52 protein-coding genes and 1 pseudogene (2 of these 53 cut by a window edge) are annotated in these 57671 nt (G+C 68.8%); 30 read left to right on the top strand and 23 right to left on the bottom strand.

The window, feature by feature from the left end; all coding sequences use genetic code 11:
* On the top strand, positions 1 to 10 hold the 3' end of the coding sequence (locus G1H10_RS15610) for a Cof-type HAD-IIB family hydrolase (protein ID WP_163739394.1). The gene continues 794 nt to the left of window position 1, outside the view; the window shows 10 of its 804 coding nt (coding positions 795-804); its start codon lies off the left edge, out of view; its stop codon occupies positions 8 to 10.
* 125 nt (positions 11 to 135) lie between these two features.
* On the opposite strand, the gene G1H10_RS15605 is transcribed toward G1H10_RS15610, so the two are convergent.
* Both G1H10_RS15605 and G1H10_RS15600 read right to left on the bottom strand, forming a co-directional pair.
* Complete coding sequence (locus tag G1H10_RS15605; protein ID WP_163739561.1) at positions 136 to 735, bottom strand: nicotinamidase; 600 nt, start codon at positions 733 to 735, stop codon at positions 136 to 138.
* Positions 735 to 1985: a nicotinate phosphoribosyltransferase gene (locus G1H10_RS15600; RefSeq protein WP_246219578.1), complete on the bottom strand. Its 1251-nt coding sequence runs from the start codon at positions 1983 to 1985 to the stop codon at positions 735 to 737. Before G1H10_RS15600 ends, G1H10_RS15605 begins: the two co-directional genes overlap by 1 nt.
* Positions 1986 to 2110: 125 nt before the next feature.
* On the opposite strand from G1H10_RS15600, the gene clpS reads away from it, so the two are divergent.
* Together clpS and G1H10_RS15590 are read left to right on the top strand one after the other, a co-directional pair.
* Positions 2111 to 2416 (top strand): ATP-dependent Clp protease adapter ClpS, encoded by a 306-nt coding sequence (clpS, locus tag G1H10_RS33985; protein ID WP_312856586.1) that lies wholly within the window; start codon positions 2111 to 2113, stop codon positions 2414 to 2416.
* Positions 2380 to 3015 carry a DUF2017 domain-containing protein gene (locus G1H10_RS15590; protein WP_312856585.1) on the top strand — a complete coding sequence of 212 codons (636 nt, stop codon included), beginning with the start codon at positions 2380 to 2382 and terminating at the stop codon, positions 3013 to 3015. The genes clpS and G1H10_RS15590 overlap by 37 nt, the downstream gene beginning before the upstream one ends.
* 91 nt (positions 3016 to 3106) lie before the next feature.
* Here the strand turns inward: G1H10_RS15590 and G1H10_RS15585 are convergent, their stop codons facing one another.
* On the bottom strand, positions 3107 to 4003 hold the full coding sequence (locus tag G1H10_RS15585) for a LysR family transcriptional regulator (RefSeq protein WP_163739389.1): 897 nt from the start codon (positions 4001 to 4003) through the stop codon (positions 3107 to 3109).
* Positions 4004 to 4072: 69 nt separating this feature from the next.
* Here G1H10_RS15585 and G1H10_RS15580 point away from each other — a divergent pair, with 69 nt between their 5' ends.
* Positions 4073 to 5092, top strand: a complete 1020-nt coding sequence (locus G1H10_RS15580; protein ID WP_216853303.1) for a YeiH family protein — start codon at positions 4073 to 4075, stop codon at positions 5090 to 5092.
* A gap of 168 nt (positions 5093 to 5260) precedes the next feature.
* Here the strand turns inward: G1H10_RS15580 and G1H10_RS15575 are convergent, their stop codons facing one another.
* A complete protein-coding gene (locus G1H10_RS15575) occupies positions 5261 to 5962 on the bottom strand; it encodes a hypothetical protein (RefSeq protein WP_163739387.1) in 702 nt (233 codons plus the stop codon).
* Between the two features lie 246 nt (positions 5963 to 6208).
* On the opposite strand from G1H10_RS15575, the gene G1H10_RS15570 reads away from it, so the two are divergent.
* The 19 genes from G1H10_RS15570 to G1H10_RS15480 all read left to right on the top strand — a co-directional run bounded on the left by G1H10_RS15570 (position 6209) and on the right by G1H10_RS15480 (position 24668).
* Entirely contained in the window at positions 6209 to 7306 is a 1098-nt protein-coding gene (locus tag G1H10_RS15570) for an aldose epimerase family protein (protein WP_163739386.1), read from the top strand.
* A gap of 171 nt (positions 7307 to 7477) precedes the next feature.
* Positions 7478 to 8542, top strand: coding sequence for an alcohol dehydrogenase family protein (locus G1H10_RS15565; protein WP_163739555.1), 1065 nt, complete (start codon positions 7478 to 7480; stop codon positions 8540 to 8542).
* Positions 8543 to 8707: 165 nt separating this feature from the next.
* On the top strand, positions 8708 to 9691 hold the full coding sequence (locus G1H10_RS15560) for an LLM class flavin-dependent oxidoreductase (RefSeq protein WP_163739384.1): 984 nt from the start codon (positions 8708 to 8710) through the stop codon (positions 9689 to 9691).
* 151 nt (positions 9692 to 9842) lie between these two features.
* The gene (locus G1H10_RS15555; protein WP_163739382.1) at positions 9843 to 10787 is read left to right on the top strand and encodes a hypothetical protein; all 945 of its coding nucleotides are present in this window, start codon (positions 9843 to 9845) and stop codon (positions 10785 to 10787) included.
* A gap of 87 nt (positions 10788 to 10874) precedes the next feature.
* Complete coding sequence (locus tag G1H10_RS15550; protein WP_216853301.1) at positions 10875 to 11318, top strand: carboxymuconolactone decarboxylase family protein; 444 nt, start codon at positions 10875 to 10877, stop codon at positions 11316 to 11318.
* Positions 11315 to 12214, top strand: coding sequence for an RNA polymerase sigma factor SigJ (sigJ, locus tag G1H10_RS15545; protein WP_216853300.1), 900 nt, complete (start codon positions 11315 to 11317; stop codon positions 12212 to 12214). The genes G1H10_RS15550 and sigJ overlap by 4 nt, the downstream gene beginning before the upstream one ends.
* Before the next feature lie 48 nt (positions 12215 to 12262).
* Positions 12263 to 12670, top strand: a complete 408-nt coding sequence (locus G1H10_RS15540; RefSeq protein WP_163739378.1) for a M67 family metallopeptidase — start codon at positions 12263 to 12265, stop codon at positions 12668 to 12670.
* A gap of 154 nt (positions 12671 to 12824) precedes the next feature.
* Positions 12825 to 13115, top strand: coding sequence for a MoaD/ThiS family protein (locus G1H10_RS15535; protein WP_163739376.1), 291 nt, complete (start codon positions 12825 to 12827; stop codon positions 13113 to 13115).
* Entirely contained in the window at positions 13116 to 14063 is a 948-nt protein-coding gene (locus G1H10_RS15530; RefSeq protein WP_163739375.1) for a PLP-dependent cysteine synthase family protein, read from the top strand.
* A 73-nt stretch (positions 14064 to 14136) separates the two neighbouring features.
* Positions 14137 to 15024, top strand: a complete 888-nt coding sequence (gene murI, locus G1H10_RS15525) for a glutamate racemase (RefSeq protein WP_163739373.1) — start codon at positions 14137 to 14139, stop codon at positions 15022 to 15024.
* Between the two features lie 19 nt (positions 15025 to 15043).
* Positions 15044 to 15799, top strand: coding sequence for an MBL fold metallo-hydrolase (locus G1H10_RS15520; protein ID WP_163739371.1), 756 nt, complete (start codon positions 15044 to 15046; stop codon positions 15797 to 15799).
* Between the two features lie 73 nt (positions 15800 to 15872).
* A complete protein-coding gene (locus G1H10_RS15515) occupies positions 15873 to 16625 on the top strand; it encodes a PIG-L deacetylase family protein (RefSeq protein ID WP_163739369.1) in 753 nt (250 codons plus the stop codon).
* A gap of 271 nt (positions 16626 to 16896) precedes the next feature.
* Positions 16897 to 17691, top strand: a complete 795-nt coding sequence (locus tag G1H10_RS15510; RefSeq protein ID WP_216853298.1) for an SGNH/GDSL hydrolase family protein — start codon at positions 16897 to 16899, stop codon at positions 17689 to 17691.
* Positions 17692 to 17761: 70 nt separating this feature from the next.
* Positions 17762 to 18487 (top strand): ribonuclease PH, encoded by a 726-nt coding sequence (gene rph / locus G1H10_RS15505; protein ID WP_163739367.1) that lies wholly within the window; start codon positions 17762 to 17764, stop codon positions 18485 to 18487.
* Positions 18484 to 19134, top strand: coding sequence for an RdgB/HAM1 family non-canonical purine NTP pyrophosphatase (gene rdgB, locus G1H10_RS15500; protein WP_163739365.1), 651 nt, complete (start codon positions 18484 to 18486; stop codon positions 19132 to 19134). Before rph ends, rdgB begins: the two co-directional genes overlap by 4 nt.
* Positions 19135 to 19223: 89 nt before the next feature.
* A complete protein-coding gene (locus tag G1H10_RS15495) occupies positions 19224 to 20231 on the top strand; it encodes a sodium:calcium antiporter (protein WP_216853297.1) in 1008 nt (335 codons plus the stop codon).
* Positions 20232 to 20512: 281 nt separating this feature from the next.
* Positions 20513 to 21742: a Tm-1-like ATP-binding domain-containing protein gene (locus G1H10_RS15490; RefSeq protein ID WP_163739361.1), complete on the top strand. Its 1230-nt coding sequence runs from the start codon at positions 20513 to 20515 to the stop codon at positions 21740 to 21742.
* Positions 21739 to 22560 (top strand): phosphoenolpyruvate hydrolase family protein, encoded by an 822-nt coding sequence (locus tag G1H10_RS15485; protein WP_163739359.1) that lies wholly within the window; start codon positions 21739 to 21741, stop codon positions 22558 to 22560. Before G1H10_RS15490 ends, G1H10_RS15485 begins: the two co-directional genes overlap by 4 nt.
* A 167-nt stretch (positions 22561 to 22727) precedes the next feature.
* Positions 22728 to 24668 carry a sialidase family protein gene (locus tag G1H10_RS15480; protein ID WP_216853296.1) on the top strand — a complete coding sequence of 647 codons (1941 nt, stop codon included), beginning with the start codon at positions 22728 to 22730 and terminating at the stop codon, positions 24666 to 24668.
* A gap of 473 nt (positions 24669 to 25141) precedes the next feature.
* On the opposite strand, the gene G1H10_RS15475 is transcribed toward G1H10_RS15480, so the two are convergent.
* The 9 genes from G1H10_RS15475 to G1H10_RS15435 all read right to left on the bottom strand — a co-directional run bounded on the left by G1H10_RS15475 (position 25142) and on the right by G1H10_RS15435 (position 37047).
* The gene (locus tag G1H10_RS15475; RefSeq protein WP_163739358.1) at positions 25142 to 26191 is read right to left on the bottom strand and encodes an IS110 family RNA-guided transposase; all 1050 of its coding nucleotides are present in this window, start codon (positions 26189 to 26191) and stop codon (positions 25142 to 25144) included.
* Between the two features lie 126 nt (positions 26192 to 26317).
* The gene (locus G1H10_RS15470; protein ID WP_163739356.1) at positions 26318 to 26998 is read right to left on the bottom strand and encodes a hypothetical protein; all 681 of its coding nucleotides are present in this window, start codon (positions 26996 to 26998) and stop codon (positions 26318 to 26320) included.
* A gap of 94 nt (positions 26999 to 27092) precedes the next feature.
* The gene (locus G1H10_RS15465; protein WP_163739354.1) at positions 27093 to 28457 is read right to left on the bottom strand and encodes a vanadium-dependent haloperoxidase; all 1365 of its coding nucleotides are present in this window, start codon (positions 28455 to 28457) and stop codon (positions 27093 to 27095) included.
* 130 nt (positions 28458 to 28587) lie between these two features.
* Complete coding sequence (locus tag G1H10_RS15460; RefSeq protein ID WP_163739352.1) at positions 28588 to 30177, bottom strand: sulfatase-like hydrolase/transferase; 1590 nt, start codon at positions 30175 to 30177, stop codon at positions 28588 to 28590.
* 127 nt (positions 30178 to 30304) lie between these two features.
* Positions 30305 to 31240 (bottom strand): dihydrodipicolinate synthase family protein, encoded by a 936-nt coding sequence (locus tag G1H10_RS15455; protein ID WP_163739350.1) that lies wholly within the window; start codon positions 31238 to 31240, stop codon positions 30305 to 30307.
* Between the two features lie 79 nt (positions 31241 to 31319).
* Positions 31320 to 32912 carry an ABC transporter substrate-binding protein gene (locus G1H10_RS15450; RefSeq protein ID WP_163739348.1) on the bottom strand — a complete coding sequence of 531 codons (1593 nt, stop codon included), beginning with the start codon at positions 32910 to 32912 and terminating at the stop codon, positions 31320 to 31322.
* 50 nt (positions 32913 to 32962) lie between these two features.
* Positions 32963 to 33910, bottom strand: a complete 948-nt coding sequence (locus G1H10_RS15445) for an ABC transporter permease (RefSeq protein ID WP_163739347.1) — start codon at positions 33908 to 33910, stop codon at positions 32963 to 32965.
* Positions 33911 to 34828: an ABC transporter permease gene (locus G1H10_RS15440; protein ID WP_216853295.1), complete on the bottom strand. Its 918-nt coding sequence runs from the start codon at positions 34826 to 34828 to the stop codon at positions 33911 to 33913.
* Complete coding sequence (locus tag G1H10_RS15435) at positions 34825 to 37047, bottom strand: ABC transporter ATP-binding protein (protein ID WP_163739345.1); 2223 nt, start codon at positions 37045 to 37047, stop codon at positions 34825 to 34827. Before G1H10_RS15435 ends, G1H10_RS15440 begins: the two co-directional genes overlap by 4 nt.
* Before the next feature lie 142 nt (positions 37048 to 37189).
* Here G1H10_RS15435 and G1H10_RS15430 point away from each other — a divergent pair, with 142 nt between their 5' ends.
* Together G1H10_RS15430 and G1H10_RS33030 are read left to right on the top strand one after the other, a co-directional pair.
* Positions 37190 to 37882 carry a FadR/GntR family transcriptional regulator gene (locus tag G1H10_RS15430; protein WP_216853294.1) on the top strand — a complete coding sequence of 231 codons (693 nt, stop codon included), beginning with the start codon at positions 37190 to 37192 and terminating at the stop codon, positions 37880 to 37882.
* Positions 37883 to 38027: 145 nt separating this feature from the next.
* A complete protein-coding gene (locus G1H10_RS33030; RefSeq protein WP_216853293.1) occupies positions 38028 to 39644 on the top strand; it encodes a molybdopterin-dependent oxidoreductase in 1617 nt (538 codons plus the stop codon).
* Positions 39645 to 39944: 300 nt separating this feature from the next.
* Here the strand turns inward: G1H10_RS33030 and pepN are convergent, their stop codons facing one another.
* A complete protein-coding gene (gene pepN, locus G1H10_RS15420; protein ID WP_163739343.1) occupies positions 39945 to 42503 on the bottom strand; it encodes an aminopeptidase N in 2559 nt (852 codons plus the stop codon).
* 131 nt (positions 42504 to 42634) lie between these two features.
* Between pepN and G1H10_RS15415 the strand changes: the two genes are divergently transcribed.
* The 3 genes from G1H10_RS15415 to G1H10_RS15405 all read left to right on the top strand — a co-directional run bounded on the left by G1H10_RS15415 (position 42635) and on the right by G1H10_RS15405 (position 45318).
* Positions 42635 to 43279, top strand: a complete 645-nt coding sequence (locus G1H10_RS15415; RefSeq protein WP_163739341.1) for a mycothiol-dependent nitroreductase Rv2466c family protein — start codon at positions 42635 to 42637, stop codon at positions 43277 to 43279.
* 77 nt (positions 43280 to 43356) lie between these two features.
* Positions 43357 to 43851 carry a ribose-5-phosphate isomerase gene (locus tag G1H10_RS15410; protein WP_163739339.1) on the top strand — a complete coding sequence of 165 codons (495 nt, stop codon included), beginning with the start codon at positions 43357 to 43359 and terminating at the stop codon, positions 43849 to 43851.
* Positions 43852 to 44223: 372 nt separating this feature from the next.
* Positions 44224 to 45318, top strand: coding sequence for a PP2C family protein-serine/threonine phosphatase (locus G1H10_RS15405; protein ID WP_163739337.1), 1095 nt, complete (start codon positions 44224 to 44226; stop codon positions 45316 to 45318).
* 27 nt (positions 45319 to 45345) lie between these two features.
* Here G1H10_RS15405 and G1H10_RS15400 read toward each other — a convergent pair whose 3' ends face one another.
* The 3 genes from G1H10_RS15400 to G1H10_RS34555 all read right to left on the bottom strand — a co-directional run bounded on the left by G1H10_RS15400 (position 45346) and on the right by G1H10_RS34555 (position 47877).
* Positions 45346 to 46074: an SDR family NAD(P)-dependent oxidoreductase gene (locus G1H10_RS15400; protein ID WP_174264396.1), complete on the bottom strand. Its 729-nt coding sequence runs from the start codon at positions 46072 to 46074 to the stop codon at positions 45346 to 45348.
* A gap of 76 nt (positions 46075 to 46150) precedes the next feature.
* Positions 46151 to 47365: a cation:proton antiporter gene (locus G1H10_RS15395; protein WP_163739334.1), complete on the bottom strand. Its 1215-nt coding sequence runs from the start codon at positions 47363 to 47365 to the stop codon at positions 46151 to 46153.
* 17 nt (positions 47366 to 47382) lie between these two features.
* Positions 47383 to 47877, bottom strand: a complete 495-nt coding sequence (locus G1H10_RS34555) for a cation:proton antiporter regulatory subunit (RefSeq protein ID WP_163739332.1) — start codon at positions 47875 to 47877, stop codon at positions 47383 to 47385.
* Between G1H10_RS34555 and G1H10_RS35045 the strand changes: the two are divergent.
* Together G1H10_RS35045 and G1H10_RS32145 are read left to right on the top strand one after the other, a co-directional pair.
* Positions 47798 to 48331, top strand: a pseudogene (locus tag G1H10_RS35045) (Uma2 family endonuclease); the annotation flags it as partial. The gene G1H10_RS34555 and the pseudogene G1H10_RS35045 sit on opposite strands and share 80 nt — an antisense overlap.
* Before the next feature lie 83 nt (positions 48332 to 48414).
* On the top strand, positions 48415 to 48624 hold the full coding sequence (locus G1H10_RS32145) for a hypothetical protein (protein ID WP_174264381.1): 210 nt from the start codon (positions 48415 to 48417) through the stop codon (positions 48622 to 48624).
* Positions 48625 to 48697: 73 nt separating this feature from the next.
* Here G1H10_RS32145 and G1H10_RS15380 read toward each other — a convergent pair whose 3' ends face one another.
* The 6 genes from G1H10_RS15380 to G1H10_RS15355 all read right to left on the bottom strand — a co-directional run.
* Positions 48698 to 51268 carry a beta-galactosidase gene (locus G1H10_RS15380; protein WP_163739328.1) on the bottom strand — a complete coding sequence of 857 codons (2571 nt, stop codon included), beginning with the start codon at positions 51266 to 51268 and terminating at the stop codon, positions 48698 to 48700.
* Positions 51269 to 51279: 11 nt separating this feature from the next.
* Positions 51280 to 52791, bottom strand: a complete 1512-nt coding sequence (locus G1H10_RS15375; protein WP_163739326.1) for a glucoamylase family protein — start codon at positions 52789 to 52791, stop codon at positions 51280 to 51282.
* A gap of 35 nt (positions 52792 to 52826) precedes the next feature.
* A complete protein-coding gene (locus tag G1H10_RS15370; protein ID WP_163739324.1) occupies positions 52827 to 54674 on the bottom strand; it encodes a GH39 family glycosyl hydrolase in 1848 nt (615 codons plus the stop codon).
* 85 nt (positions 54675 to 54759) lie between these two features.
* Entirely contained in the window at positions 54760 to 55659 is a 900-nt protein-coding gene (locus tag G1H10_RS15365; protein ID WP_163739322.1) for a carbohydrate ABC transporter permease, read from the bottom strand.
* Positions 55656 to 56648 carry a carbohydrate ABC transporter permease gene (locus tag G1H10_RS15360; RefSeq protein WP_163739320.1) on the bottom strand — a complete coding sequence of 331 codons (993 nt, stop codon included), beginning with the start codon at positions 56646 to 56648 and terminating at the stop codon, positions 55656 to 55658. The genes G1H10_RS15365 and G1H10_RS15360 overlap by 4 nt, the downstream gene beginning before the upstream one ends.
* A gap of 4 nt (positions 56649 to 56652) precedes the next feature.
* Positions 56653 to 57671, bottom strand: partial view of a sugar ABC transporter substrate-binding protein gene (locus tag G1H10_RS15355; RefSeq protein WP_163739317.1) — the 3' portion only. It continues 223 nt past the right edge of the window; 1019 of the gene's 1242 nt are visible here — the last part of the coding sequence; its start codon lies beyond the right edge, outside the window — the gene reads right to left on this strand; the stop codon is at positions 56653 to 56655.

Below are 57671 nucleotides of genomic sequence, written 5' to 3'. Positions count from 1 at the left end.
GTTCGCCTGAGCTCCGCCTTGGGTCTCCAGACGCCCTTCCCGGCGACTCTGGAAGGTGACCAGGCGCCTGGAAGATGATCAGGCGCCTGGAAGGTGATCAGGCGCCTGGAAGGTGATCAGGCGTGTGGAGCGTGATCAGGCGGCGCGTACGATGGGCGTGCCGACCAGGTCGACTCCGGCGTCGCGCATCTCGGCGAGCGCGCGCTCGGTGGTGGCCGGGGACACCCCCGCCGTCAGATCGAGCAGCACCCGGGTAGCCAACCCGGTTCGGACGGCGTCGAGGGCGGTGGCGCGGACACAGTGGTCGGTGGCGATGCCGACGATGTCCACCGCGGTGACCTCGCGTTCACGTAGCCACGCCGCCAGTCCGCTGCCGTCCTGGCAGCTGCCGTCGAAGCCGGAGTAGCCGTGCGAGTACTCGCCTTTGTTGAAGATGGCATCGAACGGCTGCGGGTCCAGATTGGGATGGAAGGCTGCCCCGTCGGTGTCCGCGACGCAGTGCCGGGGCCAGCTCGTCACGTAGTCGGGGGTGTCCGAGAAGTGCTCGCCGGGATCGATGTGGTGGTCGCGGGTCGCGACGACGTGGTCGTATGGCCGGTTCTCGGGCTCCTCGTCGTACCACTGACGTAACACTTCCGCGATGCTGTACGCCGTCTCGGCTCCTCCGTTCACGCCGAGCGTTCCGCCCTCGCAGAAGTCGTTCTGCACGTCGACGACGATCAGTGCGCGCTTCATCATGGCTCCTCGTAGAGCGTGGGGATGGCGGGTTCGCCACGAGACATCTGCAGGGCCACCCGGGGCAGTTCGGCCAGACCTTGCCGGTGGCGCTCCTGGGCGGCGTCGAGCGGCTCGCGTCCGACCACCTCACCCGAGCGGACCAGCGGCAGCAGCAGGTCCCGGTCGTCGGCGTCCGACTCCGGCCGGTGATCGATCGCGATCACCTCCGCCTCGGCGAAGCCGTTCCGGTCGCGTCGCCGTACCGGAAACTTGCGGCCCCCGACCCCTGGCTTGTCCTCGCTCTTCTTCTCGACCGGCGTCAGCTCGCCGTCCGGACCCTCGCGAGCGACGAGCTTGTACACCAGGCCGGCCGTGGGCGAACCGGAACCGGTGACCAGGGATGTGCCGACCCCGTAGGCGTCGACCGGTGCCGCGGCGAGCGCGGCGATGGCATGTTCATCGAGGTCGCTGGTGACGACGATCTTGGTACTGGTGGCGCCCAGCTCGTCCAGTTGCGCGCGGACCTCGTGGGCCTGCGCCAGCAGATCCCCGGAGTCCAGCCGGACGGCGCCCAGGTCGGGTCCGGCGACGTCGACGGCGAGCGCGACCGCCTCGGCGACGTCGTAGGTGTCGACGAGCAGCGTGGTGCCCTTGCCGAGGCTCTGGACCTGGGCGGTGAAGGCGTCCCGCTCGGTGTCGTGCAGCAGCGTGAACGCGTGCGCGCTGGTCCCGCGGGTCGGGATGCCGTAACTCCGGCCGGCCTGCAGGTTGCTCGTCGAGGAGAACCCGCCGATGTACGCGGCCCTCGCCGCGGTGACAGCGGCCTGCTCGTGTGTGCGGCGCGAACCCATCTCGATGCACGGCCGTCCACGTGCCGCCGCCGTCATCCGGGACGCGGCCGCCGCTACGGCGGAGTCGGCGTTGAGGATGGAAAGCGTCAGAGTCTCCAGGAGCACCGCCTCTGCGAACGGTGCCTCCACGATCAACAGCGGAGAGTGCGGGAAGTACGGTTCCCCTTCGCCGTACCCCCAGATGTCGCCGGAGAAGCGGTAGCCGGCCAGCCACTCGATGGTCGGACGGTCCACGACACCGCTGCTGTCCAGGTGCTCCAAGGTGGCGTCGTCGAAGGAGAACGCCTCCAGCGCGTCCAACAACCTGCCGGTGCCGGCGACGACGCCATACCGGCGACCGTGTGGCAGGCTCCGGGCGAACACCTCGAAGACCGCGCGTCGTCGCCCGGTCCCCCTGGCCAACGCGGCCTGGAGCATCGTCAGCTCGTAGTGGTCGGTTAGCAATGCAGTTGTCGCCGACACATCACTCAGACTATCTCGACGGCGCGCCACTGGGCGGTGAATGTGGCCGCAGCGAGCCAAGAGTGCGACACTTGAGGATTGTGACGACCGCACCTGTCGAGATCGAGCGTCCGGAGGTCGAGGAGACCGAAGCTCCGGCGCCGGAGACCCCCTGGGTGACGGTTGTGTGGAATGACCCGGTCAACCTCATGTCCTACGTGACGTACGTCTTTCAGGCCTACTTCGCCTACCCGAAGCCGAAGGCGGAGCGGCTCATGCTCGATGTACACGAGAAAGGCAAGGCCGTCGTGTCTGAGGGCAGCCGTGAGGAGATGGAGCGTGACGTCGAGGCCATGCACTCCTACGGATTGTGGGCCACACTGCAGAAGGCGGGGGACCTAGGCTGAGTACAGCGTTCCGGCGGGCGCGCGGGGGTGGCGTGACCGCGTCCTTCCATACGGCCGAGGTCGAGCTTCTGCGCTCATTGGTGGGCCAGCTGTTGGAGCTGGTGCGGGACACACCGGAGCAGAAAGAGGGCGATGACGACGGCTGGGCCGCGGCGCTGGGCCTGGCCGACGACGACACGCCGAAACGGCCGACGGATCCAGTCGTGCTGCGACTGTTCCCGGACGGGTACCAGGGCGACGACGAGGCCGCGTCGGACTTCCGGCGGTTCACCGAACGTGGACTGCGCGAGGCCAAGGCGGGCATGGCCGCTACCGTGCTCGCGTCCCTGGCCACGGCCGAGGGGGTGGACCCGGGCGAGCGTAAGTCGCGCGAGAAGACGCGTGTCGAACTCAACGCCGAGGAAGCGGATGCGTGGCTGCGGACCCTGACCGACCTGCGGCTGGCGCTCGGCACCCGGCTCGGCGTCTCCGAGGACGACGAGGATCAGTGGTTGAGCCTTCCGGAGGACGATCCTCGCCGGCACATCCACGACGTCTACGACTGGCTGGGCTGGCTCCAGGAAACACTCGTCCGCACCCTCTCCGCCGGCCTCCCCTAACCCCGCCCTAAATGATCATGTGAAGTGGGTTTTCTCCAGCACTACCATGCCTGCAGACCTGTTGAGGCACGAGAAAACCCACTTCACATGATCATTTGGAGACGGCGCGGCGGGCGAGGAGGGCGGCGGCGCCGGTGAGGTCGCGGTCCGCGCGCCAGATCAGCCGCAGCAGGCGGCGCAGGTCGAGTCCGGCCACGTCGACGGCGACCAGCAGCTGCCCGGCGAGCTCGGCCCGCACGGTCAGTGAGCTGAGGACGCCGACCCCGTCCGAGTCGAGCAGGGCGGTCTTGATCGATGCGGTCGAGCCGAGCTCCAGCGCCGGTTGCGGAAGCGGCAACCCCAGCGCGGCCACGGCGTGGTCGAAGGCCTCGCGCGTTCCGGATCCGGGTTCGCGCAGGACGAGCCGCGCGGAGAGCAGCTCGCTCACGGTCACCGGCCGGCGTCCGCTCGCCCACGGGTGGTCGGCGGAGACCACGACCGCGAGCTGGTCCTCGGCAACTGTGTGTGCGCGCACGCCCTCCGGAAGTGTGACACCCTCGACGAATCCCAGCTCGGCGCTGCCCGCCAGCACCTGGCCGGCCACCTCCTCCGAATTGCCGACGCGGAGCGCGATGGCCAGATCGGGTTCGTGCCGCTGCAGGTCGGCGAGCCACCCAGGCATCAGGTACTCGGCGATGGTCATGCTCGCCGACACGTGGAGCTGACCGGCGCGTTCATGCCGCAGCGCGGCGACGGCCGCCTCGAAACGATCCGAGGCGGTGAGGACTTCCCGTGCCCAGTCGGTGACGGCGGACCCGGTCGGTGTCAGCCGCGATCCGCGGGCTGTCCGTTCCACCAGCCGCAAGCCGAGCTGGTGCTCCAGCCGCCGGAGGTTGGTGCTGACGGTCGGCTGCGCGAGCTGTAGCGCGCGGGCAGCCTCTCCGATGCTTCCGTGTTCGGCGATGGCCAGCAGCAGCTCCATCGCACGCAGCTCGAGGCGCGAACTCATAGATCGAGTCTATGTACCCATCGCCATCTGGGCCTTCTGCCCGGGGCCGGGCTGGCTCACGATCGATACGTGACCGTATCCGCGCAGCAGCCGGCAACCTGGGGCGGGGCAACTGCGGGTGTGCGGCGTGCCATGCCCGGTCTTGCCGTTGTGGCCGGAGCGGTCGCGGTGGCCTACGGGGTGAGCATGGTGTCGCCCGCGCTCGGGCCGTTGACCGGCGCCGTGATGCTCGGCATCCTGGCGAGGAACCTGGGGCTGCTCTGGCCGGCGGCGGAGCCCGGAGTGGCGTTCGCGGCCAAGCGGATGCTCCGTGCGGGCGTCGTGCTGCTCGGCCTCAAGCTGGCGATACCCGAACTTGTGCAGCTCCGCCCGGTGACGCTCGTCATCATCGTGACCACCGTCGTCGTCACCTTCGTCGGTACCCGCTGGATCGGGCGACGATTGGGCCTCGGCGACGACCGAGCGCTCCTGCTCGCCACCGGATCGGCGATCTGTGGAGCATCGGCGATCGCCGCGATGAGCAGCGTCGTGGACGGCGAGGACGATGACACCGCGACCGCGGTGGCCATGGTCACCCTCTACGGCAGCCTCGCCATGGCGCTCTACCCGGGGTTGCAGGGGCCGCTCGGCCTGAGTCACGAGGAGTACGGCATCTGGGTCGGGGCCAGCGTGCACGAGGTGGCGCAGGTGGTGGCTGCCGCTACCGTCGTGGCCGAGCCGGCGCTGCTGGTGGCCGTCGTGGCCAAACTGGCTCGGGTGGTGTTGCTCGCTCCGCTGGTGGCGGCGGTGGCCGTCGTACGACAGCGGGACGGCACGCCCGACGGCCGCCGTCCGCTGATCCCCGCCTTCGTGCTCGGCTTCCTGGGGATGATGCTGCTGCGCAGCGCCGACGTGGTGCCGTCGTCGGCGCTCAGCGTCGCGGATACGGCCAGCACGTTGCTGCTTGCGGCGGCGATGTTCGGATTGGGCGCCGGCGTCCGGCTGGCCGCTCTGGCGCGAACCGGGGGCCGTGCCTTGCTCGCGGGTGCTGCCGCCACGGTCATCGCCGCCACCACGGCCTATGCCGGATTGCTGGTCGCGCGGATGTGAGCGATCCGATGTGACAGGCCGGATATGGCGGACGGGATGGCGCGCCGGAGATGACGGACCGGATGGCACACCGGGTATGGCGGACGGGATACGACAGGCCGAGGGGCCCACCGGTGATCCGGAAGGCCCCTCGGGTCGGTGTCGGCTCAGCGACGTCGGTCGTCCTGGTCAGTTGTTGATCATCTCGATGGCCGGAGCGGTCGTCACCGGCTGGCTCGCGCCGGCTTCCGGCCGTCCGCGAGCGACCCAGACGAGGCCGCCGCCGGTGGCCAGGAAGGTCACGCCGAGGCCGGCGAGCAGTCCGGCGACGCCCAGTCCGAGCTGCAGGGTCGAGTGGGTGACCGTGCCGACGCCCAGTTCGCCGAAGAGGCCGTGCGCAGTGCCGGTCCATGCCATCTCCCGAGCGGCGCCTTCGATCGGGTGCTCGCGGTCGAAGTCGGTCCAGTACCGACCGTCGACGTCGAACTCGTAAGTGCCGGCTTCGAATGTCTCGCCGTTGTACTCGACGGTCTCGTCCAGGACGATCGTCTGGGTTCCGTGCAGGACGTGGTAGCCGACCGTCGCCATCTGGTACATGTACTCGGTCGCGGTGTTGACCACCGGGTCGTTCGGGTCGAGGTCCGACTCGACAACCGGGTAGTTCCACTCCTCGGTGAGCAGCTCCATGATCGCGTCCGCGCCTTCGGTGGTGCCGCGATCGGTGAGCTGGCCGTCTTCGTTGTAGGCCAGAGTGACGTTCTGCGCCTCGCTGAACGCGTTCAGCGAGTCATAGCCGTCCTGGACCTTGGTGTAGGCAACGCCGCCCGCGACCAGGAAACCCAGGCCGAAGACTCCGAGCACCGCTCCTAGGACCCGCAGCCGCTTCTTCATGAGCTTGTCTCCTCGCTTGTGTTCGTTGAACCCGATGTCTTCACTTTCGCTGAGATCGAGCACCTGTGCTTAGAGCCGTTGTGCAGACAACGACGGGACATTGGGCCTGTCTGGTGAGGGCCGCATGACCCGGCACGACACATTGCTCGACGGCCCCGACGCCAGCCGCGTCGCCGGGCTGTGCCGCTGCTCCTTAAGCTGTCAGTGCCACACGTCAGGGACACCACTCGGTCGAGAGGAGACCGGATGCTCGAGCAGGAAGCGCCAGCCGTGACGGAGGAGGTCTTCGGGACCACGCCCGACGGGACGCAGGTGGATGCCTACACCTTGAGCAACGCATCCGGGGTGCGGGCGCGGATCCTGACCTATGGCGGGATTCTGCAGTCGCTCGAGACGCCGGATCGCGACGGCGTGTCCGCGAACATCGTCCTCGGTTTCGACAACCTCGCGGATTATCTGGAGCGGAACCCCTACTTCGGCACGATCACCGGCCGGTACGCGAACCGGATCGCGAATGGAACGTTCACATTGGACGGCGTCACATACCGGCTCACCCAGAACCGTCCGCCGTTGCATCTACACGGCGGCGCGGCGGGCTTTAGCCACCGGATCTGGTCGGCTCGGGTGGTCGGCGACGCCGCGGACGGCGCCACCGCGAGCGGCGACGTCGCTGTTGAGCTGACCTACACGAGCCCGGACGGCGAGGAGGGTTACCCCGGCACGCTCGAGGCGACGGTGCGCTACACGCTGACCGCCGACGGCGAGCTCCGCATCGACTATCACGCGACCACGGATGCGCCCACCATCGTGAACCTGACCAATCACGCGTACTTCAACCTCGCCGGCGAGGGCAGCGGTAGCGTCCTGGGGCATCTCGTGCGGCTGAACGCGGAGCACTACACGCCGACCGACGAGCAGGCGATCCCCACCGGAGAGATCGCACCGGTCGAGGGCACGCCGCTGGATTTCCGCGAGCCGATGGAGATCGGTACCCGGATCCGTGACCCGCATCCGCAGCTGGTGATCGCCGGCGGATACGACCACAACTACGTCGTGGCGCGTTCCGGTGACGGCCTGGAGCTGGCCGCACGCGTCACCGAGCCGGGCAGCGGCCGGGTGCTCTCGGTGCATACCACTGAGCCGGGCATCCAGTTCTACACCGGCAATCAGCTCACGACACCGCTGGTAGGCACGGGCGGGCGCCAATATCGCCAGGGGGACGGGCTGTGTCTGGAGACGCAGCACTTCCCGGACTCGCCGAACCATCGTCAGTTCCCGTCGACGGTTCTGCGTCCCGGTGAGGTGTTCCGGTCGAGCACGCTCTTCGCGTTCTCCGCGTCGTAACGCTCAAGGCGGCGCATAGACGTCATCGAGCCGTCGTCGGGGCCGCGTGTCGTCTGCGCCGACGGTCCGCAGGTCCTCCGCGGTGACGACGGAGCTTGGGTTGACCTCTGTCCGAGTGTGTGATCCCATGGAGTAACCATACCGGTCTGTATACACTCGGAGGTGAGAGACGTGCATGCTGTCCTGCTCACCGGCTTCGGGGGTCCCGAGAAGCTGGAGTATCGCGAGGATGTGCCCGATCCCCAGGCGGGGCCGGGCGAGGTGCGGCTGCGCGTGGGCGCGGCGGCGCTGAACAACACGGACATCTGGACGCGGGAGGGCGCCTACGGATCCTCCGATGACCCATCGGCCACGACCGGCTGGCGGCGTGAGTCGCTGAGATTCCCGCGCATCCAGGGTGCGGACGTGGCCGGGCTGATCGACCAGGTCGGACCGGGCGTCCCGGAATCGCGGATCGGCGAACGCGTCCTCGTCGACCCGATGATCTATGACGGCGGCGAGCGGGAACTCGTCGTCAACGACTACCTCGGCAGCGAGCGGGACGGCGGCTTCGCGGAGTTCGTCACGGTGCCGGCCGGCAACGCGCACGCCGTGGACACTCCGCTGAGCGACGCCGAACTCGCCACCTTCCCGACCGCCTACACGACCGCCATGCGGATGCTCAACCGGGCGAAGGTCCAGTCAGGCGAGACCGTGCTGGTCACCGGCGCGTCCGGCGGAGTCGGATCGGCGCTGATCCAACTGGCGACGGTCCGTGGCGCCCAGGTGGTCGCGGTTGCCTCGGCCGCGAAGCACGATCGCGCCCGGGAAATGGGGGCGGTGGCCGTTGTCGACCGCGCCGGCACGGATCTCGTCGCGGACGTGCAGGAGGCGCTGCAAGGCCGGCCGCTCGACGTGGCGGCGGACGTCGTCGCCGGCCCCTCGTTCTCCGCTCAGCTGGACCTGCTCCGGCCGCTGGGCCGATACGTGGTGGCCGGCGCGATGGCCGGCCCGATCGTGCAGACGGACCTCCGTACCGTCTACCTCAAGCAACTGCAGCTGATCGGCTCCTCTTTCGGCAGCCACGAGGATTTCGCCCAAATGCTGGCGCACATCACGGCCGGCGAACTGCGGCCGCTGCTGGCGAAGACGTTCCCGTTGCGCGACCTGCGCGAGGCGCAGCGCCACTTCAAGGAGAAGAACTTCTTCGGCAAGATCGTCGTGACCCCGGCTGGGCCGGCGGAGCAGGAACCGTGAGTGCCGACGGCGGCCGTATCGAATCTACACCTGCCGTCCGTGGCCGAGCAGGCCGTGGCGGTGCGTGCCGGAGGCGCGGGCTACGCTGGTTCCGAGGTGTACGGTAACAATTCGTAACAGTGGGCCGCGCACGGCTGCCGCCCACTGTGGAACAGGGGATGTCGCATGGCGCCGCCGCTCTCGATCCTGGATCTGGCCACGGTCTCGGACAGCAGCACACCGCGGGATACGCTGCAGGCCAGCGTCGTGACGGCACAGCGGGCCGAAGAGCTCGGCTATCTCCGCTACTGGTTCGCCGAGCACCACAACATGCCGTCCATCCTGTCCTCGGCACCGAGCGTGCTGATCGCACACATCGCGGCGCACACACAGCGGATCCGGGTCGGGTCCGGCGGGGTGATGCTGCCGAACCACTCGCCGCTGGTCATCGCCGAGCAGTTCGGCACATTGGAGACGCTGTACCCGGGTCGGATCGATCTGGGTGTGGGACGCGCCCCGGGCGGAGACCAGGAGACCTTCCGGGCGCTGCGGCGAGACCCGGCCGCAGCCGAGTACTTTCCGCAGGACGTGGTGGAACTGCAGGCCCTGCTCGGGCCGAAGCAGCCCGACCGGCGCGTGCAGGCCATCCCAGGCGCCGATACCAACGTGCCGATCTACATCCTCGGATCCTCGCTGTTCGGCGCGAAGCTCGCCGCGCAGCTCGGGTTGCCGTACGCATTCGCCTCGCACTTCGCGCCGGCAGCGCTGGACGAGGCGCTGCGCGCGTATCGGGATGAGTTCCAGCCGTCCGAGCAGCTCTCCCGCCCGTATGCGATCGCGGCGATGAACGTGTTCGCCGCGGACAGCCGGCAAGCCGCGGAGGCGCTCTTCGTCGAGAACCTCACCCGGATGGCGCGGGGCCTGGTCAACCGGGGCGGCGCGTCGTCGATATCGATCAGCGACGAGACGCTCCTCGCGTCCCCCGTGGGGCAGCAGGTGCAGCAGATGCTGCGCCATTCCGCCGTCGGCGACGCGGCGGCGGTGAAGGAGGTTGTGCAGGCTTTCGCCGACCACACGCAGGCGGACGAGATCATCGTGGCGTCGAACATCGTCGACACCGGGTCGCGGCTCCGATCGTTCGAGATCCTGGCCGACGCCATGCACCCCTGAGCGACGTCACGTCCAGCACTGTTCAATCGGATGTCGCCGGCGGTTGCGAGTCCGGCCGCCGGAGATCCATACCGTGACGGTGTGACCGAGAGGTTCGCCGGGTGACGGCACGTGCGGCCGGCACCGTGCCAGACCTGCCGGGCCGCTGCTGATGGCGATCTGGTGGGTGCTGTTCGGACTCGTCATGGTCGGTGGGCTGGGGTCGGCCGCCGCAGCTCTGTGGGCCGATCGCAAGCCGAAGGCGGATGAAGCGCGCCGCGCCGTGGAGGCTTGGCCGATGGGCGTGGCACCCGTCGGTCTGCTCAGCGGTGGGCCGGTGCGGGCGATCGATGCTCGCCTGGTCGACTTCGTCGAACGCGGGTTGGTGCGGGCGGAAGCCGGCAAGCTGATCGTCGCAGCGGAGATGGACGACACCATCGACGCACCTCTCGGCTCGACGCGCGTCCGTGGCTTGGGCCCGGACGACGTGCGACTTCTTCGCGTAGTGCGCGAACACGGCGGGGATGGGCTCGATGCCGTCCGTCGCCGGGCGCCCGTGGGCGCGCTCAGCGTGCTGTTCGGCCAACTGGCCAGGCAGGGCCTGCTGATCACTCCGTTGCGCCGCACGTACGGGCCGATGAAGATCGCGTACCCGGTTCTGTTGGCGTTCCTGCCATGGTTCGCCGGGGTGCTGACCCTGGGGGTCGAGACCGCCGATGAATTCAACGATCTGGACGTGCTGTCGTTGTTCGGCTGGTTCGGCGTGCCCATCGCCGGCGCGCTGATCTACGCGCGGAAGGACGGATACCGCGGGCCGAGCCCGGTGAGCTCTCGGCCACGCCGTCCTGGCACAGCTCGGCGCCGAGCTGCCGCCGGACGCCTCCCAGGCTCGGCGGGTCGCGCTCGGCGGATTCGCAGCGATGACCGATGCGGCCGTGCGAACCGCGATCCAGGGTCACGAGGCGGATTCCCGGTGGAACATGCCGGCGCGGCGCGGCGACGATTACGGCGTCAACGCTGCCATCGCCCGTGCCGCGGGAATGCTCGACGGAGGAGGCGGCGGCGACGGCGGAGACGGGGGCGGGGACTGACGACAGCGGCACGCTGTGTGCGCTGAGTCACGTTCGCGCGTGTCACGTCGGCTCGTCGTCGTTCCGTCGTTCTGGTGTCAGCTAATCGACGACGACGAAGAGGAACCTCGACGATGACACAACGCATGGACATCCGCACCGCTGCCCCGGAGGGTTTCCAGGCCGTCTGGGCGCTGGAGAAGTACGTCCAAGCCAACGTGGATTCGACCCTGCTTCACCTGGTCAAGCTGCGGGCTTCGATGACCAACGGGTGCGCGTTCTGCGTCGACATGCACAGCCGGGACGCGCTGGCCGAGGGCGAGGACAGCCGTCGCCTGTTCGCCGTCGCGACGTGGCGTGAGGCGCCGTTCTTCACCGACCAGGAGCGGGCCGCTCTGGCCCTCACCGACGAGGTGACCGAGTTGGGTCCGCATGGCGTCTCCGATGAGGTCTGGGACCGGGCGGCGACGTTCTGGACCGAGAAGGAGCTTGCCGATCTCCTGCTCGCCATAGCGACAATCAACGTATGGAACCGCACGTCCGTCGCGACACACAAGCAGCCGCCGATGCACGCGTGACGGTCACCTCGCAGGCGGATGCCGCCGCTGAGCTTCAGGCGCATCGGACCATGCTGTTCGGGGTGGCCTATCGCGTGCTGGGCTCGGCGGCGGACGCCGACGACGTTCTGCAAGACGCCTATCTGCGCTGGAGAACGGTCGACCATGATGAGGTGCGGGAGCCGCGCCGTTATCTCACCCGCATGGTGACCCGGCTCGCCATCGACCGGCTCCGCTCGGGCTCCAATCGAGAGACATACGTCGGGTCGTGGCTGCCCGAGCCGGTTCCCACCGAGGCGGCACCGCTGGATCCGCTGGACACGGTGGAGCAACGTGATTCGGTGGCCACGGCCACGCTGTATCTGATGGAGCGGCTCGACCCGGTGGAGCGGGCGGTGTTCGTCCTGCGCTCCGCATTCGACGTGCCGTATGCGGAGATCGCGGAGATCGTGGAACGCACCCCGGAGCACTGTCGCCAGCTGTACCGCCGTGCCGGGAACCGCCTAGCGGAAGGAGATCACCGGTTCGCTCCCAGCCGCCGCGAGCACGCCGCCCTGTTGGAGAGCTTCCTGACCGCGGCGCGCGAAGGTGATCTCGAAGGGCTGCGCGCAACCCTGCACGACGACGTCGTGACGTGGTCCGACGGCGGCGGGAAGGTCAAGGCGGCCCGGAACGCCATTCTCGGCGTCGACAGGTGCGTCCGGTTCTTCGTCGGCGTCTATGGCCGCAAACGCCGCCCGACGATCGTGCCGATGGAGATCAACGGGTCGCCGGGGGCGGTGGTGTACGACGCCGACATCTATCAGGTGGTGACGTTCGGCGTTCGCGACGGCAGGATCGGCGCGGTCTTCCTGGTCTCCAACCCGGACAAGCTCGCCCTCATCCGCGACGCCGGGCGTCGGCGCTCCGGCGGTTGAGGCAGGCGCGCAGCGGCCCGTACCGGCCGATTGCGTAAGCTGGCGACCGTGCTGACCATACGCCGCGATCTTGTCGATGCCATCGTCGCTCACGCACGCAAAGACCATCCGGACGAGGCGTGCGGCGTGATCGCCGGGCCGGCCGGCTCGGACCGACCGGAGCGGTTCATCCCCATGCTCAACGCGGCGCGCTCGCCCACGTTCTACGAGTTCGACTCGATGGATCTGCTGCAGCTCTATCGCGAGATGGACGACCGTGACGAGGAGCCGGTGGTGATCTACCACTCGCACACCGCCACCGAGGCATACCCATCGCGCACGGACATCTCCTACGCGTCTGAACCCCATGCCCACTATGTCTTGGTCTCCACGCGGGACGAGCACGAGGAAGAGTTCCGCTCTTTCCGCATCGTGGACGGTGAGGTCATCGAGGAAGAGGTCAAAGTCGTCGACTGAAGGCCGCCTGCTCCGCGGTTCACCCAAGCTCTGAGAACGCTCGGGGCCTACGGGTATAACTAATGGGTGCCATAAGGAATGATTAGGGGGCTGCGCCTGTTGCCCTCAGTAGCGACGACGCGAGAGTCAACCGAGTCTGTTGGGAGCATGTTCGATGGCCGTCGAGGTTCGTATCCCCACGATCCTTCGTCAGTACACTTCAGGCGCCAAGGCCGTAGAAGGCACCGGCGACACTCTGGCCGCGCTGGTCGATGACCTCGAGTCTCGCCATCCCGGCTTGAGCGAGCGGTTGATCGACAACGGTGAGCTGCGCCGCTTCGTCAACGTCTACGTCAACGACGAGGACGTGCGTTTCCTGGACGGGCTGAAAACCCCGCTCTCCGACGGCGACTCGGTCACGGTGCTTCCGGCCGTCGCCGGTGGATCCGCGCCGCGGAGCGCATAGATGCGCTACGCCTCGCTGCTGGACTCGCTCGGCCGGACTCCGCTGGTCGGGCTTCCGAAGCTGTCTCCGTCGCCGAGCGTCCGGCTGTGGGCCAAGTTGGAGGATCGCAACCCGACCGGTTCGGTGAAGGACCGCCCGGCGTTGCGGATGATCGAGGCGGCCGAAGCAGCCGGCAAGCTCACGCCTGGGTGCACCATCCTCGAACCCACCTCCGGGAACACCGGCATCTCGCTCGCCATGGCGGCCAAGCTGAAGGGTTACCGGCTGGTGTGCGTCATGCCGGAGAACACCTCGGAGGAGCGGCGGCAGCTGCTGCGTATGTGGGGCGCTCAGATCATTCCGTCCCCGGCGGCCGGCGGGTCCAATGAGGCGGTGCGCGTGGCGAAGGGGCTGGCGGAAGAGCACCCGGACTGGGTGATGCTCTACCAGTACGGCAATCCCGGAAATGCGGCCGCGCATTACGAGACCACAGGACCGGAGATCCTCGATGATCTCCCGGAGATCACACACTTCGTGGCCGGGCTCGGAACCACCGGAACGCTCATGGGTGTCGGGCGCTACCTGCGTGAGAAGGTGCCCGGCGTGCAGATCATCGCCGCCGAGCCCCGGTACGGCGAGCTGGTGTACGGGCTGCGGAACCTGGACGAGGGATTCGTCCCGGAGTTATATGACGAGTCCGTGCTGACGTCGAGATTCTCCGTCGGGCCACGCGACGCCGTCAAACGGACCCGGGAGCTGCTCGAGGTGGAGGGTATCTTCGCCGGCATCTCCACCGGTGCGGTCGCGCATGCCGCGCTGGGTGCCGCGCGCAAGGCCGTGCAGGCGGGAGAGCGGGCGGACATCGCGTTCGTCGTCGCCGACGGCGGCTGGAAGTACCTGTCGACGGGCGCCTACGAAGGCACGCTGGACGACGCGGAGGACCGGCTCGAAGGCCAGCTCTGGGCATGACCACGGTGATTCGGCGTGGCGTTGGACACCTTTCGGCCCGCGGCTGATCGAAACGTCGTAATCTCGTGGATCGATGACTCAGGTGCAGGGGTACGACGGTGGCGCGCGGGCCGGCAGCCCCGGCGAGCGCGGCAACGACGCGCCGATCGGAATCTTCGACAGCGGCGTGGGCGGACTGACCGTGGCACGCGCGGTGCTGGACCAGCTGCCGCACGAGCCCGTGCTCTACGTGGGCGACACCGAGCGCGGCCCGTACGGTCCCCGATCCATCGCCGAGGTCCGCGCGTACGCGCTGGACGTGATGGACACGCTGGTGGCCGAGGGGGTCAAGCTACTCGTCATCGCCTGTAATTCGGCCAGCAGTGCGGTCCTGCGGGACGCTCGTGAGCGATACGACGTGCCGGTGATCGAGGTGATCCAACCCGCGGTCCGGCGGGCTGTGGCGGCCACCCGCAACGGTCACGTCGGCGTCATCGGAACCCAGGCGACGGTCACCTCCAAGGCCTACGAAGACTCGTTTGCCGCCGCGCCGGACCTGCGCATCACCTCCCAGGCCTGCCCGCGCTTCGTCGAGTTCGTCGAGCAGGGCGTGACACACGGATCGGAGCTGGAACGCGTGGCGCGTGACTACCTGGAGCCGGTGCGCGAGGCCGGGGTGGACACGCTGGTTCTCGGCTGCACCCACTACCCGATGCTCACCGGGGTCATCTCCTACGTGATGGGAGAGGCCGTCACGCTCGTGAGCAGCGCGGAGGAGACCGCGAAGGACGTCTACCGGGTGCTGGCGGACCACGGCTTGATGCGCGGCGACGCGCTCCCGCCCCCGGAGCATCGGTTCCGTTCCACCGGCGACCCGCGTCCGTTCAGCGAACTCGGCCATCGTTTCCTCGGACCGGAGATCGCGATCGTGGAGGAGACCAGCGAGATTCCGGTGGTAGGACGGGAGACGCTGGCGCCATGAGAGGAGAGGTGACCGCGGCGTGAAGCTGACCGTGTTGGGTTGCTCCGGCTCGCTGCCGGGTCCGTCGTCGGCGGCGTCGGCGTATCTGGTCGAGGCGGACGGGGCCCGCATCGTCGTCGATCTGGGCAGCGGAGGCTTGCACGAACTGCAGCGGCACGTGGACTACGAGGGTCTCGACGGCATCGAGGCGGTGCTCATCAGTCACCTCCACCCGGACCATTTCATGGACTTGTGCGGCTACTACGTGGCGTTGCGCTATGGACCGAAGCGGCCGCGCCGTCGTGTTCCGGTGTGGGGCCCGGCGAACACCGCGGAGCGGCTGACCGTCGCCTACGGTGACACGCCCGATCCCGGCATGGCGGAGGAGTTCGACTTCCACGCGTATCCGGACGGCGAGTTCAGCGTCGGGCCGTTGACCGTCACGGTGACGCGGGTGGCGCATCCGGTGACCGCCTACGCGCTGCGGCTCGAGCACCGCGGGAGATCGCTGGTCTACTCCGGCGACACCGGCCCGACGCCGGCGCTCGTCGAGCTCGCGCGCGGCGCCGATCTACTGCTCTGTGAGGCGGCGTTCCGCGACGGCGACGACAACCCGCCGGATCTGCACATGACGGGCCGGCAAGCGGGTGAGCACGCGGCGGCGGCCGGCGTCGGGCGGTTGGTCATCACGCACGTACCGCCCTGGGGTGACCCCGAACATGCGGTCGCCGAGGCCCAGACGACCTTCGACGGGCCGGTACAGGCGGCCTACCCGGGAGCCCGCTGGGAGCTGTAGTCCGGCGCAGGAAGCTCCGCGGCGTGGTGTGTGTTGTGATCGGCACCTACATTCGATCGAGAGGTGGATCTCCATGACGGACGCCGAGGTCGCAGTGGAACCCCTGGAGCCGCTGCCCGAAGACTGGGACACCGGTCTGGTGCTCGTTCCGCACCCGGACGACATCGAGTACGGCGGCGCCGCGGCCATAGCCCGCTGGACCGGGCAGGGCAAGAAGATCTCCTATGTGCTGGTCACCAGTGGCGAGGCCGGGATCGACGGGATGCCCCCGGAGGAGGCCGGTCCGCTGCGTGAGCGGGAACAGCGGGAATCCGCACGCATCGTCGGTGTCGACGACGTGGAGTTTCTCGGCTACCCGGACGGTGTCATCGAGTACGGGCTACCGCTGCGGCGGGACATCTCGCGTGTGATCCGTCGGTACCGGCCGGAGATCGTCATCACCGGGAACTTCCGTGAGACGTACGGCGGGGTCTTCCTCAACCAGGCCGACCACATCGCGGTCGGGCGAGCGGTGCTCGACGGGGTGCGGGACGCGGGCAACCGATGGGTCTTCCGGGAGCTGCTGGACGAAGGCTTGGAGCCGTGGAACGGCGTGCGGGCGGTGTGGGCGGGCGCTTCGCCCGACGGAAGGCACGGCGTCGACACCACGGACACGTTCGACCTGGGTGTGGAGTCGCTGCGGGCGCATGCCGCCTACCTGGAAGGGCTGGGCGAGGACATGCCGGACCCGGCGGAGTTTCTGGAGGGTTTCGCTCGCCAGGCCGGGACGCGTATGGGTTGCCGGTTCGCCGCCGGATTCGAGGTCTTCCAGCTCAAGTTCGACTGAGCGTGATGCCATCACCATGTCGGCTGTGGCGGCCGCGTGCACGCGGCTGCGCTTCGTGGCCGCCGACCATATGCGACGGTCGGCGATGCGTGACGGGAGATGACGGGCGATAGGGACGCTGACATCGGCGGCGCGGGCGCTCGACGGAGCGGGACGTGATCGACCCGATCGGGCGCCCTCTTCGGTTCGGCTGAAGTGTTCGCCCATGGTTTGACCGTGTGTCATATCCGCGTGTACCTCCGGCGGGGAACGGTCGGGCACTGTGAAGGCCGTGAGCGTGACCTTTGTAGCGCTTGGCGATTCGACGACGCTGGGCATGGGCGATCCGAGGCCGGACGGCGGGTGGCGCGGTTTCGCGGCGCTGCTGGCCGAGGCTTTCGGCCCGGACACCGGTTACACCAACCTGGCGGTGAGCGGTGCGCGCGCGGCCGACGTCCGGCACCGTCAGCTGAGTCAGGCGTTGCGGTTGCGGCCGGACCTGGCGTCCGTGATCGTCGGGATGAACGACACCATGCGCTCTGATTTCGACATCGTGGCGATGCGGGACCACATCCTGGTGACCGTGGGCTCGCTCGCGGCGGCCGGCGCCACGCCGCTCACCGTCCGGATGCATGACCACAGCCGGGTCTTCGGCTTGCCGGGCTTTCTGGCCCGGCCGCTGTGGCGGCGAATCCGTCGGCTCAACGCCGTGTACGACGAGGCGTACGAACGTTTCGGCGGCATCCGTATCGACCTGGACCAGCAGCCTTGGGTCTGGCAGCGGGAGACCTGGAGCATCGACCGGTTGCATCCATCCGAGTCCGGGCATCGCCGGCTGGCTTACGGCTACGCCCGTACGTTGTCCGCGGCAGGGTGGCCCGTCGTCCAGATGCCGTCCGTGGAACGGGACGGAGTGGTGGTGCCGAGCACGGCGACGGACGTGGCATGGCTGATGACCAAAGGTGTCCCGTGGGTAGTGCGCCGGGGCCGCGACTTGGTCCCGTGGGCGGCGACCATGGTGATGCGTGAGACGAGGGTCGGCGCGTCTCCGATGGAGTCCGATATGAGGGCGAGACAAATGCCGTGACGTAGGAGATAACGTCGGCTGGTCGGACGGGCGTGTGGGATTGTCGTGGGCGGCAGATAGCCTCACCTGTATGACTCGAATAGACGGCCGTAGCGCCGATGAGCTTCGTCCGGTGCGGATCACGCGCGGTTGGCTGGAGCAGGCCGAGGGATCCGTCCTGGTCGAGTTCGGCAAGACGCGCGTTCTGTGTGCGGTGTCGGTGACCGAAGGCGTGCCCCGCTGGCGTAAGGGTTCTGGCCAGGGTTGGGTGACGGCCGAGTACGCCATGCTGCCGCGATCCACCAACACCCGGTCCGACCGTGAGTCCGTCAAGGGGCGCCTCGGCGGACGCACACACGAGATCTCCCGACTGGTCGGCCGATCCCTGCGCGGCATCGTCGACACGGCCATGCTCGGTGAGAACACCTTGATGGTCGACTGTGACGTGCTGCAAGCCGACGGCGGTACCCGGACGGCATCCATCACCGGCGCCTACGTGGCGCTGCACGACGCGGTCACCTGGATGCGGGAACGCGGGCTGCTGGTGCGCGAGCCGGTGTTGACCGACTCGGTGGCGGCCGTGTCGGTGGGCGTCGTCGACGGCGAACCGATGCTGGACCTGAAGTACGAGGAGGACGTGCGCGCCGGAAGCGACATGAACGTGGTCATGACCGGCGGCGGCACATTCATCGAGGTGCAGGGTACGGCGGAAGGCGCACCGTTCGACCGGGCCGAGCTGGACAAGCTGCTGACCTTGGCCGAGGCGGGCTGCGCCGAGCTCACCGCGGCACAGCGAGCGGCGTTGGAGGCCTCGTGACGTCTGTCCCGCGTGTGGTGCTGGCCAGCCGGAATCAGCACAAGGTAGGCGAGATCCGGCGCATTCTGAAGGAGGCCGGTGCCGTCGTGGACCTGGTCAGCGTCGCGGAATTCTCCGGCGTGCCGGACGTCGTCGAGACGGGCCTGACGTTTACCGAGAACGCTCTGCTCAAAGCGCGTGAGGTCGCGGCCGCAACCGGCCTTCCGGCGCTGGCCGAGGACTCGGGGATCAGCACCGATGCGCTGAACGGCATGCCGGGTGTGTTCTCCGCACGCTGGTCCGGCCGGCACGGCGACGATGTGGCGAATCTGGAGCTGCTGCTGGCCCAGCTGCGGGATGTGCCCGACTATCGGCGCGGCGCGGCGTTCGTGTGCGTGGCGGCGCTGGTGGTCCCCGCCGGCACTACCCCCGGTCTTGTCACGCCCGCCACGCCGGAAGCGGTGGCCGGTCCGGCCGAGGTCGTCGAGGAGGGTCGAGTCGACGGGCACCTGATCCGCGAGCCACGGGGCAGCGGCGGTTTCGGCTACGACCCGATTTTCGTGCCCGAGGGACATGACCGGACCACGGCGGAGATGTCGGCGGAGGAGAAGGACGCCTTGAGTCACCGGGGCCGGGCGATGCGCGCCATGGCGGCACACCTGTCGTAGCCGGCTCCGTGGCGTAGCGGCTCCGCGGCGCAGCCGTACCGGCGAGCTCTTCCCGTTGCGGGGTACATGACGCCGGTATGGGATGGCTCATGCCGATGCCGGTCGCGGTGGCCGTGCTCGCCGTGGCGGCGCTGGCCGTCATCGTCTTCGGGCGCCGGTTGGCGACCGTGGTCGATCGGCTGGCCGACCGTACCGGCATCGGCGAGGCGCTGGCAGGTGCCGTGTTGCTGGCCGCGGCAACCTCGTTGGCCGGGCTGGTGGCCAGTGTGACCGCGGCCTCGGGCGGTGACGCGCAGCTGGCGGTCAGCAACTCCATCGGCGGCGTCGGAGCCCAGACCGCGTTTCTGGTGGTGGCCGATCTGCTGCACCGCGGCGCCAACCTGGAGCATGCGGCCGCGTCGATCACCAACGTGTTCAGCGCGCTGCTGATGACCGTGATGCTGGGCATCGTGGTGATCGGAATGGCCACCTCCACCACGTCGGTGTGGGACGTGCACCCGGCTTCGTTGTTCCTGCCGCTGGTGTACGGGTACGGACTCTGGCTGTCCAGGCGAGTCAGCCAGGAGCCGATGTGGCGGGCGACCAGGACGCCGCAGACGCGCGTCGAGACGCCGGATTCGACTGCGGCGCGTGGCTCGCTGACCACCATGTGGCTGTCGTTCGCGCTGTTCGCGGTGCTGGTCAGTGCCGCCGGCTTCGCGGTGGCGCGGGCCGGCGTCTCTCTCGCCGAGGCGAGCGGATTGTCCAGCACCTTCATCGGGGCGTTCATCACCAGCATCGTGACCTCCATGCCCGAGTTGGTCACCACCGTCGCCGCGGTACGGGCTGGAGCCCTGAGCCTGGCCGTCGGCGGCATCGTGGGCGGCAACGCCTTCGACCTGCTGTTCGTGGCCGCGTCGGACGTCGCCTACCGGGACGGCGGCATCTATGCCGCCATGGGGGCGTCGGACATGTTCCTGGTGGGCTGGACGATTCTCCTGGTGGGGACGGCGGCCGCAGGATTGGTCCGCAGGGAACCCACCGGCATCGGCTTCGAGGGCTACTCCATCCTCGCTATCTACGCGGCCGGGGTCGCCGTCCTCGGCGTGCTGGGCTGACGAGCCGTCACGACGACGCCGGCCGGCGCGATGCTCCCGCCGCGGACGGACCCCTCTTCGACGAGATCGCGAGCGCCGGTGGCCGTGCCCGGCAGCGGTCGTCGAGTCCGAACCGGTGGCAGGGGCGAACTTCTGTGGGTGGCGCGGACGGGTGGGCCATGCTGCGTGGGCGAATCTCTCCGTGCCGAGGCGCTGAGATCAATTACGGTGACATGTACGGTGAGCCCTGTCATCAGCATCGAATGCGACAGGGATGTCAACGCGGGAAGGGGAGCTGAACCATGCCCACCGTTGTGCTGGTCGGCACACTGGACACGAAAGGGCACGAGTACGCCTGGCTGCGCGAACGTCTCCTGGAGTTGAGATGTGAAGTCATCGTGGTGGACGCCGGCGTCGGCGAGCCGGTCGCCGGATCGCCTGAGATCGGCAACACCGAGGTGGCCGGGGCCGGCGGGGCGGACCTGAACGTGCTGCGATCGGAACGCGACCGGGGTGCTGCGGTCACCGCCATGGGTGAGGGCGCGGCGAACGTCCTTGATGGGCTTTACGCCGAGGGCAGGATCGACGGTGTGCTCGCGCTGGGCGGCAGCGGAGGATCCTCCATCGCGGCGCGGGCCATCCGTGACCTGCCGATCGGCGTCCCCAAACTGATCGTGTCGACGATGGCGTCCGGCGACGTGTCGCCGTATGTCGGCGCGAAGGACGTCGCGATCAGCTACAGCGTGGTGGACATCGCCGGGATCAATCGGCTGTCCCGGCAGATCCTCGGCAACGCCGCCGCGGCCGTGGCCGGCATGGCGCACGCCTACGCCGACAGGCCGGAAAGCGTGCAGGGTGACCGGCCGTTGATCGCGGCGTCGATGTTCGGCGTGACCACACCCGCGGTCGAGGCTGCGCGGTCCCGGCTGGAGGCGCTCGGCTACGAGGTGCTGGTCTTCCATGCCACCGGGGCCGGTGGCCGCGCACTGGAAAGCCTGGCGGACAGCGGCATGCTGGCGGGTGTGCTCGACCTCACCACCACGGAGCTCGCCGACGAGCTGGTGGGCGGGGTGTTGTCGGCCGGGCCGAACCGGTTGACGGCGGCGAGCCGGAACGGTGTACCGCAGGTGGTCGCGCCCGGTGCGCTGGACATGGTGAACTTCGGCCCGAAGGACACGGTCCCGGCCCCGTTTGCCGGCCGGAACCTGTACGTACACAACCCGACGGTCACGCTGATGCGCACCACCCCGGAGGAGATGGAGGAGCTCGGCCGGCGGGTCGGGGCGAAACTGCGGGGGAGCGCTGGTCCGGCGGCGCTGTTCCTGCCGTTACGCGGCGTATCGGCGTTGGACGCTGCGGGCCAACCGTTCGCCGATGAGGAAGCGGACCGGCGCTGTTTCGACGCGATGCGCGCCGGTCTCGACGGGTCCGCCGTGGAACTCGTCGAGCTGGACGCTCACATCAACGACGCGTCGTTCGCCGAGACGATGGCGGACCGGCTGCACGCCATGATCGAAGGGATGAAGGCATGAACCGTGGCGAGATCCTCGGGCGTCTGAGAGAAACCGTCGCATCGGGCCGGGCGGTCGTCGGAGCGGGCGCCGGAACCGGGCTCTCCGCCAAGTGCGCGGAGGCCGGCGGCGTCGACCTGATCATCATCTACAACAGCGGGCGCTACCGGATGGCCGGCCGCGGTTCGCTGGCTGGTCTGCTCCCATACGGCGACGCGAACCAGGTTGTGGTGGACATGGCCGCCGAGGTGTTGCCGGTGGTGCGTGACACCCCGGTCCTGGCTGGTGTGTGCGGCACCGACCCGTTCCGGTTGATGCCGGTCTACCTGGACCAGCTGGCGGGCATGGGATTCTCCGGCGTGCAGAACTTCCCGACGGTGGGCCTGTACGACGGCGTCTTCCGGCAGAACCTGGAGGAGACCGGGATGGGATACGACCTGGAGGTCGAGATGGTCCGCCTGGCGGCGGAGCGGGACCTGGTCACCGCGCCATACGTGTTCGACCCCCAGCAGGCGGAAGCGATGACGGCGGCCGGGGCCGATGTTCTGGTTCCGCACGTCGGGCTCACCACCAAGGGGAGCATCGGGGCGAGCACCGCGCTGACGCTCGATGACGCGGTCGAACGGGTTCAGGCGATGCGCGACGCGGCGGTGGCGGTCAATCCGGATGTGCTGGTGCTCTGCCACGGTGGCCCGATTGCTGAGCCGGACGACGCCCGCTATGTCCTCGAGCGCACCAGCGGCATCGTGGGTTTCTTCGGCGCGTCCTCGGTCGAGCGGCTACCCACGGAGCGCGCCATCACCGCGCAGGTGGCCGAGTTCAAGAGTTTGCCTGTCTGACCGCAGCTCCCACAACACGGCACGGAACGAGCAGCGCATCCGTCCTGCGCGGCCCGGAGCCGGTCGGCCTCAGGATGTGGCAGCGATCACGTAGCGCCATCCCTTGACAGCCGCATCGCTGGCGTTTACGTTCCAGAAAATCTGTAGGATATCTGGCAGGAGCGGACATGGTGCGACGACGGATGCTACCCCTATTCATGCTGGTCACGGCCGTCACATCCAGCGGACTTGCCGCCGGTGCGGCTGGAGTCGGGCCCAGTGAAGCCGCTCCGGGCGCAGGGCCGTCCGTCGCCGCCGACCAGGCCGTCGCCGGCAGCCCGGGAACCCACAGCACCGTCTTCGAACGGGGCGCGGACGGGTACCACACGTTCCGCATCCCGGCGGTCGTCGAGGCGGCCGACGGTACGCTTCTGGCGTTCGCTGAGGGTCGGGTCGACAACCCGAGCGACGACGGCGACATCGACCTGGTCCTGAAACGCTCCGCCGACGGTGGGCGCAGCTGGGGACCGCTGCAGGTGGTGGCGGACGACGGGCCGAACAAGTGGGGCAACCCGGTGCCTATCGTCGACGAGGCCACCGGCCGGATCATCCTCAACACGACCCGTACCGGTGGCGACGTGACCGGTGCCGACGTCCGCTGCGGCCGTGCCGACGCCGAGCAGACCCGGCGCTCGTTCATCCAGTACAGCGACGACCACGGCACGACATGGTCCGAGCCGGAGGAGATCACCGCCGACGTGCGTCCGGACGATTGGCGGCACTTCGTCGGCGGACCCGGTCATGGCATCCAGCTGGCCGAGGGCGAGCACGCGGGACGGCTGGTGATCCCCGGCAACCACGGAGCCGCCCCGCCGCCGGACTCCGGGCGGGAGTGTTCCGACGGCACTGATGCAGGTGGGCACGCCCTGTACAGCGATGACGGCGGCGCTACATGGCATCTCGGCGCGGTCGACCGGCCCGGCGACGGCGTTCTCGTACCGAACGAATCCGCCGCCGTCGAACGAGCCGATGGCACGATCTACTTCAGCGCGCGCGATCAAGGTACCAGCCCTGGTCAGCGGCTTGACACCACGAGCGCGGACGGCGGTGCGTCGTTCGCCGGGCCCTATGACCCCGTAACCGGAGTCGTCACGAGCAAAGTGCAAGGATCTCTGCTCCGGTTGGCGGCCGGCGGCGGCGTGCAGGACAGGATTCTGCTGGCCACGCCCGGGCATGCGACGGCACGGGAGAACCTGACACTCTGGTCGAGCTTCGACGGCGGCGACACCTGGCGTCCGAGCCTGCAGGTATACGACGGGCCCTCGGGCTACTCGGACCTAGCCGATCTGGGTGGCCAACCCGGAAACCGCGTCGTCGGTGTGCTGTTCGAGAACGGCGAGCGCTTCCACGACGAGTCGGCACTGCCCTACCACCACCGGATCAGCTTCGCCCGCGTCCCAGAACGGCAGCTCGGCCGCCCGGGCCGGCCGCAGCTGACAACCCCGGACGTGTCCGGACACGGGAACGACGGTCATCTCAGCGGTGACCCGGAACGGATCGATGGTGTGACCGGTTCCGGCTTGGCGCTGGAAGGTGACTACATCGAGCTGCCGTTGAACGACGAACTCGCTTTCGGTGCTGGTACGTTCACCGCGGCCGCGTGGTTCCGCACCGAGTATCGGGGCTCACAGGCCATCATGTGGGCGCACTCGACCGGCTCGGAGCCCAAGTGGTGGATCCGCCTGGAGCCAGGACAGGACCGGATCAGGACGCTGATCGACACCGACCAGGACGATCGGTTCCTCGTCGCGACCGGCGATCTCGCCGACGGCGAGTGGCATCACGTAGCGATCACGCGGGACGATGACGGGCTCGCTTTCTACCTGGATGGCGAATTGGCCGACAGCTCAGGTCCGGTGCCGGGGTCGGTCTCGGCGGAAGCGCGCACCGGCCTGCGCATCGGTGCGCGGGTGGACGGGATCAACAATCCGCTGATCGGCTCGGTCGATGAGGTCTGGCTCTTCGACCAGGCGCTGACCGCCGACGAGGTGGCGACGCTCGTCGCCGACAATGACGCTCCGCAAGGCCCCGCCGTCGCCCACCTCCCCTTGGAACGCCTCTACCGCTGACCTCCCAAATGATCATGTGAAGTAGGTGTTCTCGTGCACTACCATGCCTGCAGACCTGTTGGCGCGCGAAGAAACCTACTTCACATGATCTCTATGAAGCCGGGGGCCGGTGTCAAGGGTTTGGCGGGTTGTTGAATGCGTGTGTTCGGCGTGTTGGTAGGGGGTTGGTCCGGGATGGGTGGCCGGGCGGTGTGGTTTCCGGGCAGGCTTGTGCCTGCCCGGGATGGTGCTGGCCGGTAGGCCCCCGCACAGGCTCCGCGGTCAAGGGCGGCCGGGAGGCCGTCGCGTAGCGACCGTGAGGCCCTTGACGGTGGAGTGGGCGGGGGCGGAGACTTGCGTCCGGCCGCCCATCCCGGACCAACCCGGGGCGGGCGGGGTCTTCGGCGTCCTGGTCGAAGGGGCTTCATCTCTCTATTGCCGTTTCAGGATCGGGTCGGTGGGGTCGCTCCGGTAGCGCAATTCATTACGGGCCGTCATGCGGCCAGATCATGTGTGGCGCCTGCCGGAGCGAAGTCTTCGTTCTTGGTGAGCATGTGCCAGATCGCGGTCGCCAGCTCGCGGGCGACGACGATCCGGGCGATCTTGGGACCGCGGTGTTTCCCGAGTCGTTTCTTGGTGTGCTGGTAGCGGGGCTTGTACAGCGGGTGCGCGGCGGCGTGCACGGCAGCCTCGATCAACGCCCACCGCAGATATCTCGGTCCGTTCTTGGTCAACGGGCCACGCCGGTCGAGGTTCCCGGACTGATACACCTTCGGGCACAGCCCGGTGTAGCCGACGAACTTCCTCGGGGTGGGAAACCGGGTGATGTCGCCGATCTCTGCGGCGATGGTGTAGCCGAGCACCGGCCCGATGCCCGGCGCGGTCATCAACCGGGGCACATAGGCATGTTCAGCCCCTGCCCGCCGCAGCTGCCGCTCCAGACCGAGAATCTCCTCGTCCAACCGGTCATGCAACGCCAACGCCGTCGCGGTCGTGTCCGCCCACGGCTCGGGCAACGCCAGCTGCTGCAGCAACCGCCGGCCCTCAACCCCGAACAGATCCGACACCGGACACCGGTGTCCGAACGCGATCAACGCCGAGTGCACCCGGTTCTTCACCATGGTGCGATGCTTGACCAGATGCAGCCTGAACCGGGCCAGCTCCCGCGCCTGGCGCACCGGCATCGGCGGTAACCAGATCGCCGGCACCAGATCCCGTCGTGACAGCTCCGCCAACACCCACGCATCGATCTCGTCGGTCTTACACGCCAGCGGAGCCATCCCTTTCACCTTCGCCGCGTCGGCGATCTCCACCACCCATCCCGACGCGGTCAAATCATCACGCACCTGCCGAGTCCCGTTCATCGACTCGATCACCGCGCACACCGGCTCATCCGGCTCGTCATAACGCGCCACCCGAGCCGCCAGCGACCTCAACGACTGCGCATCCGGGGACACCGCTGTCGACCACAACTCATCCCCAGCGGCATCCATCACATGGACATCCACCTTGCTACGCGACAGATCCAGCCCTACGTGCAACATTGAAACCAGGCCTCCTTTCGGAACGCACGCGCTACATACCTCTAGCGTGCTACCGGGGGGAGGCCCCCGGCTTCATGACATTCATTTAGTGGCGGGCGTGCTGACGTCGGGGGATCGGGGTCGGGGCTACCGGCTCACCGAACGGTCGTGGACGGTGTACCGGCTCATATAGGCCGTCGACTGGTCGTCGGGGTCGTCGGTGAAGCCCATCGCGCCGATGAACCCGTCGACCTGCGCGTTGCGGGACATCGACGTGTATCGCGACTGGTACCGGACTCCGCCCTCGGTGTACCTGGACGTCTCGGTGGACTTGGCGGTGTCGCCGACGCCGGTCCACGTGATATCGACAGGTGGGGCGGCACCCTCGCCTGTCTCGTGGTTCTCGACGATCAACGTCCCGGTGAGCCGAGCCGTGTCGAGCTTGCGATCCATCGTGAACTCGACGTCGCCACCGGATATGGATCGGAAACCCTCGAACTCGCAGTTCGTCTCGGGCTCTTCGTCCTCCGCGTGCGGGCCGCCGCCGTCCGGGGGCAGCTCGCCCTCGGGGCACGTCCAGTCCGCGACGTCGCCGTAGACGTCCACGTACGACGACGTATACACCTCCAGGTAGCCCACGTGTGCGTTGCCCGGAACGCCGCCCGGCAACGTGCCCATCTCGATCCACTGCGTGGAGGCGTTCGCGCCCGACGCCCGGTAGGTCCACGACTCACCCGCCTGCGCCGGGGCTGCCACCGAGACCGCGATCAGGGGTGCGATGGTCAGACCCGCAACCGCGGCCCACCGCCTTCCAGCCATACCAACCATGCCAGTCCTCCTTGAGAAACAGGCGCCGGCCCCATAGACCGGTCGCCGGGACGGGTGCGGTGCCGCGGGATCGCTGCACCGGAAGAGGAAATCGTCAGCGACGAGTGCGCAGCCGCTCGATGACGAGGGCGCCGATCCGGTCGCCCTGGACCTTGCCGGCCTCGATGCCCATCGGATAGTGGATGTTGCCGTAGAGCCGGGACTGAGCCGCCTCGTCGGCCGCCTCCATGAACGACGTGAAACTTCGCGCCGGCATGCCCCTGGGCGCGTGGCTGTCGTCGACGAATGCGCGGCTGCCAAGCAGGTCGGTCAGGACCGTTGCTGCGGCGCGCGATGCGACCGAGTGGCCCGAGGTGTACTCAGGGAACTGTGGCGAGTTGACGAAGGTGTTCCACTCCGGGTCGATGTAGCGACGCACGTACGTCACCGGCCGGAGCAGGTTGAGGCGGTACTTCCAGGTCCAACAGTTGAGGAACGCGTCGTGCAGGGCCACTCCGAGCCGGGCGTAGGCCTCCACGGTGTCCGTGAGCGACAAGCCGTCGCGATCGGAGACCTGCGAGGCGATCAGCATCCAGTGGCCGGATGGCAGGCCGGAGAGCAGGGGGTTGTCGGTCCAGAAACGGGCGATGGCCCGCTGCTCGTCGGTGAGCTCCTGGGCGGTGCGGTAGACCGTCATCGCCTGTTCCCAGAAGTCTGAGCCCTCGTCCGCGGAGAACGGCAGGTGCGGATCCGGCACGATCTCGGCGGCGTCGCGGAGGATCATCGGGCGGATCTGCGACCAGTACGGTTCGACGGCGGAGCGGTAGTTCGGCGGTGTCGGCTGCCACTTGTCGGGGCCCTCGGGCGGTGTGTAGGTGCGCCCGGCGATGCCGTCGTACCCGTCGTCGGCGATCCACTCGGTCAGGGCGCGGCCGATGCGTCGTCCGTGATCCAACGAGTTCGTGAGTACGCCCTTGGGCGTTCCGGCGGCCTTGCGCGCACCCACCTGGCTCGCGAACGTGCGGGCCAAGAGCTCCTTCGATGTCTCGGACGCGTCCGTGAAGAGATGGTCCGCGACCGTCGACACGCTGCCGGTGAGCACAGCCGGCCAGTCCAGCCGGCCCGACGGCGGCTTGGGCAGCCGGCCGAGCCCGGACAATTGGCCACCGAGTGAGCGCAGGTGCTGGGTGCCCGGCACGACGGCCTCGTACATGGCGATGGCGATGTAGTTGTAGACCCGCGCTGCGTTGGTCGGCGTGAGGTCCTCCGGCCAGACGACGTCGTAGACGGCCGCCATCCAGGCATTGGCCGTGTCCGGCGGTTGGCGGCTCGGGTCGCCCGCGGATGTGCCGCCCGCGGCGCCCGTCAACGGCGTCGCACCGAGGACCACACCACCGAGCCCGCCCAGCAGTGCTGCCCTACGCGATACCCGGGTACCGTTACCAGATCCCGATGAGCTGCGGCTGAAAGCGGCGTCCATGCTGCCCCCAAGGCGCTACCGCACCCCCGTAGGGTGCGCTTACCGCTAAAGACGCCTAGGTACGGCGGACGGTTGCCTGGATGGGAAGGAAATTCTGGCGGTCTTCACGGATCGGTCGTGCCGCGGGAGTCTATGAGGACTGGCCGGTGGCCTTCGACTCGAAATAGGTGCGGTGGTCGGCCAGCGCTGTCTGATCTTCGGGTGGCACGTTCTCGGCGTCGATCTGTGGGGCGTTCTCGTCCAGGTACGTCGGGGTCGGCGTCTCGAAGAGCATCCAGTTCGCCAGCTCGGAGCGCAGGTGCTCGGCTTGATCGGCATGGGCGTGGTCGTCGATCCGATTGTGCAGCTCGAACGGGTCGGTCATCAACGCGTACAGGGCGTCCCGGGAGCCCCGCGCAGCGGCGGAGGTAGTGGCCGGTGAAAGCCCATGCACACCGGCTGGCGTGCCGGCGGACGCGGCGTCGGTGAGAGCACCGCTGACGCCGGAGTGCAGCAGCAGCTTGTGCGTGGCGCTGCGCGCCATGAACACGATTCCGTCACCGGTCCGGTTCTCCGCGAAGACGCAGCGCCGCACCACCCTCGGCTCGGCCAGGTCGAGTCCGGGCAGCGGCTGGGCTGGTGCGACGCCGCACGCGGACAGCACCGTCGGGGCGATGTCGACCAGCGAGATCAGCGCGTCGTCGACCTCCGCGCGGCGGGACGTCCCGGTGCTGCCGACCGGGAACTTCACGATCAGCGGCACCTTCGCCACCGGATCGTACATCGGCCCCCATTTCAACAACAGGTGGTGAAACCCGAGATACTCGCCATGGTCCGAGGTGAAGACGATCAGCGTGTCGTCGTAGAGACCGGAGGCCTGAAGCTGGTCGAGGAGACGGCCGATCTGGTGGTCGAGCTGGCTGATGGTCGCGTAGTAATGCGCCATCACGCGCCGCAGGACCGGCTCGGTCAGTCCGCCGTAGTCGAAGTAGCCGTGCTGGTGTCCGCGGTCAGCTTCCGGTACCCGCTCGGTCCAGCCGGGCAGCGGGCTCAGGTCGTCCGGGTGGTACATCTCATCCCATCCCGCCGGCGGGTCGAACGGGTGGTGCGGCTTGACGAAGGACACATGCAACAGGTGGCTGCCGGAATCGGTCCAGCCTTTCAGCTCCTGCACCGCGCGCTCGCCGATCCAGGTGGTCGAATGCCACTCCTCCGGCAGGTCAGAGCGCCCGGACCCGTATGTCTCCCAATACGACGCCGGTGCCTGTGTACGCAGGTGTTCTTCCTGGTCGAGTAGATCCAGCACCGGTGCGAGCCCGGCCTCGCGCAGCTCGCGGTGGTAGTCGTCGTGGTAACGGCCGGGACCGTGCTGCTCGGCCAGCGCCATGTGGTCGTAGCCGACGTCGAGATACGTGGGAGTGAAATGCATCTTGCCGACGGCGGCGGTGCGATAGCCGGCTCGTCGCAGCGACCTGGGGAACGTGTCCAGTGCCGGCGGCAGCGTGCTGTGATTCGTCCACGCGCCGTGCTGATGGACGTAGAGCCCGGACAGCATCGAGTACCGCGACGGCGTGCACACCGGCAACGGACAGAACGCGTTGGTGAACAGCGCTCCGTCAGCGGCGAGCCGATCCAGATTCGGTGTCTGCACGTCCGGATTGCCGGCGGCGCCCAGGCAGTCCCAGCGAAACTGGTCGGCCTGGATCACCAGCACATTGGGACGGCGAGGTGCTGTCGTCATGGTCCCTCCGTTGACAACCGATCGACGATGATCATGCGACACCAGCGACCGGCCGTCACAACCGGCCCTCGTGAACTTCCGGGGAATGTCTGAGGAACATTTTCAGCGACGCCGTCGGGTGAGCGTGTCAGCGATCACGCGGCTCGAGGAAGCCGACCCGCTCGAGGTCGGCACGCATCAGTTCGAGCCCGTGCTCGTCGGGCGAGCGGAGCGGGGATCGGCATGGCCCACAGTCCAGACCGGTGAGTTTGGTGGCGGCCTTGAAACCCGGGAGCTCGCCTCCGTAGCCGGCGACGATGTCGATGGCTTGCTGGGCCAGGTATTGGCAGCGCTGCGCTTCTCGTCGCTCGCCCTTCTCAATGTGGTCCAGCATGCGCCGATACAGCGGTGCTGCGAAGTTGTACACCGAGCCGATCGCCGCCCGGGCACCGATCCCGATCGACGCGAGCAGCAGCTTGGCCGCGCCGACGAACACCTCGTGCCGACTGTCCGCCAGTTCCAGGCAGCGCTGCAGATCGGTGAGATCGCTGTGCGCGTACTTGATCCCGGCGAAGGTGGGGATGCGGTCCCGGGCGGCGACCAAGACGTCGCTGGCGCGCAGGTGCACACCGGTGGCGCCGGGGATGTGGTAGTACGTGAACGGCAGCGTCGGCGCGGCGTCGGCGATGTCCGCACAGAAGCTCACCAGCGCCTCCACGTCGCCTGGGCGGTGGAAGTACGGCGCCACGGAGGCGATGGCCCGTGCGCCGGACGCTTGCGCGTGGGCGGCCAGCCGGCGTGCCTCCGCGAGACTGGTATGGCCCACGTGCACGATGACGTCCAGCTGCCCTCCGGCCACCTCACACCATCGCTCCACCAGATCCTTGCGCTCCGCCACGCTCAACGACGCTCCTTCGCCCGCGGTGCCGGCGACGAACACCGCCGGGCAATCCCACTCGGCCAGCGCCTTCGCCTGCGCCTCGACCCGGTCCAGGGCGAGGCGCCCGTCGTCGTCGAACGGGGTGAAGACAGCGGTCAGGAGGGCCACGCCTGGGCGTTCGGCGGTGTAGTCCACGGTGTTCATGCAGGGCCTTTCTGCTGGTGAGAAGGGGTAGACGAACGGGCGTCGTCGCGGCGGGCCTCGGTCACGTCCCCAGGACCGGTCACGTCCGCAGCGTCTCGGTGAGGACCAGGAAGTCCCGCGGGTCGACGGTGAGACCTTCGATGCCGTCGGTGAGCGCGGAGAGCGACGGCCGGGTGGAGATGCCGACCGCCCACGCCTCGTCGACGAGCACCTCGTTCAGCCGCGCGTACGCCGTGGCTTGCTCGTCCTCGCTGACCGCGCTCTGCGTCGCCTCGACGGCCTCGACATAGGCATCCGGCACGTTGTCGCCCATCATGACGTTGTCCGTGCTGGGCAGCATCTGCCGGCCCCGCGCGATCAGCGACGGGCTCTGCATGTTGTTCGGCTGCGCCGCGACACAGCACTCCAGGTTGCTCGCGAAGAGTTCCTCAAGGAATGTGGTCTGCTCCATCGGCTCGATGGTCAGCTCGAAGCCGATCTTCTCCAGGTCGGCCTGGATGATCTGCAGGATCTCCATCGCCCCCGGTTCGTTGCCGACACCGGCCGTCGCTCGCGTCGGCCCTCGCGACGCCTGCAGCATCTGCTCGGCGGCCGCCAGGTCGAATCCGTGCGAATCCAGGTAGGCCGAGTCGTATGCGGGGGAGGACGGCATGAATGCCGTGTAGACGGGTTCACCCAGGCCGAACCGGACCTGCTCGATGATCCGTTCCCGGTCGATCGCACGCGCGATGGCCTGCCGCAGCTCCTTGTTGTCGAACGGCGGCTTGGACCCGTTCATGAAGAACAGGTCCATCCGGCCCGGACTCTCCACCAGGGTGAACCGGTCGCGCAGCCGCTCGGCGTTGCGCAGCGCCAGGTAGGTGGCGCCGTCGACGTCGCCGGACTCCAGCGCCGACACGAGGGCCTCCTCGTCCCGGAAGAACCGGAACTCCACCTCGTCCAGGTACGGTTTGCCGTCGTCGAAGAAGTCCGGGTTGCGCGTGAGGACCAGGCTCCGGTCCCGCTGAAAGGACTCCAGCAGGAACGGCCCCGACCCGGCCGGTTCGTTCTCCAGCGTCCGCGGATCGTTCTTGTCCGCAGGCACCAGCGGGAACGCGGACATCCAGTCGATCACCAGTTCTTCCGGAGTGGGGCGGACGAAGTCCAGCCGGACGGTGAGTTCGTCCACGGCGGTGGCCGAGTCGATGAACGCCGACGGCTGCGCCAGGGTGAACGCCGCCTCCGGGTCCTGCGCCCGTTCCACCCCGGCGACGACGTCGGCGGCGGTCACCGCGTCGCCGGAGTGGTACGTCGCCGCTCGCAGGGCGATGGTGACCGAAGTGTGGCCCTCGTCGAACTCCCAGCTCTCCGCGCCGGTGGGGATCGCCGTGTAGTCGTCCGGTCCGGCGTAGTCGACCAGGTACGTGTAGAAGGTGTTGATATGGATCTCGGTGTTGGTCAGGTACGGGTCGAACTGCATGATGTTCGCGATGCCGAGGGTGATCCGGCCGCCGGCGCCGTCCGCACCGCCGTCGGAACCGGAACCGGAGTCGGAACCGTCATCCGAGCCGCAGGCGGTGAGCAGCGGCACTCCCGCGAGTGTGCCGGCGCCCGCGGCTCCGAACGCCTGGAGCAGGCGTCGGCGGCTCATCGTGCGGTAGGGACGCGACGTGCGCGGTGGTGTGTGAGCCATGGCGGTCTCCTTGAGGGGTTGGGTGCCGGGCCGCGGTCTCGCAGGCCCGGTCAGGCCAGCCGGATGCGCGGATCGAGGTAGGCGTAGACCACGTCCACCAGCAGGTTGAGGCAGAGGAAGGTGGCGACGACGAACAGCACGCCGCCTTGGACGACGGCGTAATCCCGCTCGCCGATCGACGTGTAGAGCAGCCGTCCGAGGCCCGGGTAGTTGAACACCGCCTCGATGACGACGGTCCCGCCGAGGAACGCTCCGAGCTGGATCCCGACGATGGTGATGGTCGGCAGCGCGGCGTTGCGCATCGCGTGGTGCCGGACGACGTCGCGCTCCGGTACGCCCTTGGCCCGCGCGGTGCGGATGTAATCCCGGCCCCTGACCTCGCTGAGCGACGTGGAGAGAAACCGGGCGATCACCGTCGAGGCATGCACCGCGATGCCGAGTGCGGGCAGGATGGTGTGCCGCAGCGCTTGCCCGGGGTCTTCCCAGAACGGTACGTAGTCGCTGGCCGCCGGCAGTGCATTCAGCTGGACGGCGAAGGCGATGATCAGCAGCAGCCCGAGCCAGAAGGCCGGGATGGCCAGTCCGGCAGTCAGGTAGCCCTGCAGCGCCCGGGCGGCGATCGAGTGCGGCTTCAGCGCCACCACGGTGCCGACAGGCACCGCGATCAGCAGTGCGATCCCCATGGCGGCGACGGCGAGCTGGACCGTCGCCGGGATGTGGTCGGCCAGGGTCTCGGTGACCGTCCGTGCCGCGTAGTACGACGTGCCCAGGTCACCGGTGAGCGCGCTGCCGAGCCAGGAGAGGTACTGCTCGACGACGGAGCGGTCCAGCCCCAGCCGGTCGCGGGTGGCGGCCAGCTCGGCGTCGGAGGCGTCCGGTCCGGCGAGCACCGTCGCCGGGTCGCCCGGAAGCGCGTAGACGAAGGCCCATACGGCGATCGATCCGAGCACGAGCACGACGCCGAACTGAAGCATCCGGCGGACGAGGTAGGCGTACATCTACACGGTCCTCCCTCGGGTGCCGTCAGTCATGGCCGTGCCCACTGCGAGCTGCAGCCCGCGGCCGATCCGGTCCAGGCAGAAGACGGTGAGCGCGAGGCACAGACCGGGGAAGACGCCGTACCACGGGCTCTGGTACAGGTACGAGCGGGCGTCTTGCAGCATCGCGCCCCACGACGGTGCGGGTGGCGGCGTCCCCAGTCCGAGCAGGCTCAGGCCGGCCTCGACGACGACGGCCAGCGACGCGGTGACGACCAGCTGGACGACGATCGGGCCGAGCACGTTCGGCAACACGGTGCGGAACATGGTGTCCGGCGTGGAGGCGCCCATGCCCCGGGAGGCGACGACGAAGTCGCGCTCGCGCAGCGCCAGCGTCGCCGCCCGGGTCAGCCGGCCGAACTCCGGTATCGCCCCGATGCCGATGGCCAGGATGAGGTTCAGCCGGCCGGGGCCGAGCATGGTGATGATCACCAGAGCCAGCAGGATCCCCGGGACCGCCAGCAGCAGGTCGATCAGGCGCATCGCGATGGTGTCCGCCCAGCGGCCGAGGTAGCCGGCGACCAGGCCGAGCGGGACACCGAGCAGCGCGCCCACCGCGGCCGCGCCGAATCCGACCACCAGCGAGGCCCGGGTGCCGTGGATGACCCGGGACGCGATGTCCCGGCCCAGCTCATCGGTGCCGAGCAGATGCGAGGTAGACGGTCCGAGCAGGTGCTGCGCGCCTTGCTCGTTCGGCTCGAACGGCGCGATCCAGGGCGCGAAGACGGCCAGCATGATCAGCAGGACGAGCCCGGCGGCGCCGACCAGGGCGGAGCGTGACCGGGCGAACCGGCGCGCCCAGGAGAAACGGCGCCGGCGGGACGGCGAGGCGGCGGCGTCGGTGTCTCGTGTCATGGCCTGCGTCGTGCCCTCTGTCATGGCCGCACCGCCGGTTGCCGGAGGTGGTGAGTGTCTTCGGCGAAGTGGCAGGCGGTCCGGCCACCGGCGGTTGGCCGCAGCGGCGGCTCCTCGTCCGCGCAGCGCTGTTCAGCCAGCGGGCAGCGGGTACGGAACCGGCAGCCGGACGGTGGGTCCGACGGGCTCGGCACATCGCCTCCGAGCGGAGTGCGACGCCGCCGGTCCCTGCCGGCCGGATCCGGCACGGGGACCGACGCCAGCAGCGCACGGGTATAGGGGTGGCGCGGATCGGCATACACCCGCTCGACCGGTCCCGACTCCACCACCGTGCCGAGGTACATCACGGCCACCTCGTCGGCGACCTGCCGGACCACGGACAGGTCGTGGCTGACGAACAGGTAGGCCATGCCCGACTCCCGCTGCAGGTCGTCGAGCAGGTTCAGAACCTGGGCCTGCACGGATACATCGAGCGCCGACACCGGTTCGTCGAGGATCAGCAGGCGCGGCTCCAGCGCCAGGGCGCGCGCGATGGCGACCCGTTGACGCTGGCCGCCGGAGAATTCGGACGGAAACCGGTCGGCATGTTCCGGGCGCAGCCCTACCCGGCCGAACAGCTCCAGCACCCGCCGCCGACGCGCGGCTCGGGAGAAGCCGCCGTCCAGGCGCAGCGGCTCGGCGACGTTGTCCCCGACGGTCAGCCGCGGGTTCAACGAGGCGTACGGGTCCTGGAAGACCATCTGGACGCGCCGCCGGATCCGGCGCAGCTCGGCCTTACCGGCCCGTCCGACGTCGTCGCCGTCGACGACGATCTCCCCGCTGCTCGCCTCGTGCAGTCGGAGCAACAGCCGGGCCAGCGTCGACTTGCCGCAGCCGGACTCGCCCACCAGACCGAGCGTCTGGCCGGGGCGGATCCGCAGCGACACCCCGTCCACCGCGTGCACCCAGGCGGACGGACGGGCGAAGACCCCGGACCGCACCGGGAACCGCTTCACCACCTCGGTGATGCGCAGAACGGGCCGGTCGGACGCGTCTTCCGTAGCCTCGTGTGGCGCGTCGTCGGTGGTCTCGTGTGACGCGTCGTCGGCGGTCGCGCTGGACGCGCCGTCGGTGACCGCTGGCCGCCCCGGGCTGCCCGAGTCGCCGGCGCCGACGAGCCCGGCAGCCTCGGCGGGGAAGTGGCACGCGCTGAACGAGGCCGGGCCGGATCCAGGCGAGGCCTGACCGTCCGGTCCGGCCAGATCAGCTGGGAGGAGCTCGGGTCGTCGCTCGTGACAGACCGCGCGGTCGCGGCCGATCGGGCACCGTGGTGCGAACGCGCACCCCGGCGCGGCGTCGACCAGGTCCGGCGGCTGGCCGGGTATCGGCGTGAGCCGACCCGCGGGCATGTCCAGCCGGGGAAGCGAGTTCAGCAGCGACGCGGTGTACGGATGCCGTGGCTGGGCGAAGATCTGCTCGACGCCCGCGGTCTCGACCACGCGTCCGGCGTACATGACGCACACCCGGTCGGCGGTCTCCGCAACGACGCCGAGATCATGCGTGATGAGTACGGTCGCGGCACCGGTCTCGTCGGCGGCGACCCGGAGCAGCTCCAGGATCTGTGCCTGGACGCTGACGTCGAGCGCCGTCGTCGGCTCGTCGGCGATGAGCACCTTCGGCCGGTTGGCGATCGCCATGGCGATGACGGCGCGCTGGCACATGCCCCCGGAGAACTGGTGCGGGTATTGGTCGAACCGCGCCTCCGGGTGCGGCACTCCCACCTTTCCGAGCAGCTCGACGACGCGTGCCCGAGCGGCCTTCGCGGACACCCCGGGATCGTGTACCCGGATCCCTTCGGCGATCTGGTGACCGACGCGCTGCACGGGGTTCAAGGCCGAGATCGGATCCTGAAAGATCATGGCGACGTCCCGGCCCAACCGGCGCCGCAACTCCCGGTCGGGCAGGTCGAGCAGGCTCTCCCCATCCAGCAGTACCTGGCCGGTGACCTTGCGAAGGTTCGGCGCGCGCAGGAGCCCGAGCGCCGAGAGCACGGTCACACTCTTGCCCGAGCCGGTCTCTCCGACGACGCCGAGCGTCTCCGCACGTCCGACGTTGTAGCCCACCGAGTCGACGGCCCGCACCGTGCCGGCGGGCGTGGTGAACTCCACGACCAGATCGCGGATGCTGAGCACGGCCTCGGCGCGGCCGGCACCCGGCTCGGACGCGGTCCGACGGTCGGACTCGCGGGTGTGTGCAGCCGACACGTCGCTCCCTTGCGCTGATGTCTACGGTGATGCCTGCAATTTCAAGATCTGCAAGATATCCTACAGATTTGTCACCGTAAGATGGGACCCGCCGACTGTCAAGAGAGTTCACCAGCACGCAGGGCAACCGCCGGGAGGCAACGTGGAGCCGGAGTTTCGGCGCTTGGACAGCATGCCGCCGCTGCACAAGACCGTGCAGGAGGAGATCAGGCGCTACATCATCAAGCAGCGCCTGGCCCCTGGCGATCCGCTCAAGCCTGAGTCGGAGCTGGCCCGGCTGTTCGGGGTCAGCCGGAACTCGGTGCGAGAGGCGGTCAAGGCGCTGGAGTCGATGGGGGTTCTGGAGACCCGGCGCGGCAGCGGCGTCTACGTGCGGGATTTCTCGTTCGCCCCGCTGCTGGACAACCTCCCATACGGCTTGATGCACGGCCGGCGGGCGCTGAGTGAGCTGGTGGCGCTGCGCAAGGCCCTGGAGTCCGGGCTGATCGCCGACGCGATGCGGGCGTTGCGTCCGGAGAGCATCGAGGCGATGCGGACCACCCTGGGCGACATGCGCCAACTGGCCGAGCAGGGCGAACCGTTCCCCGATCAAGATCGGCAGTTCCACCGGCTGCTCTTCGCCGATCTGGGCAACGAGATGCTTTTGCAGCTGTTCGACCTGTTCTGGCTTGCGTTCCATCACGCGGCGCCGACGACGGGCGGGCGGAGCCCGATGCAGACGTACCAAGCTCACGCCGACATCCTCGACGCGGTCCTCACCGGGGATCCGGAACGGGCGCGCGCCGCCGTGGACGCCCACTACGTCGGCATCGAGCAACGGGTCAGCGAGACGTAGCGCCGTCAGCGGCGACGCGTCGCCGCCGGCCGGCCGTCCGGAACCGCCCGCCGTCTCGGGTCGCGGCAGGGCTGAAACCTTAAGAGCTGGTGACGAGAACGGCCCACGGGTGTGGTCGGCGGCGATTTCGGCGGATGATCGTGGTGTGACTATCGAACGGGCGCGTGCTGCCCTGGCAGGTCTGGTGGCGCTGGCCGTCGGGCTCGGTGCCGCCGAGTTGATGGCCGGGATCATGGGGAACCCGGACGCGTCCCCGCTCCGCGCGGTCGGCGACTGGTTCATCGAGATCACGCCGGGTTGGCTGGCGGAGCTGGCGATCTCGTGGTTCGGTACCGCGGACAAGCTGGTGCTCGGGATCGGCATGCTGGCCGTGCTCGCGGTGGCCGGAGCCGCCATCGGCGTGCTGGCGGTCCGGAACCGTCCGGCGGGTCTGATCGCCGCCGGGCTATTGCTTGCTACCGCCGCCGTGATCGTCTGGTCCCGCCGGGACGCGGAGACGAGCCACCTCCTGCCGATCGCTGCCGCCGCGGTATCGCTCCCGACGCTCACCTGGCTGGCCCGTCGCGGCGAAAGGGCCGCGGCCGAGCCGTCCGAAACCGCCGAACCGAGCGTGCCGACGACGACCACCGCCGACGACAGCGTCTGGCCCGGTAGGGAACCGGTACGCATGATGCCCACCGCCGCCTCCACCGTCGGCACCGCGCGACGGACGTTCCTGCGCAGCGCCGGCGGCCTGGCGGCGCTCGCGGTCGCCGCCGGAGGCATCGGCCGGTGGCTGGGCCGGGAACGCTCCGGGGTCGAAGCCTCCAGGGACGAGCTCACCGTCGACCTCGACCTGCCCGCAGCCGACGTGCCGCCCGAAGCCGACCTGGACGTATCCGGCGCCCAACCGTGGCGCACGCCCAACGACGACTTCTACCTGATCGACACCGCGTTCAGTAAACCCCACGTGCACCCGGACGACTGGACGCTCCGGATCCACGGCATGGTGGAACGGGAGGTCGAGCTCACCTTCGACGAGCTGGTCGAGATGGGCCTGGTCGACGCGTGGGTGACGCTCGCCTGCGTCTCCAACCCAGTCGGCGGCGACCTCATCGGCAACGCGCTGTGGACCGGTGTCCCGGTCGCCGACGTGCTGGCCCTTGCCCGCCCGCTACCGGACGCCGACGCCGTGAAATCCACCTCGCATGACGGCTGGACCTGCGGAACCCCGCTGGACGCGCTGACCGACGGCCGCGATGCGCTCTTCGCCGTCGGGATGAACGGCGAGCCGCTCCCCGTCGACCACGGGTTCCCGGTCCGCATGGTGGTGCCTGGCCTCTACGGTTATGTCAGCGCCACCAAATGGGTGGTGGAGCTCGAGGTGACCCGGTTCGACCGGTTCCAGGCGTACTGGACCACCCGCGGCTGGTCCGAACGAGGCCCCATCAAGGTCTCCTCCCGGATCGACGTCCCAGACTCGAGCGCCACCGTCGCCGCCGGTCAGGTCACCGTCGCGGGCACCGCGTGGGCGCAGCACCGCGGCGTCGAGGCTGTCGAGGTCCGCGTGGACGACGGCGATTGGACACTCGCCGACCTCGGCCACGTCCCCACCGACGACACCTGGCGGCAGTGGGTCTTCAGCTGGGACGCCACCCCTGGCGAACACACTCTCCAGGTCCGTGCGACGACGGCCGACGGCGAGATCCAGACCGGCGACGAGGCCCCGCCCGCCCCAGACGGCGCCACCGGGTTCCACACCATCACCGTCACCGCCGAATGAGATCCCCGTCCGAAGCCGAGGCGAGGCGAGACCGACCAAACCGATGACGCGAGGGTTGAGGGAACGAAGGTTGGGCGAGGCGAGACCGACCAAACCGATGACGCGAGGGTTGAGGGAACGAAGGTTGGGCGAGGCGAGACCGACCAAACCGATGACGCGAGGGTTGAGGGGAGGAATTCCGGCCAGGGTAGGCGCGGGCGTCGGCCTGTGAGGAGCTCCGCGACGATCTGGCCGCGGGCGAGGGCGGAATTCCTCCCCTCAACCCGCATGCAACGGAAACCTCACGGTCACCACCACGTCCTACCCCGCCGCTTCGCGATCACATGCCTGTGCGCGCAGTGCCCGCTCCAGGTCGGCGAGCCCTTCGACGACGAGTCGCCGGGCCGCGTCCGGAATCTCGGCCGTCTCCAACCACTCCCGGACCCGTGACGCGGTCGTGGCGTCGGCGAGCACCCGCGGGAACAGGCCCTGAATGATCGTCTGTGCGGAGTCGTGGGTGCGTTCCGCCCACGCCCGCGCGATCGAGTTGAGGTACTGCCCGACGTACGGTTGCAGCAGTATCCGCTGTTCCGGCTGCGCGAACCCCTGCACCGTGGCGGTGAGCAGGGCGTTGGGCAACTCGTCCGATTCGACCGCGCTCGCCCAGGCGTCCATTTTGGCCTGCTCGGTCGGTCGGGCGGCACGCGCGTAGGCGGCGTGTCGTTCACCGGCTGCCGTGGGGTCGCGTTCCAGCTCGGCGTCGATGTCCTCGTCACCGGCCCACCCGATGATCACCAATCGCTGCAGCAGGTGCCAGCGGAGTTCCGTGTCGACGGTGAGGCCGGGCAGGACGTCGTCCGATCCGTTCAGCAGCGCCCGGAGCTCGGTGGCATGCTCATTGCTGGCCACCGAGGTCGCCCATGCGCGTGCCAGCGCCAGCTGCGCGTCGCTGCCCGGCTCGGCCTTGCCCGCCAGCTCGCGTAGCCCGGTGACCCAGCGGGCGGACAACCGGATGCGGTCTCCCGGATCGGCGTAGAGGACGATGGCCGTCCGCGCCGAGTTCAGGACGTGCTGCACGACGGAGATGACGCTTTCGTGTTCGATGCCGCCCAGCACCAGCTCGACATATTCGCGAGCCGGTAGCTCGGCGTCGCGCAACATGTCGGTGGCCGCCGTCCAGCACAGCGCGCGGGGCAGCGGTGGCAGGGTGGCGATCGAACGCAGCACGGCCTGCCGGGAACGTTCGTCCAGCCGGATCTTGGCGAAGGTGAGGTCGTCGTCGTTGACCAGCAGCAGGTCCGCCTGGCGCTCTCCGGTGAGCTCACCGATCTCGGTGCGTTCTCCAGCCACGTCCAGCTCGACCCGGTGTCGTCGGCTGAGCGTACCGTCGTCTTCGGAGTCGTACAGGCCGATCGCCACCCGATGCGGACGCAGCACCGGGTGGTCCGGCGCGGCGGTCTGCTCGACGACGACGGAGCTGTACGCGCCGTCGTCGTCCACCGAGACGATCGGGCGCAGCGTGTTCACGCCGGCCGTCTGCAGCCACTGCCGTCCCCACTCGGACAGGTCCCGGCCGCTGGTGTGTTCCAGATGAGTGAACAGGTCGGAAAGCGACGTGTTCCCCCACGCGTGCTCGGTGAAGTAGGCCCGCACACCCGCGACGAACTGATCTCTTCCCACCCAGGCGACGACCTGCTTGAGGGCGCTGGCGCCCTTGGCGTAGGTGATGCCGTCGAAGTTGACCTCCACGTCTTCCAGATCTCGGATGTCGGCGGAGATCGGGTGCGTCGAGGGCAGCTGATCCTGGCGGAGCGCCCACAGCTTCTCGGTGACCGCGAACGTCGTCCAGGCTTCGGTCCACCGCGTGCTCTCGCTCTGTGCGAGGACACTGGCCCAGGTGGCGAACGACTCGTTCAGCCACAGATCGTCCCACCACCTCATGGTCACCAGATCGCCGAACCACATGTGCGCCAGCTCGTGCAGGATAGTCTCCGCGCGGCGCTCGTAGGCCGCGTCGGTGACCCGGCTGCGGAAGACGTACTCGTCCCGGATGGTCACCGCACCGGCGTTCTCCATCGCGCCTGCGTTGAACTCGGGTACGAAGAGCTGGTCGTACTTGGCGAACGGGTACGGCAAGCCGAAGACGTCTTCGAAGAAGGCGAATCCGCGCCTGGTCACATCGAACAACTCATCGGCGTCCAGGTGTTCCGCCAGCGACCGCCGGCAGAACAGGCCGAGCGGTATCGAGCCGTTGCGGCCGTCGAACTCGGAGCGGACCTCGTGGTACGGGCCCGCCACGATCGCGGTGACGTAGGGCGAGAGCAGCGGGGTCTTCTCGAACGTCCACCGCCGCACGCCCTCGCGCAGGGCGTCGACGCGAGCCGCAGGTGCGTTGGAGACGATCGTCCAGTGCTCCGGGACGTCGAGCACGAACGTGAAGGTGCCCTTCAGGTCCGGCTGGTCGAAGCAGGCGAACACGCGCCGGGCGTCGGCCACCTCGAACTGCGTGTACAGATACGTCTCATCGTCGACCGGGTCGACGAAGCGGTGCAGTCCTTCGCCGGTACGCATGTACGCGGCGTCGGCGACCACCTTCACCTCGTTCTCCGCGGCTAGCTCGGGCAGTGTGATCCGAGAGTCGGCGAATACGCGCTCGTGATCCAGGGCGTTGCCGTTGAACGTCACCTCGGTGACGGCAGGCGCGATCAGGTCCAGCCACGTCGTCGCGCCTTGCTCGGCCTGGAACCGGACGGTTGTGGTCGAGGAGAAGGTGGCGTCGTCGGTGGTGAGGTCCAGCGCCACGTGGTAGTCGATGGACGAGCTGTGGATGGTCTCCGCCCTGGCTCGGGCCTCGTCGCGGGTGAGATTCGTACCAGGCATGATGTCGATCCTGGCAGAAGAGCGGGTAACAGGGAATCTGACTGGCCGATGTGAGGTTGTGGATCATTGTGACCGTTGTGCTCGGAGGGAGTGCGCGGTCGGACATGTGGAGCGACACCCGGGAGAGTGCAATGACGGTAGTCGAGACGGCCGGCGCGACGGCGGACGCCACGGGCAAACAGGCGGTGGACTTCTGGTTCGATCCACGCTGTCCGTGGGCGTGGATGACGTCTCGCTGGATCCTCGAGGTGGAGAAGGTCCGGCCCATCCAGGTGTCCTGGCACGTCATGTCGCTGTCGTACCTGAACCAGGGCCGGGATCTGCCCGCCGACTACGCCGCGATGCTGGCGAAGAGCTGGGGCCCGGTCCGGGTCATCACGGCCGCGCGGGAACGGCATGGGCAGGAGTACGTCAAACCGCTCTACGACGCCATGGGTACCCGGATCCACCTGCACGGCAACAAGGACATGCCGGAGGTCATCCGGGAATCGCTGGACGAGGTCGGGCTGCCCGCCGCGCTCGCCGGGTACGCCGATACCGATGATTACGACGACGCGCTGAAGGCCAGCCACCACGCCGGGATGGACCAGGTGGGGATGGAGGTCGGTACGCCGGTCATCGCGGTGGCCGGGTACGCCTTCTTCGGCCCGGTGGTCTCCCCGGCGCCGAAGGGCGAGGAGGCCGGCCGGATCTGGGACGGCGTGAACGCGCTCGCGTCCTACGACGGCTTCTTCGAGCTCAAGCGGACGCGGACCCGGGAGCCGATCTTCGACTGAGCGACGCGTCCCGCCGGCCCGTGCGTCCCGGGCCACACCGTGCAGGACACTGCGGGTGCGTGCTCTAGGGTGTGCGTATGCGCGTCCACGTGGGTACTGATCATGCCGGCTTCGAGACCAAGAACCAGCTCGTCGAGGTCCTCCGGGAGGCGGGACACGAGGTCGTCGATCACGGTCCGTTCGTCTACGACGCCGCCGACGACTATCCGGTGTTCTGCCTGCGGGCGGCCGAAGCCGTGGCGGCCGAGCCGGACAGCCTCGGCGTGGTGCTCGGCGGTTCGGGCAACGGTGAGCAGATCGCCGCGAACAAGGTCCGCGGCATCCGGGCGGCGCTGGCCTGGTCGGAGGAGACGGCGCGGCTGGCCCGTGAGCACAACGACGCTCAGGTGGTGGCGATCGGCGCTCGCATGCACTCGTTCGACGAGGTGGCCCGGTTCGTGACGGCGTTCCTGGCGACGCCGTACTCGCAGGAAGAACGGCACACCGGCCGGATCGGCATGCTCAGTCGCTATGAGGCGACGGGGGAGCTTCCGCCCCTTCCCGGGGCCCCGCAGCCGTCGGGGCAACGTTAGCCGAGTCGCCGGGTTCGGCCGGATCCGCAGGCGCCGGCCGGTCGTTCTTCGGCCGCCCCGTGTCCACTGGTCGGAACCGCTGAGGGCCGCTGGACTCGAGTTTCTGCAACGCCTCGGCCAGCTGCTCGGCGTCCGGCCGGGAGACGTCGCGCGCCCGCATCGATCGAGAGATGCTGACCTGCGATCGTCGATCCACCTGGTCGAGGCGTTGTTCCTCACGTTTGTCTCGGCTCCCCATAGCCAAGACGGTACGTGGTCGCAATCGGCCAGATCCACCGACCGTGCCGCTTCCGTGTCCGCCGGGTGGCCGATTATCGAGAAGTAGGTTCTACACCTGCACGAATACGGTTAGTGTCACATAGTGTGAAGTCCATGCCGGCAGACCACGCACGGCTCAACTCGGCCGTGCTGCTGCGGCGCGGGCTGCGTACCGTCAACGGGCTGCTCGCGCATGAAAGCGTGCTGCTGGCAGCGTTGCTCGGGGTCACCATCCCGCTCGGCTGTGCCACCGTCATCTGGGCCGGATCCTTCCCGGCGAGCCTGCTGGTGCTTCCCGTCCTCCTGGGTGGTGTGTTCCTCAGCTTCGACCAGCTGCGCTGGATCGTGGCGGTCACCGGGGTGTTCCTGCTTGCGGCCGGGTTCGCCGGAGACATGACCGGCGAGTACGTCGGTGCCACCATCGCGGTACTGATCGCCGCCGCAGTGTCGCTGGCGCTGGCCCGATCGCGGGCCCGGCTCGGCGTCACCGGGACCACAGGTGAGTCGATGCTGGTCGATCTCCGGGATCGGCTGACCGCCCACGGCAAGCTGCCATCGCTACCGCCCGGCTGGGAAGTGGAGATGGTGCACCGTTCGGCCGGGCGGTCACAGTTCTCCGGTGACTTCTTCGTCGCCGCACGCTCGTCCGAGGGCTTCATCCTTGAGGTCGCGCTGGTGGATGTCTCCGGCAAGGGACATGGCGCCGGCACCCGGGCGCTGCTGCTCTCGGGGGCGTTCGGCGGGCTGTTGGGATCGTTACCGCCCGCCGAGTTCCTGCCGGCGGCCAACGCCTACCTACTGCGCCAGGGGTGGTCGGAGGGGTTCGCCACGGCGGTGCACGCGGTCGTCGACCTCACCTCCGGCCGGTTCGAGATCAGATCGGCGGGTCATCCCCCGGCGATCCACTACCAGGCCGGCTCCGGACGGTGGACCAGTATCGACGCCAGCGGCAGCCTGCTCGGGGTCTTCGAGAAGGAGCACTACGAACCCGTTGTGGGGCTGCTCCGCCCGAACGACGCGCTGATGCTCTACACCGATGGCTTGGTCGAGGCGCCCCGGCGGGATCTGAGCGACGGTATCGACAAGCTGCAGGGCGAGGCGGAGCGCCTGGTCACTCGGGGATTCCGGAACGGCGCCCATCGGCTCATCGACGCCGTGGCGTCGTCCGAGAACGATGACCGGGCGCTGCTGCTGCTCTGGCGCACGTAGCCGTCGCCGTACCGAGCGAGGCAGGCGTTACCGGCGAAGCCGCAACTCCTGCATCCCGCCGTCGACGGCCAGACTCGTGCCGGTGGTGGAGCCGGCCGCGGGCGAGACCAGATAGGCGATCGCCTCGGCGACCTCCTCGGCGCTCACCAGTCGCCCCATGGGCTGGCGCGCGTTGAGCGCGGCGCGTTCGGCCTGCGGGTCGTCGGCCTGGTCGAGCAGCCGGCCGACCCACGGCGTGTCGACGGTTCCCGGGTTCACACAGTTGACGCGGATGCCGTCGGAGACGTGGTCGGCCGCCATCGCCCGGGTGAGCGCGAGTACCGCACCCTTCGACGCGGAATACAGCGCTCGCTGCGGCAGGCCGGCGGTGGCCGCGATGGAACAGGTGTTGACCACGGCGGCGCGCGCGGAACGGCGCAGATGTGGCAGCGCGGCGGCGGTGACGCGGGCCATGCCGGTGACGTTGATGTCCAGCACCCGGGCCCACTCGTCGTCGTCGTTGTCCTCGACGGTGCCGACGGCGCCGATGCCGGCGTTGTTCACCACGATGTCGATGCCGCCGAGGGCATCGGCCGCCTGGACGACGGCGCTGCGGACGGATGCGCGGTCGGCCACGTCGCAGTAGATGCCTGTCATCGGATCCTTGACTGCACCGGGGTTCAGGTCCAGGGCTGCGACCCGAGCTCCGCCTTCACTCAACCGCTCCGCTGTGGCCAGGCCAATTCCGGAGGCGCCACCGGTCACGATCGCCGCCATACCCGCCAGGTTGCTCACGCTCGCTCCTTGAATCATCCGATGTCTGGTGGCCATGGTACCGAGTTCGGGGGCGAACTCAGCGTCCGGTGGCTCCCACTGTGCCGGGCTGAGCGCGGACCGTCGGTCCGGTGCGTCGCCGGACGGCGGCCTTGAACCGGTCGGAGTCGGGGATGCGGGCCAGCAGCGGTCCGACCACCACCGTGATCAGGACGTAGGCGGTCGCGAGCGGCGCGAGCCGGGGCTCCACCCCGGCACCCACCGCCAGGCTGGCGATCACGATGGAGAACTCCCCGCGAGGGGTCAGGCTGAACCCCGTGCGCCAGCGACCGGGAACGCCGATGCCCGCCCGCTTCGCCGCCAGATAACCCGTGCCCACCTTGGCGGCCGCGGTGACGATGACCAGGGCGAGCGCCGGCAACAGCACCGGACCGACGTCGGCCGGATCGGTCGCCAGCCCGAAGAAGACGAAGAACGCCGCCGCGAACAGGTCGCGGAGCGGGCTGAGCAGCTCGGTCGCCTGGTGGGCGACCTGCCCGGAGATGGCGATGCCCACCAGGAAGGCGCCTACGGCAGCTGAGACGTTGACCGAGTCGGCCACGCCGGCGACCAGCATGGTCAGGCCGAGCACACCGAGCAGGAGCGACTCCGCGTCCTTGGGCGAGAACAGGCGGGAGATGGTCCGGCCGTGCCGCAGCGCGAGGAAGAGGATCACGAGCACCGCGACGACGGCGATCACCAGCGTGAATGCGCCCTCGACCAGCCCGGCGCCGATCACCAACGTGGACAGGACGGGCAGATAGAACGCCATCGCCAGGTCCTCGATCACCAGGATGGAGATGATGACGGGCGTCTCCCGGTTTCCGAGCCGGCCCAGGTCGTTGAGGAGCTTCGCGATCACACCGGAGGACGAGATCCAGGTGACCCCGGCGAGCGCCACCGCCGCGACCGGACCCCACCCGAGCAGCAGCGCGAACGCCGCGCCCGGCACCGCGTTGAACAGGGCATCGATGACCCCGGACCGGGCCGACCTGCGGATGCCGGTGATGAGCTCGCTCGCCGTGTACTCCAGGCCGAGCATCGCCAGCAGGAGGATGACACCGATCTCGGCGCCGACCTCGAAGAACTCCTCGCTCGCGTCCAATGGCAGGATGCCGCCGTGGCCGAACGCGAGGCCGGTGAGCAGGTACAACGGGATCGGGGAGAGACCGATGCGCCGCGCCACCCGGGCGAGCATGCTCAACGCGAACAGCAGAGCGCCGACCTCGATGAGCAACATCGTGGTCTCGTGCACGACGGGCCGCTCCCGCCTCAGGCCGCGTCGGCGGAAATGAGCCGGCCGAGTTGGTCGAGGCCTCGCCTGGTACCGACCGCAACGACGACATCTCCGGCGCTGAGCACGTAGTCAGGGCCGGGTGAGGGCACCGCCTGGTTGCCGCGAAGCACAGCGACGATCGATACCCCGGTGCGCGTCCTGGCCTGGGTGTCCCCGAGCGGATGACCCGCATACGGGGAGTCGGCCGGGATCGAGAGCTGCTCGGTGAGCAGTCCGTCGGCGTGCTGGCGGATGTCGGCGAGCTGGCTGAGCATGATCGACGTCCCGAGGATGTCGGCCAGCGCCTCCGCCTCGTCGTCGGTCAGCGGCACCGAGGCCTTGCAGGAGTCCGGGTCTTCAGGGTCGAAGTACACCAGGTCGCGCCGGCCGTCGTGGTGCGCGACGACGCCGATGCGCTGCCCGGAGTCGGTGCTCACCTCGTGCCGCACACCGATGCCGGGGAGGTCCGTCTTCTCTACACGTACGCCCACGTCATCGAAGGTACCAGTCACCCTGCCCAGTTTGCTCCCGGCGTGCTCGACGGCAAAATCACGCATACGCAATGACAATACTCGCTACGAGCGAAATCGACTTCAAGCACAAGCAAGAACAGCTAAAGTGCTCATTGCCGGTTCGGTAACTGCGTACTGTGCGTACCGCTCGCGTAACCTGGTCCTTGTGACCGGGACGATGGACAGAGGGAGAGACGCCATGAGTGCGGCTCAGCTGTTGAGTCGTGACCCTGGTCACGGCGGGTACACGGTGGCCGATCTGCATGCGCTGCCCGAAGACGGGCCGCGCTACGAGCTGATCGACGGGAGCATCATCGTGTCCCCCTCCGCCACCATCGACCACAACCTGATCGCGCGATGGATCGCGAACACGCTTGAAGAGTCGAACCCAGGTGGCGCGTGCGTGGTCGGCAGTGACCAGTCGACGACGGTCGACGATCACAACGAGCCGCGGCTGCGGGATACCGAGACCAAACGCGCGCTCTACGCCCGCGCGGGTGCCCGTCATACTGGATCGTGGTCCCGGAGGACGACTCACCGACCATCGCGCTGGCGGAGCTCGTCCTCGACGATCGGACCCGGCAGTACGCCTACCGTACGCACTACACGACGGACATCTTCACCACCGACCGGCCCTGGCCCACCACCATCGACCTTCCTGCGCTCACCTCCCGCCGTGAGAAGCTCATGCGGCTCGCTGAAGAGCAGGAGCGTGACGACGCCTAGGCCCTCTGCCGAGCGCGCGTCCCGGCGAGAGTCCCGGCGTCAACCTCCGCGGCATCGGGATGTGGATGGCGAACTACGCGGCGCGGACGGTGAACTCGCGGCACTCCGTGCGGATCCGGGTGCGTCGTTCATCGCCCCGCCCGGTCCGGGTCACCTCTGCGCCCCGGGCGGTGGCGTTGCCGCGTACGACGACGGTCGCCTCGCCGCCCAAGGAACGGAACCGGATCTGGCGGTCGCCGACCTCGACGGGCTCCGCGGTGGCGTAGTCGATCGTCAGGCCACCGAGCGTGAGGCCGACGGGTAGCATCAGCGCGCTCTGCCCGGGCAGATGCAGCTCGTGGCCGCCGAACAGCGGTTCGCCGTCCTCTTCGGCGGTGAACGTGTCGTCGTACGTGGAGGTGTTGAACGCGTGCAGCAGCCGGCCACCGTCGTCGTCGGCGGCGGAGAGCAGGAAGACACCGGGTGTGGTGGCGGTGTGGGTGATGCCGCGTCGGATGCCGACCGCGTCGAAGACCCGTCGCCAGAACGTCAGGTCGACGATGTAGTCGGAAGCGATCACCACCGCTCGGCCGTCGCCCAGCGGCACGTCGACACCGCACGCGCCGCCGGTGCTCACCTCGCGGAGGAACACGGTCGCCGACCCGCCGGCGTCGAACAACTGCGCCCGGCCGCATCTCGTCTCGGGCAGCGGTTCCGCCCATTCGTGGGCGGTGACCGACGGGTAGAAACCGGGAGCCCCGGTGATCGTGTCGGTGACCTTCAAGCCGAGGGCATCGGCCAGCACCGTGCTCTCCCGTGCCGCCATGTCCGTCACCGGCAGCTTCCCGGCGAGCAGCAGCGAGCCGCCGGCCTCGACGTAACGCACCAGCCGCTCCTGCACTTCGGTGCCGAGATGCTCGGCACCGGCCAGGGCCAGCACCGGCCGCTCGTGTGGATCCAGGTCGGCCGCCTGCAGGTCGACGCTGTCGAAGCGGACGTTGGCGAACAGCATCGCCCTGGCCAGCGACCCTCCGCGTGGTCCGGCTCCGCGCCAGCCCTCCACATCCCGCACCACCTGTTGTGCCTGGTCGCGGCCGGGCGCCGGGTACTGGGTCAGGTAATGGTCGGGAACGAATCCGAGCGTCACCGGGTCGTGCTCCGGGCGCATCACCGCCAACGTGTCGCGCAGCGCACTCACCGCCGCGACCGCCGTGCGGGTCGGTTCGAAACTGAGATTGCGCTCGCCTTCGGGCGTGACCGGGGCGTTGAAGCCGTGCCGTTCGCCGGTGGTGCCGATCCGCTCGTTGCCGTCGCCGACCGGCTCGTCCAGCGGCGGATTGAACCCGCCGGAGAACAGGTAGTAATTGATCAGCCGGGTCCCCTGGGCGACGCACATGCGGGTCTTGAGGTCCGGCGCCGACGGGTCGAACGCCACCTCCAGCGCCTGCCCGTAGTCGCCGTGTCCGGCGTCGAACTCCAGGCAGGTCAGCGGCTGATCGTCGTCGTTGGTGGCGTCGGTGAAGGCGTTGATCAGATAGAGATCCGGCGCGTTGCGCTGGTCCAGTTCGCCCAGGTACATGTCGACGCCGGAGATCATCCCGTCGACCCCGGAATAGGTCTGCATCAACTGGCTGACGCCGATCGGGTACCGCTCGCCACGCCCACCCGAGGTGCCGTGGATGTTGATGATGAAGGGGACCCCGGTCACCCCGGACGCTTCGGCGTAGGAGCGGAGCTCGGCGGCATAGCGCGCGAACCTTCCCCGGGTGTAGCGGCCCAGGTCGTGCATGAGCGCGGCGGCGTAGGAGTCGTCGGGGGACTGGATCGCCTCGTCGCGCTCCTCCCGCGAGCCGTCGGCGAACGGGTAACGGTCGGCGAGGTCGTCGCCGTACTCATCGTCCAGCCAGGCGTTGAACTCCGCCAGCAGGTGCTCGGTGAAGTCCGGCGCGTTGGCGACCCAGGAGATCATCCCGATCTCGTTGTCCAGCTGGACGGCGATGACGCCGGGCCGTCCGGGACGGTGCAGCCGGTCGGCGATCACCGGCATGACCGCCGTGTACCAGCGTTCCGCCTCGGCCAGGAACGACGGGGCAAGGTAGTCGAGGGTGGGTGCCGCCGTCTCGCCGCCGTCCCAGCCGGTCGGCACGGCGTCCGGATGGTCCGCATAGACCCGATGCGGGATGCCGTTGTTCTTGGTCTCGGCCATGATGAACGGGCCGGGGCGCGGGATGACATGGAAGCCGTTGTCCATGCAGAGGTCGATGAATGCGCCCAGGTCGCGCTCCGGCTTCGTCTCGCCGGCGACGTCGATGGTGCCGTCCGGGAGTTCGTGCCAGAGCCACGGGACATATGTCGCGATCGTATCGAGTCCGGCGGCCTTCGCCTGGTCGAGGCGGGACTGCCAGTCGTCCCGTTCGAGCCGGAAGTAGTGGATCTCGCCGGCCAGCACCAGGGCGGGTGCGCCGTCGATCAGCAGCCGTTTCTTCGCGTAGCCGACGGCGGGCTGCGTGCCGTCGTCCGGGCTCGAGGTGTGGACCGGGCCGCCGCGGGCGGCAGCGGCCTGGCCGGAGGCGACGCCCGGCGCATGCAGGTCGAGACCGGCTCCGGCAGCTGTCGCCAGGCTCGCGGTGAGGACGGTCCGGCGGGTCGGGGTGAATGGACTCATCGCGGCCTCCTTCAGGCGATGCCGAAGTTCTCGCGGGCCAGCAGCGGCCGCAGCCGACGGGCGAACGCCCCGGTACGGAACGGTCGCTGCAGCAGTCCGGGTTTGAGCACCTGCGCGATCGCGGCGGTGATCATCCCCTGGTCCAGGGAGAGCATGCGGTCGCTGACATGTCCGGTGCCGACGTTGACCGAGTCGTAGAACCCGTAGCCGTCCTCGTAGGCGTCGAAGTCACGGGCGATCCGCTTCAGGTTGCCGATCGCCTCGCTCCCGAGGAACGGCATGGCCAGGAAGGCCGCGTGCGGGGTCACCACACCGTTGGTGTACGCCGACGGCGGCGGCGGTTCCTCGCCGTACGGCACGTAGGTGCGGTCGGTGTTGGAGCAGTACCCGGTCGGGGAGATGCCCAGCCACTGCACCCCGTACTCCTGGTAGCCGCCCTCGGGCACGTTGCACGGGGAGAACCCCCAGTAGCCGTACTCCGCCTCGTGCAAGCCATGCTCGAGCTGGCCGAGCGCGAACCGCCGGTGGTTGAGTTTCCAGGATCGCGGCGACCACTCGTAGTCCGGAACGAAGAGCGGCGGCATCAGCGCCCCGAACATGGAGCCGCCCCAGTTCGGCACCACCTTGCGGCCGCGGTAGACGTAGTGGCCGCGGAACATCTCGACTCCGTCGACGGTGACCCACTCGCCGCCCGGCGGCATCTCCTGCTCCCAGTCCGGCGGGAACGTGCGGTACGTGCGCCAGTAATGGTCCGTGGGGACCGTCCCGTCGCCGAGGGCGAGCAGGCTCGCGATCCGGGTCTCGGAGTTCAGCGCTCCGTAGAAGTTGCCGGTGAAGGCGTCTTCGTCGACGTTGAACCCGGTGCTCATGTGGCCGGGGTTGGCGCCGGGGTCGTCGGCGTCATACGGGACGTAGAAGAACGACCAGTCGACGTCCTTGCGCAGCCGCGCGATCCGGCCGCGCAGCGACGGCTCGGCATCGGCGGCGATCCGCAGCCCGACGTCGAACCAGCCGTTGTCCACCGAGGACAGGAACTTGCGGACCGGGTCGCCGCTGCCGGGCCACTCCTGAAGCACCTCGCCGGTGAATGCGTCGTACCAGTTGAACCAGAAGCCGTGCTCCCGGTCGAGCTGTTCGATCGCGGTGAGCGTGCGATCGAGCCGGCGGCGCATCTGCTCTCCGCTGATCACGCCGAGCCCGGCCGCCGCGACGGTCGACCACAACCCGCAGCCGATGTTGGTGGTGGAGGTGTTGACGGTGGGCACCGGCGCGCCGTCGCCGCTGAGGTCGATGTTGTCCGCCGGCAGGCCGAATTCGGTGACCATCGCCTCGATCGAACGGTAGGTGTCGGCGAACCAGGACAGCAGGATTTCCTCGGTGTCGCCACCGGTGCGTCGTGCCGCCGATGCGGTGCCGGTGCCGAGCGCGACCGGGCCCGCCGTGCCGGTGCCGGTGCCGAGCGCGACCGCGCCCGCGGCGCCGGCGGCTCCGGTCAGGGTCTTGAGAAAGGTGCGTCGATCCATCGGTGAACCTCCGGGGTGACGGGAATCGAACAGGGTTAACGACGGGTGAGTCTGATCGCCCGGATGCCGGGCATGGGCAACGCAAAGGTGACGCTCGCGGTACCGGTGGCGCCGACGGTGAGGTCGTCCAGCTGCTCCGGGGGCAGTTCGTCGGCGGCGTGCAGCTTCTCCCACTGCCGCTCGTCCGGCCATGCACCGCCGCCGAGGTCGTCCCAGACGGCCTGGATGTTGCCGTGGGTCTGATCGACGCGGTACGAGGTCGCCTCATACGTCGCACCCGGCGCGAGCCCGTTCACGGTGACCGTGACGGTGCGGTTCAGCGCCGCCGCGCCGTCGATCTTGGTCTGATCGAGTGTGCCGTTCCAGACCAGCACGTCGACGGCGGTGTGCTCCGGCGTCCGGGTGGCCAGCGCCTCGACCAGAGCCTCCGCCCCGTCGCCGGTGGCCGTAGCCGGGATCCGCCCGCCCCGCAGCTCGGACAGCAGGAGCAGCGCCCAGAACCGGGGTTTGCGCAGGTTGCCGACGGTCAGCAGGCCGAACCCGCCGTGGAAGAGCCGCTGCGGCCAGCCGAGTTCCTCGAAGTGGTCGGTGGCGACCCAGTAGGCCAGACAGTCGGTCGTCTCCAGCGCGGATTTCATCCCGTGCAGCACGAAAGGTGCGGCGAAGACAGAGTCGCTGACCCGGTGAAAGTGGGTGGGCGTCACGCCCCACTCCGTCCATAGGATCTCCGGTTCCTTCCGTCCCGTCTTCTCGGCGAATGAGCGGGCCAACGGCCGGAAGTCGAGCGGTGCGTTGCCGTAGGTGTGGGTGGACACGAAGTCGATCGGCACGTCGTGTTCGCGGCAGTGCTCCAGCAGCGGACCGACCCAGCCGGCGGCCGCGGACCCGGGACCCCCGACCCTGATGCGCGGGTCGACGCTCTTCACGGCGCGCGCCGCGACCTCGTAGAGCCGGTGGTAGTCGGACTGTGTGCCGTTCCAGAACACTTCGAGGTTGGCCTCGTTCCACACCTCGAACTCCCAGCCGGCCACCTCGTCGGCGCCGTAGCGATCGCGCAGGTGGATCGTGAGGTCGCGGCACAGGTCGCCCCAGCGCTCCCAGTCGCGGGGAACGGAGGCGATGCCCTGGTAGCCGAAGACGGTGTAGGACGGGTCGGCGGCCAGCTCCGCGGGCATGAACGACAGTTCGACGACGGGCGTCAACCCGATGCCGAGCAACCGGTCGTAGACCTCGTCCAGACCGGAGAAGTCGAAGCGGCCGTCGTCGCGGACGGTGACGCATTCCGGCAGGAACGTGCCATGCGCTCGCACGGACCGCACGCCGATCTCGTCTCGCATGAGGCGCAACGCGGCCGCGTATTCTGCGGCTACATCCGTTCCGCCGGGACCGTCACCGTCCCATGTCAGCAACGAGAGGTGTTCCGCGCCGATCATGCGTCGCCAGACGTCCGGAAGCGGCTGAGGATCTGCCACCGCGTCGACGATCACGTGGGTGGTCGGCGTGGAGTCCCCGGGCGCCGTCGCGACGCCGTCGACGGTTTCTGGGGAGAGTTCGCCGGCGCCCCCGTCGGACCAGCTGGCCACCTTGTACCAGTAGCGCCGGCCCGGCTCGAGGAGCGTGTCCGCGTATGGCGGACGCGGAACCGCCAGCACGTCGCCACCGCGGTGGTCGAGCGGTTCGAACGGGCCGGTCGGCGAGTCCGCCCGATACACCAGATACCCGAGTGCGCCGTCGACGTGGTGCCACGCCAGCCGCACGTGTCCGGTGCCGGAGACGGCGGTCAGGCCGCTGGGTGGGGGAAGCGACCCGGTGTCCAGGCGCAGATCGCTCGGCCGTCCGATGCGTTCTTCCCAGTCGGCTCGTGCGGTGGAGTGTTCGGTCATCGAGGTACAGCCCTTCTCTCGGGTGAATGCGCTGACAGCCGATACGAGACGGACTCGCACGGAGGGTGGGCGTGGGCGAGCGGGTCTATTTCAGTCCGGCGGTGGCGATACCCTGCGTGAAGTAGCGCTGCAGGGCGATGAAGACCAGGAGAATCGGTAGCACCACCAGGAACGCCCCGGCCATGAGCATGCCGTTGGATCCCTCGGACTTGGTCGGGTCGATGGCGAAGGTGGCCAGTGCCACCGGCAGCGTGTACTTGTCCGGGTCGTTGGTGACGATCAGCGGCCACAGGAAGTTGTTCCACGAGCCCATGAAGGTGAAGATGGCCAGTGTTGCCATCGCCGGCTTCACCAGCGGCAGTATGATGCGCCAGTAGATGAACCACTCGTTGGCGCCGTCGACGCGCGCGGCGTCGATCAACTCGTCCGGGACAGAGCTGATGAACTGCCGCATCAGGAAGACGCCGAAGGCCCCGGCCGCAAAGGGCAGGATCAGCGCGGCGTAGGAGTCCAGCAGCCCGAACTGGCTCATCAAGACGAACTTCGGGATCAGCATCAGGTTCATCGGCACCATCAGGGCGCCGAGCACCAGACCGAAGACGGGGCCCTTGCCGAAGAAGTTGAGCTTGGCGAGCGCATACCCCAGCATCGAGCAGAACACCAGGTTGCCGAGCGTGACGAAGACCGCCACCAGCGTGGAGTTGAAGAAGTGCAGGGGCATGTTCAACACGTCGAGCAGGTCGCGGAAGTGCGCGAGCGTCCACTCGGTCGGGATCCATACCGGCGGCGATGCGGTGAGGTCCTCGGTCGTCTTGAACGCGGACAGCCCCATCCACAGGAACGGTGCCAACATGACCAGCAGGCCGAAGCTCAGGAGCGTGTACAGCAGCGTCTTGCGGGTCCGGTCGCGCCGGCGGAAGGCAGCGAGGGTGGCCGGGTCTCCGGTCCGCACTGCGGACGGGCGTGAGGTGTCTACGGTGCTCATCTGGTCTTGTCCCGGAGAAATCGGAGCTGGAGCAGGGTGATCGCGAGGACGATCACGAACAGCGTGTACGCCATGGCGCTCGCGTAACCCATGTGGAAGAAGTCGAAGCCTTCCCGATACATGTACAGCGACGTGGTCAGCGTGCTGTCCGCCGGCCCGCCGCCGGTCATCACGAACGGTTCCTCGAAGACGTTGAGGTAACCGATGGTGGTGATCACGGCGACGTAGAGCATGGTGGGCCGCAGCAACGGCACGGTGACCTTGCGGAACTCCTGAACCGCGCCGGCGCCGTCGATCCGTGACGCCTCCCTGACCTCCGTGGGGATCGACTGCAGGCCGGCCAGGAACAACACCATCGGGAAGCCCAGATTGCGCCAGACCGCCATCGCGATCAACGACGGCATGGCCAGCGTCGGCGAGCTGAGGAAGTCCGGCGATGTCCACCCGAACTCGGCGGCCACCCCGGCGATCAATCCGTCCCGTGGCTCGAGAACGAACCGCCAGACGACCGCGACCGCAACGATGCTGGTGACCACCGGTGTGTAGAACCCCACCCGGAAGAAGGTGCGGAACCGGTCGATCCCGGAGTTCAACAGCACGGCGGCCACCAGCCCCAGCCCGATGGTGAGCGGGACTCCGACGACGACGAAGTACGTGGTGTTGAACAGCGCGCGCCGGAACGTCTCGTCGCCGAACAGCTCGATGTAGTTGTCCAGGCCGACGAAGTCGGCCGCCAGCGGATCGGTGACGTTGCGCAGCCCGAAGTCGGTGAAGCTCATCAACAGCGACGCGACGATCGGGAAGGCCATGAAGGTGCCGAACAGCAGCAGGAACGGCGTGGAGAACAGCCAGCCCGCCAGGTGCTGCGTACCGAGCCGTCCCCGCAGCCGCGGTCGCCGGGGACGTTCGGCGGCCGCGGTCACATGGCCGTCGTTCTCCGGCGGGGGCCCGGACGAGACGTCCGAGCCGGCCGGGGTGATCGGGGCCATGCGCCTACTCCGCGAGAGGTTCGGTGGCCGCCTGCAGTTCGCCGGCCGTCTGCGCCGCGTCGGCGCCGCCGTTGGCCATCCGCTCGATCGCGACGTCGACCTCGTGCGCGAACTCGTTCCACTGCGGCATGGCCGGGACGTCACCGGCGGTTGCGAGCTGCTCTTCGAAGACGTGCAGCTGTGGGTCGCCGGCCAGCGGCTCCTCCTCCCAGGCCGCCATGTTCGCCGGCAGCGACTTGGAGATCTCGTACCAGTCCGCCTGCTTCTCCGGGCTGGTCAAGAACGAGATGAACTCCTGCGCCGCGGCCTTGTGCCGGCTCTCGGTGAACGTCACGAGGCTGGCGCCGCCCACCCAGGAGACGCTCCCGGCATCGTCGGCCGGCAGCGGGACCGCCGCCCACTTTCCCTCGAGTTCGGGGAGCGCCTCGCTGATGTTGTTCACCATCCAGGGGCCGGAGATGAACATCGGTGCGTCCCCGGAGCCGAAGTCCTGCTCGACAGTCTGGCCTGGCTGAACGCTCGTGCTGGTCAGCCCTTCGCTGAAGTAACTGGCGTACTCCTCCAGGGCCTTGGTCGCCTCCGGGCTGTCGAAGGCGGGATCGCCCTCGTCGTCCACAAGCGTGCCGCCGGCGGAGTAGAGGAACGGGAGCAGGCTCTGCCATGCGCCTTCGCCGCCGGCCGGGAGCGAGATGCCGAAGCGGCTTCCGTTCTCCTGGTAGGCGATCGCCAGCTCCTTCAGTTCCTCCCACGTCGCCGGCGGGTGGGTGGCTCCCGCCTCGTCGGCGAGGTCCGTCCGGTAGTACAGCACGCGGGTATCGACGTACCAGGGAACGCCGTACACCTCGCCGTCGACCACATTGTTCTCCCAGGCCGCGGGGAAGAAGTCATCCTGGTCGAAGGTCGAGGTGTCCACCGGCTCCAGCACGCCGAGCTCGATGAACTCACCCATCATGGTGCTGCCCATCTGGGCCATGTCGGGGAGTTCGCCGCCCGCGGCCGCGGCCACGAGCTTCTGGTGCGCCT

It is taken from the genome of Phytoactinopolyspora halotolerans (genome assembly GCF_010550675.1).
In the GTDB taxonomy this organism is placed as follows: Bacteria; Actinomycetota; Actinomycetes; order Jiangellales; family Jiangellaceae; genus Phytoactinopolyspora; species Phytoactinopolyspora halotolerans.
Note: the sequence above shows the minus strand (reverse complement) of the source record. Positions and strands in the feature narration are given on the sequence as shown.

Coding starts and splice junctions, on each gene's coding strand:
- pepN (WP_163739343.1), bottom strand. CDS start 42,503: ATGCCTGGTACGAATCTCACCCGCGACGAGGCCCGAGCCAGGGCGGAG.
- G1H10_RS15600 (WP_246219578.1), bottom strand. CDS start 1,985: ATGCTCCAGGCCGCGTTGGCCAGGGGGACCGGGCGACGACGCGCGGTC.
- G1H10_RS15405 (WP_163739337.1), top strand. CDS start 44,224: ATGCCGGCAGACCACGCACGGCTCAACTCGGCCGTGCTGCTGCGGCGC.
- G1H10_RS15450 (WP_163739348.1), bottom strand. CDS start 32,912: ATGGCTCACACACCACCGCGCACGTCGCGTCCCTACCGCACGATGAGC.
- G1H10_RS15360 (WP_163739320.1), bottom strand. CDS start 56,648: ATGGCCCCGATCACCCCGGCCGGCTCGGACGTCTCGTCCGGGCCCCCG.
- G1H10_RS15495 (WP_216853297.1), top strand. CDS start 19,224: ATGCCGATGCCGGTCGCGGTGGCCGTGCTCGCCGTGGCGGCGCTGGCC.
- G1H10_RS15550 (WP_216853301.1), top strand. CDS start 10,875: ATGACACAACGCATGGACATCCGCACCGCTGCCCCGGAGGGTTTCCAG.
- G1H10_RS15380 (WP_163739328.1), bottom strand. CDS start 51,268: ATGAGTCCATTCACCCCGACCCGCCGGACCGTCCTCACCGCGAGCCTG.
- G1H10_RS15375 (WP_163739326.1), bottom strand. CDS start 52,791: ATGGATCGACGCACCTTTCTCAAGACCCTGACCGGAGCCGCCGGCGCC.
- murI (WP_163739373.1), top strand. CDS start 14,137: ATGACTCAGGTGCAGGGGTACGACGGTGGCGCGCGGGCCGGCAGCCCC.
- G1H10_RS15480 (WP_216853296.1), top strand. CDS start 22,728: ATGGTGCGACGACGGATGCTACCCCTATTCATGCTGGTCACGGCCGTC.
- G1H10_RS15470 (WP_163739356.1), bottom strand. CDS start 26,998: ATGGTTGGTATGGCTGGAAGGCGGTGGGCCGCGGTTGCGGGTCTGACC.
- G1H10_RS15445 (WP_163739347.1), bottom strand. CDS start 33,910: ATGTACGCCTACCTCGTCCGCCGGATGCTTCAGTTCGGCGTCGTGCTC.
- G1H10_RS15490 (WP_163739361.1), top strand. CDS start 20,513: ATGCCCACCGTTGTGCTGGTCGGCACACTGGACACGAAAGGGCACGAG.
- G1H10_RS15460 (WP_163739352.1), bottom strand. CDS start 30,177: ATGACGACAGCACCTCGCCGTCCCAATGTGCTGGTGATCCAGGCCGAC.
- G1H10_RS15440 (WP_216853295.1), bottom strand. CDS start 34,828: ATGACAGAGGGCACGACGCAGGCCATGACACGAGACACCGACGCCGCC.
- G1H10_RS15455 (WP_163739350.1), bottom strand. CDS start 31,240: ATGAACACCGTGGACTACACCGCCGAACGCCCAGGCGTGGCCCTCCTG.
- G1H10_RS15410 (WP_163739339.1), top strand. CDS start 43,357: ATGCGCGTCCACGTGGGTACTGATCATGCCGGCTTCGAGACCAAGAAC.
- G1H10_RS15535 (WP_163739376.1), top strand. CDS start 12,825: ATGGCCGTCGAGGTTCGTATCCCCACGATCCTTCGTCAGTACACTTCA.
- G1H10_RS15530 (WP_163739375.1), top strand. CDS start 13,116: ATGCGCTACGCCTCGCTGCTGGACTCGCTCGGCCGGACTCCGCTGGTC.
- G1H10_RS15585 (WP_163739389.1), bottom strand. CDS start 4,003: ATGAGTTCGCGCCTCGAGCTGCGTGCGATGGAGCTGCTGCTGGCCATC.
- G1H10_RS15370 (WP_163739324.1), bottom strand. CDS start 54,674: ATGACCGAACACTCCACCGCACGAGCCGACTGGGAAGAACGCATCGGA.
- G1H10_RS15365 (WP_163739322.1), bottom strand. CDS start 55,659: ATGAGCACCGTAGACACCTCACGCCCGTCCGCAGTGCGGACCGGAGAC.
- G1H10_RS15400 (WP_174264396.1), bottom strand. CDS start 46,074: ATGGCGGCGATCGTGACCGGTGGCGCCTCCGGAATTGGCCTGGCCACA.
- G1H10_RS15415 (WP_163739341.1), top strand. CDS start 42,635: ATGACGGTAGTCGAGACGGCCGGCGCGACGGCGGACGCCACGGGCAAA.
- G1H10_RS15475 (WP_163739358.1), bottom strand. CDS start 26,191: ATGTTGCACGTAGGGCTGGATCTGTCGCGTAGCAAGGTGGATGTCCAT.
- G1H10_RS15555 (WP_163739382.1), top strand. CDS start 9,843: ATGGCGATCTGGTGGGTGCTGTTCGGACTCGTCATGGTCGGTGGGCTG.
- G1H10_RS15515 (WP_163739369.1), top strand. CDS start 15,873: ATGACGGACGCCGAGGTCGCAGTGGAACCCCTGGAGCCGCTGCCCGAA.
- G1H10_RS15465 (WP_163739354.1), bottom strand. CDS start 28,457: ATGGACGCCGCTTTCAGCCGCAGCTCATCGGGATCTGGTAACGGTACC.
- G1H10_RS15605 (WP_163739561.1), bottom strand. CDS start 735: ATGAAGCGCGCACTGATCGTCGTCGACGTGCAGAACGACTTCTGCGAG.
- G1H10_RS15485 (WP_163739359.1), top strand. CDS start 21,739: ATGAACCGTGGCGAGATCCTCGGGCGTCTGAGAGAAACCGTCGCATCG.
- G1H10_RS15575 (WP_163739387.1), bottom strand. CDS start 5,962: ATGAAGAAGCGGCTGCGGGTCCTAGGAGCGGTGCTCGGAGTCTTCGGC.
- G1H10_RS15560 (WP_163739384.1), top strand. CDS start 8,708: ATGGCGCCGCCGCTCTCGATCCTGGATCTGGCCACGGTCTCGGACAGC.
- rph (WP_163739367.1), top strand. CDS start 17,762: ATGACTCGAATAGACGGCCGTAGCGCCGATGAGCTTCGTCCGGTGCGG.
- G1H10_RS15570 (WP_163739386.1), top strand. CDS start 6,209: ATGCTCGAGCAGGAAGCGCCAGCCGTGACGGAGGAGGTCTTCGGGACC.